The following is a 46,552-nucleotide window of genomic DNA, read 5'->3' as shown; positions in this document are numbered from 1 at the left end:
GGGCGGCGCGCCGCAGGGCCGCGCGCCGGTGGGCGCGCGCGGGGGTGGTGGATCTCACGCGGTGACTCCTTCGGGGGCTCGCCCCGGCGCGCGCGGTGGCGCCCGCCGGGGCTCCGGAGTGGTGGGCGGGTTCGCCTCGGGAACGTTCGCATGCATTTCCGGGCAAGTCACCGGATAGTTCGCGACGCTAGGGAAGCCGTAGGGACGCCGTCCGCAACGCAAGGGGAATCCCTACCGGGGCGGGGATGGACTACCGGGTGAGGGTGGCCTCCGGCCCGTCGAGCCCGTCGAGCCCGGCGACCAGCGCGCCGAGTTGCGCGCGCGAGCGGATGCCGAGTTTGCGGTAGATGCGGGTGAGCGACGCCTCGACGGTCTTCACGCTGAGGAACAGCCGGGTCGCCACCTGCTGGTTGGTGGCGCCCTGCCCGACGAGCACCGCGATCCGCCGCTCGCCGTCGCTGAGCGCCGCGTGGCCGGGCGGCGGCGCGGGCCCGTCCCGGAGCCCGGTGTCCAGCCGCGCGAGCCGGTGCCGGGCGCGCTCCACCCAGGGCCGCGCCTCGCAGCGGACGAAGGTCTCCAGCGCCGCCGAGGCGGCCTCCCGGGCGGTGCTCACGCGCCGCCGGCCGCGTTCGACCCGGGCCAGTTCGAGGAGGCAGTGCCCGGCCTCCAGGGGCTGGCCGAGCCGCTCGAACAGCGCCGCCGTGCGGCGCAGCAGCGCGACGGCCGCGTCCGGTTCGCCGCGCGCGGCGAGCAGGCACGCCTCGGCGCGGTCCAGCCGCCCGGTGACGCCGATGCCGCGCGCCCGGTCGGCGACGGCGGCGCGGGTCGCGCGGATCACCTCCGCCGCCCGCTCGGTGTCGCCGAGGGCGACGAGCCCCTGCGCCAGGTCGCCGTGCCTGCGCAGGACGAGCGGCGACAGCGGCCCGCGCCCGTCGCCGAGCACGTCGATGCGCTCCAGCGCCTCGACGCCCTCGCGCACCTCCCCCAGCCGCATCCGCGCCACGCCCAGCACGTGCAGCAGGCGGCTCTGGAAGATGACGTCGTTCTCCTGCTCGGACGCCCGCAGCCCCCGTTCGGCGAGCGCCACCGCGCGCCGGACGCTGCCGCCGGCCAGTTCGGCCAGCGCGCCGTGGTACCAGGCGGGGCCCGGGCTGAGCGCGGCCTCCTCCGTGATGCGCATGGCCCGGTCGGCGAAGTCGAGCGCCTCCCTGCACCGGCCCGTGAGGACGGCGACCTCCGACAGGTTCCGCAGGACGTGCACGACCTCCTCCCCGGACCCGCGTTCGACGAGCGCGAGCATCCGCAGGAGGTCTTCACGGGCCTCGGCCAGCCGGTCCTCGAACACGGCGCAGTACGCGGCCAGGTAGCGCGGCGTCATGTGCAGTTGGCCGTCCAGGGGCGGCTCTGGGAGGCGCCGGGCGCGGCGCAGGTCGGTGGCGTAGTCGTCCCGTCCCTCGATGAGTGCGATGTTGGCCCGGATGGCGAGCACCTTGGCTTCGAGGGCCGTGTCGCCGGTCGCGCGTGCATGCGCCAGTGCCCCGTTCGCCTCATGCTCAGCGCGCGCGGGCGCACCGTTCACGAGCGCGCCGAGCGCCATGCGCAGCCGTAGCGGCCCGAGCAGCGCCGGGTCGCCGTCCGCGTCCACCAGGGCGGCGGCGAACACCTCGCCCATCTCGGCGAGGCCCTGCCCGGACAGGTCCAGCAGCGCGAGCCTGACCCGCACCCGCTGCGCGCGGGACGCGTCGGCGGCGAGCACCGCCTCGGCGGCCCGGTGCACCAGGTCGGGCAGGCCGCCGTTGGCGCCCGTCTCGGCCGCCGCGACCAGCCATTCCAGCCGCTCGGCGGCGGGCTCGGCCGGGGACCGGTCGGCGGCCAGCCGGTACAGCTCGGCGGCCATCCGGTGCGACCCCTGCCGGACGGCCCGCTCGGCGGCGGTGACCAGCGAATGGGCCAGCTCGGCGTCCGGGCCGGGGTCGGCGAGGGCGCGGTGCCGGGTCCGGCCCGCCGCGTCCGGCACGGCGGCGGCCAGGGCCCGGTGCACCCGCGCGAGGTGCGGCGCGCCGGCGGACTCGGCGAGGACGGTCCCGACGGCGGGCGGCGTGAACCGGATGCCGCCGCCCTCGGTGATGAGCAGCCCGAGCCCGGCCGCGAGCCGGACGTCCCGGACCGCCCCGGCGCGCCCGGCCCGGCACAGCAGGTCGGTCGTCGGCCGGATCGCGAGCGCCGCCGTCAGCAGCGTCTCGCGGGCCTCGGCGGGCAGCCGCGCCAGCCGCTCCTCGATCACCGACCGGACCCGCTGCGGCAGCGGCGCGGGCCGCCAGTGCCGCGGGATGCGGTCGGTGAACGCGCCGCCGAGCGCGAGCGCGAGGTAGGGGTTGCCGCCGGAGTCGGAGTGCAGCGTGTTCACCACCCGCACCGGCAGCCCGTAGCTGTCGAACATCTCGGCCAGCTCGTCCGGGCCGAGCGGCGGGACGGGCAGGTGGAGGGCGTCGGGCGCTGGAGCCCAGGGCGCGCCGCTCCCCTCGCCCGCGGCGAACCCGTCCGGCCAGCGCCCGGCGGCGACGGCGCGCACGCCCCGCGCCGCGAGCCGTCCCACCGCGTAGCGGACGGCGTCGGCCGACTCGGCGTCCAGCCACTGCGCGTCGTCGACGAGCAGGAGCACGGGGCGCTCCTCCGCGCACCGGGCGAGCAGCCCGCGGAACGACAGCCGGCAGGCCACATGGTCCGCGTCCGGATCGGGACGCGGGTGCGGGGCGGGCTCGGGCAGGCCGGTCAGCCGCTCGCGGGGCAGCGGGTCGGTGAGCGGGCCGGGCAGCTGGTCGAGCAGTTCCGCGAGCCCCGAGCAGGGCACCCACCGCTCCGTCTCGGTCCCGGCGGTCCGCAGCACCAGCTCGCCGCGCGCGGCCGCCGCGGCCCCGGCGGCCTCCAGCAGCGCCGTCTTGCCGATGCCGCTGGGGCCGGTCAGCACGACGCTGCCGTTCGCCGCGAGGCGGGACTCCAGGGCCGTGAGCAGTGCGGACCGCCCGGCCGGCGCGGGCGGCATCCCCTGGCGGACCACCGGCGGCGCGGCGCGGACGTCCATTGATCGCTCCCTTCAGGAGAAATCGGACGCCGCCTTGACGATAACCAGCGCGGGACCCCGTCACAACGCCGCCGTTCCACCCAGTGGCCCGTCCCGCCGGGGCGGCGGGACGGGCGGGCGGGGCCGGCTCAGCCGAACTGCTCGATGAACGGCGCCTTCTTGGTGGGCTCGGTGGCGGTGCCGGTGCTCACGACGGCGGCCGTGCCGGGGCGGGCGTCGGCGTCGGACGCCTGGACGGTGCCGGTGCGCGCCGGGCCCTCCAGGGTCGTCCAGGACGAGCCGTCGTAGTGCAGGTACCGGGTCTTGGCGCCGGTCGTGACGGGCAGCACGACCACGCCGCCCTGCCCGTCGGACGACATTCCCAGGCCGGTCGCGTTCAGCGGGATGTCGACGGTCGTCCAGGACGTGCCGTCGTAGTGCTGGACCGCGTTGGTGATCTGGGCGTTCTGCCGGACGCGCAGCACGTAGACGTTCGTCGGCGAGTCGGCGACGATGCGGTACAGGGTGCCCTGGAAGCCGAGGGCGCCGAGCGAGCCGGGGACGTCGATCCGCTCCCAGGACGTCCCGTCGAAGTGCATGACCAGCCCGGTCGCGGACGTCCCGGACTCGGCGGTCGTCCCGGCGAGCCAGACGTCGTCGGCGGCGCGCACGTCCACGGCCGTGACGGACGAGGAGGGCGGCAGCGGGACCTGCGGGTCGACCCACGCGCTGCCGGTCCAGCGGAGGACGGCGCTCGGGCCGCCGTTGAACTGGTTGAGCCCGGCGATGGAGTAGGCGGTGCCGTCGGGGGCGGCGGACACGGCGTTCGGGAAGCCCACGAGCGGATAGGAGACCTGGCTCCACGCGGTGCCGTTCCAGTACAGGCCGACCGTGCCGCCCAGGTTGTAGCCGATGACCCACGCCTTGGACGGCCCGGACACGGCCACGTCGACCGGCGTGAAGCCGACCGGGCTCTGCTGGGCGGTCCAGCCGGAGCCCGTCCAGCGGACGATCTTGGCCTCCGGGCCGAAGAGGTTGCCGGCGGCGCCGACGGCCCAGCCGGCGCCCCCGGCGCCGAAGTCGACCCGGTCGAGCGAGCCGTTGTAGGCCGTCGCTCCGGTGGCCGCGTCCGTCCAGCCGGCGGCGTGCGCGGGGGCGGCCGCCGCGACCGTCCCGGCGGCGCAGGCCAGGGCGGTGGCGACCGCCAGTGCCGCGTTGCGTCTCATGGGCTTCCTTTCAAGATCACAGCAAGCCCGGGTCAGCGTACGCGATCACTTACTCGACGCCGAGACAAACCCCGGCACCCGGCCGGAACAGGCCGTCCCCGGACACACGAGGCGCCCGGAACCACGGTGGGTTCCGGGCGCCTCGGCACGGGAGGGGCGGCTACTCGCCCTTCCAGTTCGGCTTGCGCTTCTCGGCGAACGCCGCCGGGCCCTCCTGGGCGTCCTTGGAGGTGAAGACCGGCAGGGTGATCTCCTGCTGCTTCTTCCACGCCTCCTCGGTCGTCCAGTCCGCGGACTCGACGATGACCTTCTTGGTCGCCGCGAGCGCCAGCGGCGCGTTCTCGGCGACCTTGAGGGCCAGCTCCTTGGCCGCGGCGAGCGCGCCGCCGGACTCGGCGAGCCGGTTGACGAACCCGAGCTCGGCCATCCGCTCCGCCGGGTACTTGTCGCCGGTGAGGGCGATCTCCATGGCGATGTGGTACGGGATGCGCTGCGGCAGCCGCAGCAGCCCGCCGCCCGCCGCCACCAGGCCGCGCTTCGGCTCGGGCAGCCCGAACTGGGCGTCCCGGGCCGCGACGATCATGTCGCAGGACAGCGCGACCTCGCAGCCGCCGGCCAGCGCGTAGCCCTCGATCGCGGCGATCATCGGCTTGGCCGGCGGGCGCTCGGTGAGGCCCGCGAACCCGCGTCCCTCGACGACGGGGTTGTCGCCGGTCAGGAAGCCCTTCAGGTCCATCCCGGCGCAGAACGTCCCGCCCGCGCCGGTGAGGATGCCGATGGACAGGTCCTTGCGGGACTCCAGCTCCTCGACGGCCGCCGCGATGCCCCGCGCCACCTCGCCGTTGACCGCGTTGCGGGCCTCCGGGCGGTTGATGGTGATGACGAGGACGGCGCCGTCTTCCTCCGTCAGAACAGCGTCGGTCATTCAGTGCCTCACTTGGGCTGGAAGCGGATGCCGCCGTCGAAGCGGATCGTCTCGCCGTTCATGTAGTCGTTCTCGATCAGGGACTTGACGAGGTGCGCGAACTCCGACGCCTTGCCCATCCGCTTCGGGAACGGGACGGGCGCGGCGAGCTTGGCCTTGAACGCCTCGGCCTGCTCGCCGGAGCCGTAGATCGGGGTGTCGATGATGCCCGGGCAGATGGTGTTGACCCGGACGCCGATCGCGGCGAGGTCGCGGGCCGCCGGCAGCGTCATGCCGATGATGCCGCCCTTGGACGCGGAGTAGGCGATCTGCCCGGTCTGGCCCTCGATGCCGGCGATGGACGCGGTGTTGATCACTACGCCGCGCAGGCCGTCGGCGTCGGCGGGCTCGGTCTTGGAGATGGCGGCGGCGCCGATCCGCATCAGGTTGAAGGTGCCGATCAGGTTGACCCGGATGACGGTCTCGTAGGAGGCCAGGTCGTGCGGGGAGCCGTCGCGGTTCACGGTCCGCGACGCCCAGCCGATCCCGGCGCTGTTGACGATGACGCGCAGCGGGGCGCCGGTGTCGACGGCGGCCTGGACGGCGGCCTGCACCTGCTCCTCGCTGGACACGTCGGTCTTGACGAAGACGCCGCCGACCTCGTCGGCGAGGGCCTTGCCCCTGTCCTCGTTCAGGTCGGCGACGACCACCTTGGCGCCTTCGGCGGCCAGCGCGCGGACGGTGGCCTCACCGAGGCCGCTCGCGCCACCGGATACGACGGCGGAAACTCCGTTCAGGTCCATAAGCGACACCTTACGTGAGGGACCGAATGTGGTTCGGGGTGATGCTATCCAGACGTCGGCGCGCGCTCCGCTCACACCCCGGCGGATCGCCGAGCGCGTTATTACTCACGGGTTACAATAGGGCCCGCGTTTGCTCCGCGCAGCTCCGGGCACCCGCGTCATGTGGACGGCGGGGTCGATCCCGGGAGGAACCGAGCATGAGCGAACGTCCGGCACAGAGCCAGTCCTACCCCGGCCGGACCGGGGAGATGGCACCCGAACCGCGCGACGAGATGCGCGACTACCTCGGCAGCGACCTGCTGCACGGGCGGCGCGCGCTGATCACCGGCGGCGACTCGGGGATCGGGCGCGCCACCGCGATCGCGTTCGCCAAGGAGGGCGCCGACGTCGCCATCACCTACCTGGAGGAGGACGACGACGCCCGGCACACCGCGAGCCTGGTCGAGGACGCGGGGCGGCGCTGCGTCATGCTCGGCGGCGACATGGCCGAGGAGCGGCACTGCCGCGAGGTCGTCGAGCACACCGTCCGGCAGCTCGGCGGGCTGGACGTGCTCGTCCTGCACCACGGCACCCAGACGCCGGTGAAGGACGTCCGTGAGATCGACGGCGAGCAGCTGCGCCGCACGTTCGAGGTGAACGTGTTCGCGGTGTTCTGGACGATCCAGGAGGCCCTCGACCACATGGGGCCAGGCTCGTCCATCATCATCACCGGCTCCATCAACGGGCTGCGCGGCAACAAGACGCTCATCGACTACTCCGCCAGCAAGGGCGCGGTCATGTCGCTCACCGCGAGCCTCGCCCAGAACCTGATGGACCGCGAGATCCGCGTCAACTGCGTCGCGCCGGGCCCGGTGTGGACGCCGCTGATCCCGGCGACGTTCGACGCTGAGCGCGTGGAGTCCTTCGGTAAGAACGCGCCCATGGGACGTGCCGCAGATCCCGATGAGATCGCGCCGTCCTACGTGTTCTTCGCTGCCAACCGCCAGTCGTCCTATTACACGGGGCAGACGCTCGTACCCGCCGGTGGGGAGATTCACCCGGGCTGATGGAGCTGCAACGTAGCGACCCTGGGGAACCCGGCTACGGACGGCGCAGAGCCGGCAAGGGCTTCGTGTACCTGGGACCGGACGGTCGTCCTCTGCAAGACCCCACTGAGAAGGCACGCATCCGATCGCTCGTCATACCGCCCGCCTGGAAGGACGTCTGGATCTGCCCAGAGCCGGACGGCCACATCCAAGCGATGGGCACCGACGCGGCAGGACGCCGCCAGTACCTCTACCACGAGGCATGGCGGGAGCAGCGCGACCAGGAGAAGCACGAGCACGTCCTGGAGCTGGCCGAGCGGCTGCCCAAGGTGCGGCACACGCTCGACGAGCACCTGACCGGGCGCGGCTACACCCGCGAGCGGGTGCTCGCCGCCGCCGTGCGGCTCATCGACCTCGGCTTCTTCCGCATCGGCGGCGAGTCGTACGCGGCGGAGAACGGCACGTTCGGGCTCGCGACCGTCCTGCGCGAGCACGTCACCTGCCGCCGCGACGAGGTGACGTTCGAGTACCCGGCCAAGGGCTCGAAGGACCTGTACCGCGCGGTCGCCGAGGAGAACGTGTGCAAGGTCGTCAGCGGCCTCAAGCGGCGCCCCGGCGACGACCCCGAGCTGCTCGCCTACCGGACGCGGGACGGCTGGCACGACGTCACCGCGTCCGACATCAACGACTTCGTCCGCGAGGTCACCGGCGGCGACTTCACCGCCAAGGACTTCCGCACCTGGCACGCCACCGTCCTCGCCGCGGTCGGCCTCGCGGTGTCGGTCCGCGCCGACGGCGGCGACGCCGCCCGCCGGCGCGCCATCGTCCGGGTCGTGAAGGAGGTCGCCGCCTACCTCGGCAACACCCCCGCCGTCGCGCGCGCCTCCTACATCGACCCGCGCGTCATCGAGCGCTACGAGGCCGGCGAGACGATCGCGCCCGCGCTCGGCCGGCTGGGCGTCGAGGCGTCGGTGGGCGAGCTGGCGACGCAGGGCCCGGTCGAGCAGGCCGTCCTCGACCTGCTGCGCCCGACCGCGTGACGGGGAGCGGTCGGACAGTGGGGCGGCGTCGGGCGGTGGGGCGGCCGGGAGATCACTCCCCTCCACGCGATCTCGCGGCCGTCCCACCGGCCCGTCTCCCAGGGGCGGACGTCACTCTCCTAGAGGCGAACGTCACCAGGCCGACACCCGTTCCCGGACGCGATGCGCATCCGCGGACTCCGGCGCCTCCAGGGAGTACACGGCGTAGGCGTGCTGCAGCACCGGCAGCGCCACGTTCCGCACCCGCATCCCGCCGGACGTGAGGCCCCGCTCCGTCCCCTTGTGCGCGTGGCCGTGCACGGCGAGGTCGACGCCCGCCGCGTCGATCGCCTCCCCCAGCAGGTAGCTGCCGAGGAACGGGTAGATCTCCAGCGGCTCCCCTTCGAGGGTGTCGGCGGACGGCGAGTAGTGCGTGAGCGCGACCGTGACGTCGGCGTCCAGCTCCGTGAGCGACAGGTGCAGCCGGTCGGCGAAGTCCTTGGTGTGCCGGATGAACGCCTTCATCTCCGGCTCGCCGAAGTCGCTGGCGCAGCGGCCCTCGAACCCGCCGCCGAACCCCTTGCCGCCCGCGATGCCGAGGGTCGTCCCGGTGCAGTCCAGCACCGTGCCGTCCCCTTCGAGGACGGTCACGCCCGCCTCCCGCAGCACGCCGGTGATCTCGTCCTCGGCGTCGGAGTGGTAGTCGTGGTTGCCGAGCACGGCGACCACCGGCAGCCCGAGGTCGCGCAGCACGCCCGCGGCGATCCGGCCCTCCTCGGCCGTGCCGTGCCGGGTCAGGTCGCCCGCGACCAGGAACACGTCCGCCTGGTCGGCGAGCGCGGCGAGGTGCGCCCGGTACTCCCCGGCCACCTCCGGCCCGACGTGCAGGTCCCCCGCGGCGGCGACACGGATCATGAGATCTGCTCCTCTCCGTCCGGCTCCGGCACCGCGACGACGTGCAGCTCGTTGCAGATCTCGCGGCCCTCGGCGGCCTCCCGCGCCGCCTCCTCGACGGCCCGGCGCCGCTCCTCGCTCACCACCTCGCCGCGCAGGTGCACGACGTCCCCGCGGACGTCCACCCGGATGCCGAGCTCGTACGCCTCCGCGGCGAGCCGCTCCTGGATGTGCGCGGCCAGGTATCCCGACATGTCGGCCATGGCCTGCCCCCTTCCGGTCACAGCGCCTCCCTCACAGCACGTCCTCCTCGATCACGCCCAGCCGGGCCAGCAGCGTCAGGAACGCGTACGCGTACGGCGACTCCGCGGTCTCCGCGGCGACCCGCCGCCAGTCCACCTGCTCCCGCAGCGCCCGGCCGACGTGCAGGAACCCGCTGAAGTCGCAGGCGGTCTCGGTGAACGCCAGCAGCCGCATGACCATCAGGTCGGTGGCCGGCAGGACCGGCATGAACACCGCGCCCACCGTCATCTCCGCGGCCCGGCCCAGCAGCTCGCCGTCCACCGGACGGCCGGACGGCGTGTGGATCAGGTCGATGACGTGCTCGCCGTCGTGGGCCTTCTCCAGCCAGTTCTCCGGGCTCTCCAGATGCGTCATGCCCGCGGCGGCGAGCGCGTCCAGCGCCGCCTGGACGTCCCGCTCCCGCAGCACGAAGTCGACGTCGTGCGTCGACACCGCCGCGCCGTGCGCGTACGCGGCGAAGCCGCCCGCGAGCGCGTACCCGACGCCGGCGTCGCGGAGGGCGGCCGCCGCGCGCTTCAGGGCGGTCAGCAGATCGTCCGCCACGCCGCCCAGGCCGGGCCCCGGTCCCGCGGTGCCGGACCCGCGCGTCGCGGCCTTCGGGTGCGTCTGCACGTCCCCCACGCGCTCCCCTGGTCGATTGCGCTCGCGGTGGCGGTACCCGGGGAGGCGCTGGTCATGCCTCTCCCGTCACCCGGCGGGGCGGTACCCGGCGGGCGGGGTGGGGGTCGTGCCCAGGCAGGTCGCGACGGGATCCTCGATCGAGCACCAGCCGGGCGCGCGCACCGGCACATACCCGGACGGGACGCCCCGGTGCGCGATGATCGAGCGGTAGGCGGGAACGGCGTCGGTCGGACGGCGCGCCAGGGTCGGGTCAGTCAGCGCGTCCACCGTATAGAGGCCGAACCGTGGCCGGTAACTGCCCCACTCGTAGTTGTCGGTGAGGCTCCAGTAGTTGTAGCCCATCATCTTCACGCCGTCGGCCATCGCACGCTGGATCCAGTAGATGTGGTCGCGGAGATGGTCCGTGCGCGTGTAGCCGTCCGGGCGCGGCTTGCCGTCGTCGGTCGGCATGCCGCTCTCGACCACGTAGACCGGTAGGTGCGGTAGGCGGCGCTGGTAGTTCTTCAGGACGTAGTACAGCCCCTCTGGTTCTGGGTCGATCTTCCAGAACTCGCCGGTGAGCGAGTGCACCGCGGTGAGGTTCTGCAGGTTCGCGCCGTAGTAGTAGTCGATGCCGATGAAGTCGAGCTTGTCGGTGACGTCGTTGAACATGGCCGCGTCGAAGATGCCGTTGAGGGCCGTCCCGTAGGCGACGTTGCTCGACACCAGGGCGCCCGGGTCGACCTTGTGGATCATGTCGTACGCGGCCCGGTGCGTCTTGATAAGGGCGTCGCGCATCTTCAGCATCTGCCCGAGGTCCATCGGGCGGGTGGTGAGCTCCTTGTAGATGTAGGCACTGGCCTCGTTGAAGGTGATCCAGATGACGCCCTGGCCCTTGTAGCGGTCGACGACGTAGCGGGCGTTGCGGAGCCAGTCGTCCCGCGTGCGGGGGTTGTCCCAAGCGCCCTGGTCGGCGACCCAGCCGGGATACACCCAGTGGTCGAGGGTGAGCATGGGCCGCATGCCGTTCGCCTTGATGCGGCGGACGAGGTCGTCGTAGTAGGCGAGCGCCTTCGGGTCGCGGTGGCCGCGGCGCGGTTCTACGCGGGCCCACTCGACGGACGTCCGGAAGACGTTCACACCGAGGCCCTTGGCGAGCTTCAGGTCGGACGGGTAGCGGTGCAGGAAGTCGACGGAGTCGCCGTAGGGGTCGGTGACGCCCGGCGCCTTGCGATCGGCATAGCGCGTCCAGTTGCTGTCGGGGAAGTGCCCCTCGCTTTGGAAGCCGGACGTGGACACGCCCCAGAGGAAGCCGGGCGGGAACTTCGCGGTCGGTGGACCGCTGTCGGCGAGGGCCGGCGGCGCCACCACGAGCCCGACGACCAGGACGAGACCTGACACCACACGGCCGAACACAGGGCTCCCTTCGCCGGGCGGAACCTGCCCTCTCCTTCGGACTACAGGCGGCCGGATCCGGTCCGTCAAGCCCTCGGCCGGGCCGGATCCGGTGCTCCCGTCCGTCCGCAACCGGCCACCCCGCCCCGCCGCGTCCGGCGGCCAAAAGGAGACATGAACCACATTTACCGATACGTGATACACGCCACAGACCATTACGGAGCGTCAGGGAGTTTTCCACAGAACGACATTCCACTTACCGGGCGACGCGCGGCGGGTCACCATGAAATGGATCTTCTTTCCGGGAAAGGTGACCTAGTTCACACTTACCCCACAGTGCTCGAAATCAGCGCAGGCCACGACAGGGGCGACCGCCCCTTTCCCAGCGCCCGCCCCCATCGGAATGACCGGAGTGATTTGCCATGCCGACCCGACTCTGCATACGTTCCTGCCGGTTCATGCGGCACTGCAGCCGCCCGGATAACAGAACACGCACCCGACGCGCGGCTCGCGGCCTGCACGGCCGCCTCCACGGGCCGGGCCCGGCCCCCCAGGCCGTCCGCCCGCGGACCCCCCGCTCGAAAGCCGCCGTCGGAAGCCGAATCCGTGCAGACGAGAGGCACGGAACCGGAAGCGGCCACCGTTTCCCGCATCCCGTCGAATGACGCGGCGGAATGGCCGCGGCATCCCGACCCGCAAGGAAAACCCTCGCGGTGACGGCTGCCCGGTAGGCATCACCCGCGAGATCTGGAGTCATTCTGCATACCCCCCGAAACCCCCTGAAGACCGGAATCACCACCGGCGGGCTCGCGCTCACCGCGACCGCGGCGCTCGGCGCGTCCGTCCTCACGGCCGGTCCCGCCGAGGCGGCGGCACCGCCGCGGCAGGCCGCGGTCGTGACCACGGCCGCGAAGGTCTCCGCACAGCAGTCCCGCGCCGCCAAACAGCGGCAGCGCGCGGCCTACGCCGTGAACTACGCGGCGAAGCAGATCGGCGACCCCTACCGCTACGGCGGCACGGGCCCCGGCTCCTGGGACTGCTCCGGCCTCGCCGGCGGCGCCTGGCGCAAGGCGGGCGTGAAACTGCCCCGCACCAGCCAGCAGATCTACCGCGCCGTCAAGAAGAAGGTCTCCTGGAAGGGCGCCGTGAAGGGCGACCTGCTGTTCTTCTACAGCGGCCGCACCCACATGGGCGTCTACGCGGGCCACGGCTACATGATCCATGCGCCCAGCTCCGGCAAGCGCGTCAAGAAGATCAAGCTGACCAAGTACTACAAGCGCAACTTCTCCGGCGCCGTCCGCCCGGGCCTCTAGCCCAGGCCGGCCCCGGCACCGCCAGGCCCCGCACGAGTCGCGACGTCCCCCGCGCGCACCGTGCGGGGCCTCCGGCGGTAAGGCCCCCGCCGGAGGGCTCAGCCGAGGGCTGGGTAGTCGGTGTAGCCGCGCCGGTCGCCGCCGTAGAAGGTCGAGCGGTCGGCCTCGTTGTAGGGGCCGCCGGCCGCGATGCGGGCGGGCAGGTCGGGGTTGGCGAGCCATAGCTCGCCGAACGCGATCGCGTCCGCCAAGCCCTCCCGCAGCGCCTCGGCGCCCTCCTCCGGCCGCGCGGGGAACGACGCCGGCGTCGGATGCGGGTTCAGGATCAGCGTCCCCGGCCACTCGGCCCGGATGCGGCGGGTCATGTCGCGGTTCAGCTCCTCCATGACGTGCAGGTACGCGAGGCCCAGCGGCGCGAGCCCTGCGACGAGGGCCGAGTACAGCTCTGGCGTGTCGCTCTCGCTGACACCGCTCGACGTGCCGCCGGGCGACACCCGGAGCCCGACCCGCTCCGGGCCGATCGCGTCCGCCGCCGCCCGCACGGCCTCGACCGCGAACCGGATCCGGTTCTCGACCGTCCCGCCGTAGGCGTCGGTCCGGACGTTGCTCCCGTCGGCGAGGAACTGCTGGATCAAATAGCCGTTCGCACCGTGCAACTCGACCCCGTCGAACCCGGCCGCGACCGCGTTGCGCGCGGCGGCGGCGAACTCCTCGACGGCCCGGCCGATGTCGTCCAGCGTCATCTCCCGAGGGACGGGGTGGTCGAGCATTCCGTCCGGCGTGTAGAGCTGATCGCCGCTCGCGATCGGCGACGGGCCCAGCGGGAGCCCGCCGTCCGGATACAGGACGGGGTGGCCGACACGCCCGGAGTGCATCAGCTGGGCGAAAATCGTCCCGCCCTCCTCGTGCACGGCGCCGGTCACCGCCCGCCACGCCGCCACCTGCTCGTCGGAGTGCAGGCCCGGCGTCAGGATGTACCCCTGGCCCCGGACGCTCGGCTGCGTCCCCTCGGTGATGATCAGCCCGGCGCCCGCGCGCTGCCGGTAGTACTCGGCGGTCAGCCCGGTGACGGTGCCGTCCGCGCCGGCGCGGCTGCGGGTCATCGGCGCCATCACGAGGCGGTTGCGCAGCTCCAGCTTCCCGGCCGACAGCGGCTCGAACAGTTCCCGCACGATGTCCTCCTCGGTTCGTTATCGCTGATCACGAACGTACGAACCGCCGGATACGGGGTGCATCCGTAGGCTTTCGGTATTCGGGCCCGTAGTTTGGACGCGTGCTCTACGGGCGGAACGACGAACAGGCGCGGCTCTCCGCGCTCCTCGACGGGGCGCGCGACCACCGGCGCAGCGCCGCGCTCGTCCTGCGCGGCGAGGCGGGCATCGGCAAGTCGGCGCTGCTCGCGGAGGCCGCCGCCGGGATGCCGCGGGTGCTGCGGGCGACCGGGGTCGAGGCGGAGTCCGGCATCGCGTTCGCCGGCCTGCACCAGCTGCTGTGGCCCGTCCGCGACCGGCTGGACGGCCTCCCGCCGGCCCCGGCCGCCGCGCTGCGGTCCGCGCTCCGCGAGACGTCCGCCGAACCGAGCCGCTTCGCCACCGGCCTCGCCGTGCTCACCCTGCTCGCCGACCTCGCCGAGGACGGCCCCGTGCTGTGCGTCGCCGACGACGCGCACTGGCTCGACACCGCGACCGTCGAGGCGCTGCTGTTCGCCGCGCGGCGGCTCGCCGCCGAGGGCGTCGTCATGCTGTTCGCCGCCCGCGACGACGCCTTCACCGGTACCGGCCTGCCCGAGCTGCGGCTCGGCCGGCTCGCCCGGGACGACGCCGAACGGCTGATCGCGCCGCGCGGGCTGGCCCCGGTCGTCCGGGAGCGGGTGCTGCGGGAGGCGGCCGGCAACCCGCTCGCGCTGCACGAGTTCGCCGCCGCCGACGAGCGTCCCCCCGAGACCACGCCGCTGCGCGTCGCCGACCGCGTCCTCGCCTCGTTCCAGGACCAGATCGCCCGGCTGCCGGAGAAGACCCGGCAGATGCTGCTGATCGCGGCGGCGGAGGGCCGCGGCCACATGCCGAGCCTGCTCGCGGCGGCCGGCACGTTCGGCACCGGCCTCGCCGACCTGGAGGCGGCCGAGCGCGCCCGCCTCGTCGCGGTCACCGGGCGCAGCATCGCGTTCCGGCACCCGCTGATCCGGGCGGCCGCGTACCAGGGCGCGACGGCGGCGCGGCGCGTCGCCGCGCACCGGGCGCTCGCCGAGTCCGCCACCGACCTCGACTGCCGGGCGCGGCACCGCGCGTCCGCCGCGCTGGCCCCGGACGAGGACGTCGCCGCCGACCTCCAGGAGGCCGCCGAGCGCGCCCGCGTCCGCGCCGGGCACGCGACGGCGGCGGCGCTCTACCGGCAGGCCGCCGACCTCACCCCCGGCCGGTCGGCCCGCGCGGCGCGGTTCGGCGCCGCCGCCGCGCTCACCCTCCAGGCGGGCCGGCTGGACGAGGCCGGCGACCTCGCCGTCCACGCCGAGAAGCTCGGCGCCGCCGACCTGGCCGCGCTCGCCCGCGTGCACGCCGCCGTCGAGTACGAGCGCGGCGACCCGCGCGCCGCGGCCCGCATGATGGTCGACCGCGCCGCCGGCGACGAGCGCGCCGAGATGCTGCGCACCGGCGCGGTGTACGGGTGGACGTCCGGCGAGCTGCACGCCGTCCGGCGCGCGTCCGAGCTGCTGCCCGGCGACCGGATGCTGCGCGGCCTCGCCCTGCTCGGGGACGGCGACTACGCGGGCGGCCTGCCGCCGCTCGCCGACGAGGTCACCGCGATACGCGACGGCGCCGGCGACCGGCTGCGCGGCGCCCAGCTCGCGCTGATCGCCGGCGCGGACGCGGCGGCGCTGGAACTGGCCGCCGCCGAGGCCGCGCACTGCCGCCGGCACGGCCTGGTCGGCGAACTGCCGGGCGTCCTGCAGATCCGTGCGCAGACGCAGATCGCGGCGGGCCGCCACGCGGACGCGGAGGCCACCGTCGCCGAGGCGGTCGCGCTGGCCCGCGACACCGGCCGCCCGCACCGCGAGGGCCGCCTCGGCGCCGTCCTCGCCCGGATCGCGGCGATCGAGGGCGACGAGGCCCGCCTCCACGAGCTGACCGCGTCCGCCCCGCCGGGCCTGGCCGACGCCGCGCTCGCCCTCCTCGACCTCGGGCTGGGCCGCTACGACGACGCGCTGCGGCGCCTCGACGAGATCGCGAACGGCCCGCACCGCCACGCCGACGTCTTGTCCGCCGCCGACCAGGTGGAGGCCGCCGTACGCGCGGGCGAGAACACCGTCGCGCAGGCAGCCCTCACCCGCTTCCGCACGTGGGCCGAGGCGAGCAAGCAGCCGTGGGCCCTCGCCGTGGCGCTGCACTGCGAGGCCCTGGTGACCGACAGCGAAGAACCGTACGTCGAGGCGATCCGGCTACATGAGCAGTCGTCGCGGCCGTTCGAGCGGGCCCGCACAGAACTCCTCTACGGCGAGCACCTCCGCCGCGCCCGCCGCCGCTCCGACGCACGCGTCCCGCTCCGCTCGGCGGCGTCCATCTTCGAACGCCTACACGCCACCCCCTGGCTGGACCGCGCGCGCGCCGAACTACGTGCCACCGGCGAATCCGGCACCGCCACCCCGACCGCCCCGGACCTCCTCGACCGCCTCACCCCGCAGGAACTCCAAGTAGTCCGCCTGGCGGCCGCGGGCACCAGCAGCCGGGAGATCGCCACCCAACTCTTCCTGAGCCCGCGCACGGTCGAGTACCACCTCTACAAGGCGTACCCGAAGCTCGGCATCTCGTCCCGCAAGGAACTCTCCCACCTGACCCTGGAGCCCGCCTGAACCCCGCCGCCTCCCTACAGAGCCTCCAAGCCCTCGCCCTAGGCGACGCCTTGGGCTCCCAGTTCTTCGTCCCCGCAAACCGCCCGGCCTTCGAGACGCAGACCCTTCCCCCTGCCCCATGGCAATGGACGGACGACACCGAGATGGCCGCCTCCATCCACCTCGTCCTCACCCGCCATGGCTCCATCGACCAGGACGCTCTAGCGCAGAGCTTCGCCGAGCAACACGACTTCGACCGCGGCTATGGCCCGTCCACAGGGCGCCTACTGCGGCTCATCCGGGAAGGCGGCGACTGGCGCATCCTCGCAAGAGAACCGTTCGGCGGCACCGGCTCCTGGGGAAACGGCGCCGCCATGCGCGTCGCGCCCCTGGGCGCTTGGTTCCTTGGCGACCCCGCTGAGGCGGCCCGCCAAGCCGTGCTCTCGGCCGAGGTCACGCACCCCCACCCCGAGGCAGTAGCGGGCGCCATCGCCGTGGCCGTCGCCGCGTCCATCGCGCCGACCGACCCACCGCCGGGCAGGTTCATCGACGAGATCCTCCGGCACGTCCCGCCCGGGACGGTTCGCAAGGGCATCGAAGAGGCTCGCCGTCTCCTCCCCCTCGGCGACCCGTCGACCGCAGCCGCGGTCCTCGGCAACGGCCAGCGGGTCGCCGCACACGACACGGTGCCGTTCACCCTCTGGGCCGCCGCGAAGCACCTGGGCGACTTCAAGGGCGCGTTCTGGACGACGGCCGCCGCCGGTGGGGACATTGACACGACCTGCGCGATCGTCGGCGGCATCATCGGAACGGCACCCCCCGACTGGCTCGCCCACTGCGAGCCACTACCGCCAGGGGCGCTATGACAACAGGGTCCGCTTGAGGAAGGCTTCTGTAAGCCGCCACGCCCTTTCAGCCGGCTCCGGCTGGTAGAACATCGGCGCCTTGCGGTTGTGGAACGCGTGCCCACCGTCCTCCTGGACGTGGATCTCGACGTTCTCCCGCCCCTCTGCGGCCCGCTCCACCTTCGCGACGTCCTCCCTGGGGATGTAGGCGTCGTCCCCACCGAAGTGGAACTGCACAGGGGCCTGTATGGCGTCGAGCTGGTCCAGAGCCCCAGGCACACCCGACCCGTAGAACGACACCAGGGCATCGACTTCCGCCTGAGCACCCAGCAGATAGGCGAGCGTCCCGCCGAAGCAGAACCCCAGCACGCCGACCTTGCCGACACCTGGCAGGCCCTTGAGGACGTCCAGCGCGGCCTTAGCGTCCGCTACGCCCTTCTCCCAGTCGAACTGGGAGACCATCGACATCCCCTTGGGGAGGGCCTCCTCGTTGTGGACCGTCGTCCAATTCGGCTCGATGCGCCAGAACATGTCGGGGGCCGCCACCACGAACCCGAGCGCCACCAGGTCCTCGGCGACGGCCTCCATGTACTCGCCCACGCCGAAGATCTCCTGGACGAGCAGAATCCCCGGACCGCGCTCTCCCCACACCCGCAGGTCGAACTCACCGTCCGCAACAACGACCTTCTCCGTCATGTCACCCGATGATGGCGTAAACCGCACTCGCATGGGCGACGGTCACCGAATCGACCGCCATGTCGATCTCCGCGAACGCCATCGTCCGCCCGAGCTTCGACAGCTCCGCCCGCACCAGCACGTCCTTCCCCTTCACGGCCCGCTGGAACGTCGTGCTGAGCTGCACGGTCGTCATCGGCACGAACCCGCCCTTAGCACCCGAGACCGCCAGCACCACCGCCGTGTCGGCCGCCGCCATCAGCGCCTGCCCGGACAGCGCGCCGCCCTCCCGCGCCAGCCGCTCCGACCACGGCAGCCGCAGCACCGCCGTCCCGTCCCCCACCTCCTCCGGTACGAGGCCGAGGTCCAGCACCCACGGCGCGAAATTGTCACGCAGGATCTCTTCGGGCTTCACCGTCATCCCGACATGATGCACGCTGAGGACATGCACGAGGAGATCTTCCTGCCCGCGACGTACGCCGCCGGGGTCCCTTACGCCGCCTTCGCCCGCCTGCGCCGCGAATCGCCGGTCGTCCGGATCCCCGAACCCGCCGTCGGCCCCTGGCCCGCCGGCCCCGGCTACTGGGCGGTCTTCCGGCACGCCGACGTCAAGCACGTCCTGCGCTCCCCGGACCTCTTCTCGTCCAACCTCGGCGCCACCCAGATCCGCGACCCCGACACGCCCGAGGACCTCGCGTTCGTCCGCGCGATGATGCTCAACCAGGACCCGCCCGACCACTCCCGCCTGCGCCGCATCGTCGCCGCCGCCTTCACCCCCCGCGCCGTCCGCGCCCTGGAGGAGACGATCGAGGCCCGCGCCCGCGCCCTCGTCGCCTCCGCCCTCGGCGAGGACACCGACTTCGTCGAACTCGCCGCCGACCTCCCCGTCTGGACGCTCGCCCACATCATGGGCGTCCCCGACTCCGACCGGCGGCTCCTCTACGACTGGGCGTCCCGCGTCATCGGCTACCAGGACGACGAGTACGCCGGCCTCTCCACCGCCGACGCGGCCACGATGACGCCGATGGCCCACAAGGCGATGCACTACCGCCCGACCACCACCACCCACCCGGACGGCCGTCCCATCAACCCGCGCTCCTACACGGCCCTCGCCGACATGTTCGCCTACGCCCACGCCCTCGCCGCCGAGAAGCGCTCGAACCCGTCCGGCGACATCATGTCCCGCATGCTGGAGGGCGGCCTCACCACCCACGAGTTCGAGAACATGTTCTTCCTCTTCGCCGTCGCCGGGAACGAGACCCTCCGCAACGGCATCCCCGGCGGCCTCCTCACCCTCCTGGAACACCCCGCCGAACTGGCCCGCCTCCGCGCCGACCCCGCCCTCCTCCCGTCCGCCGTCGAGGAGATGCTCCGCTACTGGCCTCCGGTGATGGACTTCCGCCGCACCGCCACGACATCTACCACCCTCTCCGGCCAGAAGATCGACGCGGGCGACAAGGTGGTCGTCTACCACGCCTCCGCCAACCGGGACGAAACCGTCTTCCCGTCCCCCGACCGCTTCGACATCGCCCGCACCCCCAACGACCACGTCAGCTTCGGCTTCGGCCCCCACTTCTGCCTGGGCGCCCACCTGGCCCGCACCCAGATGCGCGCCCTCTTCCGCGAGCTCCTCCCCCACGGCGTCACCCTCACCGGCACCCCCGTCCGCCTGGCCTCCAACTTCCAGAACGGCCTGAAGCACCTCCCCGTCCACCTGTCCCCCACCCTGTAACCCCGTCGCGAACCCCCCGCCGATCTCGGTACGCTTGCGGGACGGGTCGCTAGCTCAATTGGCAGAGCTCCGGACTTTTAATCCGTAGGTTGTGGGTTCGAGTCCCACGCGACCCACCACCCTGACCAGGGCAAACGCGAGATCGTCCCGGTTTGCCCGCCGCCCGATTCGCCCCGTTCCGTCCCTCTGTCTGCTCGATGTTTGCTCGCGGGCACGGATCGGGCCTGATCGCCCCCGTTTTCCAGCGATGTTCCCCGGCGCCGCCCGCCATCGTGTATGGGTGGCGGCACCCTGAGCTTCGAGGATCATTCCGCGGGCGGTATCACCGCTAGTCGCACGTCACGCCGATCCGAATGAGCTCGACGCCTCACCAGATTCCCCACTCACCCCCGGCGCCGCCACTAGACAGGCGCAGCGACCGTCCCATCTGTAGGAACACCCTCTTCGCAGCGCATCAACACGGCTCTCCAGCAAGGCAACGTTCGCCCGTATGCGAACAAGCACCTGGGTGGGTCTCGTCTGGCGTCGGGGATGCGTATATACAGTGATGACAGTCACGCTGACATCGAAGGGGCCCGGTGGAAGAGCACGATCAGGAAGTTCGGTTCAATCAGGCGATGGGAGCCAGGATCCGCGCTGCCCGCAAGGACGCCAATCTCGTCCAAGCCCAGCTTGCCCAGATGGTCGGGCTTTCTCGGGCGTCGATCACCAACATCGAAGCCGGCTCCCAGGCGCCACCCCCCTACAAGCTGGCCTTGATCGCCGATGTGTTGAGGGTCAGCGCCGCTGACCTGCTGCCTGTACTGGCTGAGCTTGGCGGAGTCGAGCCGGGGATGCCAGAGCACCTTGCGGAAGCCCTGGCCAGCGTGACATCTGCAGCCAGCGAGTTGGCGGGAGGCAGTCATGGCCAGAGCTGATGTCGCCGCACGCGAACTGCTCGACAAGGAGGGCATCGTGGAGCCCCCCGTGGACCCCTTCCGGATCGCCCAGGAACTACTCGGAGTCCTCCTAGTCCGGACAGAGATGAAGGACGACGTGTCCGGGATGCTCGTCCGCGAACCTACGCGTACCGTGATCGGGATCAACCAAGGTCATGCCGCTACCCGGCAGCGGTTCACCGTGGCGCACGAGATCGGGCATCTGCAGCTCCACAAGGGCCGTCCGTTGATCATGGACACGGACGTGCGGGTGAACCTCCGCGACAAGGTCTCCAGCATGGCGACCGACCGTGAGGAGATCGAGGCGAACCGGTTCGCCGCCGCTCTCCTGATTCCCGACTTCATGGTGCGGAGCGAGATCTCCGACCTGGGGTTCGAGAGCGCAGAAGAGCTGGTCACGAAACTTCGGCGTCGGTTCAAGGTAAGCCCCTCCGCCATGAACTTTCGCCTCGTGAACCTGGGCATCCTTCCGTACCCCGCGGATATCAGCTAGGCACGCTCTCGAAGCACTGGCCGGGGCACCGTCCCCGGCCAGCAACACGATCTAGACCCCAGGACAGTCAAACTAACCTCCAAAAAAGCCTTGACAGATTGTCCTCACGTTGATCACCCTTGGTCACAGGAGGCTTCGCAGCACCTACGGCCGCAGACACTTGCGTCCGTCCCTCGAAGCCCATGGCGCATCCGAGACCGGTACTCCCGGGGATTGGAGGGCACAGTGCCCAAGGACGACGACCGCACCAGGCCGACCAACGTCACGATCGATGGGCGGCACTTCAAGGTGACCGACAGCACCCAAACCGCGGCGGCTCTCCTGCGCCTGGCCGGCCTCGACCCCAGCAGCTACGACCTGGCCGAGGTGCGGCACGGCCACGGCGAGCTCAAGCGCTACGACGATGTCGACAGTGTCCACATCAAGAACGGCGACAAGTTCGTCACGGTGCGTCAGTGCGCTGAGGTCGCCTGAGATGACCACCCTATCCAGCACCGGTGTCGACGCCTTCGTCCTCGGGCTGGAGCGCTGCGACCGGGAAGTCCGGCTCCTCCACGGAGTCGTGACCTTCCCGGTCGAGGTGCTCTCGGGCGCCCACGCCGGAACATCGGTCCAGACCGGCGTGAACACCGCGGAACTACACGGTTGGCCCCTCACCCCGCCGCACTGGATCCACCTTCCGGACGAGATCACGTTCGCCAGAACCACCACCAATCCTTCTCCGATCCCCGGATGGCTCGCCCACTCACGAGACGTCCGGTGGTGGGCCGCGACAGATGAGCCGGCTCAGGCGTGGATCGCCCATGTCCGTGGCGTTCTGGGAGCGAGTCGATGACACGGCCGCGGCGCTTCTCGGCAGCCATGCCGGGCACCGTCGACGACGCGCTTCGCTTGCATCTGCTCCGTGACGACGGCCAGGAGGACATCTGCCTGGTCACCTACGCGCCCTCCACCGGCGCCAGCCGTACATCAGCGCTGCTGAAGGAGGTCGTCCTACCAAAACCAGGCGAGCGATCCGTCCACGGCAACGCCTCCTTCACCGGGGACTACGTGGTTCGGGTAGCGAGCATCGCCGCAGCCCAGGGCCTGGGCATCGCGCTCGCCCATTCCCATCCTCATGGGTCTGGCTGGCAGCAGATGAGCGGGCCCGACGAGGATGCCGAACGCTCCTTCGCTCATCTGGCCCACGCGATCACAGGCCATGAACTGTTCGGTCTGACCGTTGCAGGCGATCACGCATGGTCCGCTCGCCGATGGAACGCGGACGCCCGCTGCACTGAGGCCGAAAGTGTCCGGGTGGTCGACTCGCACCTTCGCGTGACATGGAACGAGGCGCTGCGCCCCGTGCCGATGCCCCAAGACTCCCAGATCCGAACGATCTCCGGGTGGGGCGAGCAGATACAGGGACTACTCACCCGCCTCCGCGTCCTGGTCGTCGGAGCCGGGAGCATCGGTCACGACATCGCCATCCGCCTGGCCGCCACAGGGCTGCTTCACGTGGCCGTCATGGACTTCGACGACCTTGAGCGCGTCAACCTCGATCGAATGCCCACCGCGACATGGATCGATGTCGCGCTACGACGGGGCAAGGTCGAGCACGCCCTGCGGCAACTCCGGCTCGCGGCCACCGCCGGCCGGCCGGACCTGCACGGTTTCGAGGACAGCATCTGCGAAGACCTCGGCCAGCGCATCGCCCTCGACTACGACGTGATTTTCAGCTGCGTCGACCGGCCGTGGCCCCGAGCGGTCCTCAATCAGCTCGCCTACAGCGACCTCATCCCCGTGATCGATGGCGGAATCGCGATCGACCCCTTCGCCGACGGCAATGGCATGCGCAACGCCACCTGGCGCAGCCACGTCCTCAGGCCCGGCCGTCCCTGCATGGTGTGCACCCGCCAACTCAACCCCGCCGATGTGACGCTGGACCAGCAAGGGCTTCTTGAGGACCCCGAGTACATTCGACAGTCCGGACGGCAGAAACCGGCACGGCAGAATGTGGCCGCTCTCGCAATCAGCCCCGCCGCAAGTCAGCTGGCACAGTTCGTCAGCCTCGTTGTCGCTCCGGGTGGGCTCGGAGAACCGGGACCGCTCCAGTACGTGCTCTCAACCCACCAGCTCATCGCGCTGCCAACGTCCCTCAATCCTGAATGCTTCTTTGAGCGGACTACCGGGCTCGGGGACGCACGAGTCGAGTTGACCGGCGTTCATGAATCCGCCGAACGCACCCGCGCCGCGCGTCGACGTGCCCAGCGCTCGACCAGGATCCGCCTTGCCCGTGCCGGAGACCGACTCCTGACCTCGGCCCAACGCAAATGGACCGAGCTGACCTGCCCGGAATCGCGGCTCTAGCCAGCGCCTCGGCCAGGCTCTGCCTCGCCCGCGCAAGTAGCGGCACCGGGGACGCAGACGGCCCACGTGCGGTGATCGCCGCATATAAGAACTGGTCTCCGGCTGGCGTGATGTGCTCATCTGCGGTCACCCAGCCGGCCAAGCACATCACCTGCACCAGCGGCACTGCTTGTGCTGCGTGTCTTCATGGTGCGACGCCGACCCGCAGTGCGGTCCCGCCGTGGGGCCCGCCTTGCGGCGCGCACGATGCAGGTTCTGCAACGTCGACCACTCCCCCACGGGCTACCGGCGGCGCCCGCCGCAGCCCGGCCTAAGCCCGGCTCAGCCGATGCTGAGGGACGCGGCAAGATTGCTGGATGAGCGAGTTCCAGATCGTCCAGCCCAACACCTGGACCCCGCTGGTCGGTACGGATGTCGAGGTTCTGGTCGACGGTGTGGACCAGGGCGTGTCCGTGGATGCCGAGTTGTACCGCAACGACCGTGGCGAGCAACTGGTCGAGTTCTCCATCGCGGCACATGCCGACGCCAAGATTGTCGTCCGCGCCCCGAGGACAGACCTGGCGTGGCCTCAGGGATAGGCCGCGTCAGCAAATTGACCGCGTCTAGGCTCGCTGCGCTGGAGCGTCACGAGGTCATAGCACGATGGGGCTGTGGCGTTCGAGGAGGACGACGTCGCGCCATTGGCCGTGGAGGCGGCCGAGGCGTCGGCAGGTGCCGACGGTGCGGAAGCCGGCCTTGGCGTGGAGCCGGAGGCTGGGGATGTTCTCGGGGAGGATGCCGGTCTGGATGGTCAGTATGTCGTTGGCTTCGGTGGTGGCGATGAATACGGTCAGCAGCGCTCGCGGAGAGGGTGGATCACCACGCGTGTCGGCTGGCAGGGTCAACCGCCGAGGATGTGACTCCTAACGCCGCCATTTCGTGATTGAACCTGACGCGGAGGCGCCCCAAGGCCCTGGCAGAAGAACTAAGAGGAGTCACCTGTGTATGCCGGGTGCGGAGGGAATTCCTCGCCGCAAGCAAAGCATCGGACCACGGCCATGGGGCGTTCCAACGGCTGACCAGAGACCGCAGTCGAGCCTTCCACCTGGAATGAACCACAGCTTGGACAGGAGTGGGGAGTGAAGGTTTTCTCACACCGAAAGCAGTACCAGACTTCCACTCCATCACCCTTAGGGAGTGGTTCAGGGGCGGCCTCTCCAAGGTCTATATCTTGACCTCGCTCGCTATCGGGCACGGTGTCTGCGCTTCCGCACCGCAGGCAGTGGACACTATCGCTGATCATCGTTGAGTCGCCTCACATGCGTGGGAGTGTGGCCAGTGCTCAGCGCACCCTAAACCAGGGACGGCCACTGTTCCCCTCTGGGTGGCCATAGGCTGGGTAGAGGTAGTTATTTCGGAGCGAGAACCATGGTCGGCTGCCGCTTCCCTCTGGGTGGCCGTAGGCGGGGTAGAGCTTGTTGTTTCGGAGCGAGAACCATGGTCGGCCGCCGCTTCCGTCCGGGTGGCCGTAGGCCGGGTAGAGCTTGTTGTTTCGGAGCGAGAACCAGGGCCGTGAGCCGTTGCCTTGGGGATGACCATGGGTTGGGTACACGTACATGCAGTCGAGTGTGCCAGGAGGTACCGACAGCACTGCGGCCTTTTTCGCCGCTATGGCCATCGGGTGTGTTTATGAGCGCCAACCGACGATTCGCGCGCCATGTGGGCGTACGACCGCGTGGTGACGGGCAGTCCGATCCATTCGTCCGGTCTGTTCGCCCTGTCGTCCCTGACCCGGGCTTGTCCTGACCCGCCACCCTGAGCGGGAGGCGGTCATCACGACGACGTCAGCGCGCCATCGGCGGTACGTGTCTGCTTGCGCAGCAGGGTGAGGACGTGTCGGGCGTCGGCGGCGACTCCGCGCAGGGGGCCGAGGCGAACGAGCGCTGCCATTCCAGGCTGATGAATCCCAGCACCAACGATGTGAGAGTGGTCCGCGTGGAGCCGACAACAGCGCGCCTGATTGTGCGAGCGCCATCACTGTTGGTAGCCAAGCGTGGTGATCACTAACTCACCGTCCCGGCCGGAAGCGCGGGTGCCGCCTGAACTCGATGAGCCGTGGCGTGTCCGTCCGCGCCGCCGGCACCGGCGCCCTCGCGACCGCCGCCGCTGGGCGGCACCTATGGTCAGCGCTGGGCTGGCCGTCCTTGGCGCCGTTGCCGTCTTCCATTTCGCGGGGGCGTCCGGGGCAGCCCCATCGTCTCCGCTGCCCAGGACAGATGCGACGACCCTGAACTACCGGGGGAGCCCGTCCCTCACCAAACGGGCCGCCACACCCGAAGGCGGACGTTCTCCGAGCCGTACCTGGCGTGATCACAATCGTCCGAGTCGCGAGGACGAGGCCAATGCGGCATCGGCGGAGGCCGTACCCGGCAACCGCCGGGTACAGCCTCCGCGTCCACGCAGCAGTACGGTCACACCCCAGGACAGAGCCCGGCGCCCGCGGACGGTGGAGCCGCCGCGGGCGCGTCGGGTGCCGGGTTGGGTTCGGGCCGAGTGCCGACGCCGCTTCCCGCATGACAGGACCCGCCAAGCTGCGTGTGTCGCAGTGCTGCGCGGCTATTTCGGCCGGTGAACCGTCCGGGACGTTAGGACACCTGGGCTTCGGTGTCGGAGTCCGGGCCGTCGGCATTGTGGGTTTCGCTCTGCCCGGCGTCAGGGCTTGGGTTTGCGTCGCCGTTGGGCTGGGCGTGTCCGGGCAGCGGGGTGATGGTGGCGCTGGATGGTTCGGGCGGGTGGCTGGCCGGGTGGTGGGCGTTGTGGATGAGGGCGGCGGCGTCTTCGGCGGCTTGGCGGCCCAGTTGCGGTAGGACGCTGGTGTAGATGTCGGAGGCGATCGCGATTGAGGAGAGCCGCAGGGTCTCCTGGACGACCTTCATGTCGTATCCGGCGGCCAGCAGGAAGGTGGCGGCGCCGTGCCGCAGGTCGTGCAGCCGGATCGGTGGTAGCCCGGCCTCCATGGACAGCCGTTCGAACTGGTCGGTGACGTCGTTGGGGTCGACCGGCTGGCCGGTGGGCGTGGTGAAGACGAATCCGGTCTCGGTCCAGGCGTCGCCGGCGGCGAGGCGTTCGGTGTTCTGCCGCGTCTTGTGGGCGCGTAGTTCCTTGATGGTGGTGGAGTCCAGGCTGATGGTGGCCTCCCCGGCGTCGGACTTGGGTTTGCCTTCGAAGGTGTCGGGGCCGATCTGGGTGATCTGCCACCGGATCGCCGCCGTCCCGCCTCGCAGGTCCAGGTCGGACCAGCGCAGGCCGCATGACTCGCCGCGGCGCAGGCCCCGGCAGGCGATCAGATGGAACTGTGCGTACAGGCGGTGGCCGCGTGCCCGCTGCAGGAACTGCTTGGTCAGGGCGGGGGTCCACACCATGACCTTGGACGGGCGCGGGGCGCCGATGTAGGCGTCCAGCCGGTTGATCCGGTCCCCGATCCGTTTGTGCGGTTCCAGCCGCGCCTGACGTCTACGGCGCGCGTTCATCGTCTCGGTGTGCAGGGCGAAGGCCTGCTCCCATTCGGCGATGCGCTCGTCGGTCCACACCAGGGCCTTGGGTGCCTTGCCGGAGGGCAGTTCGACCAGGGAGGCGACGTTGATCTCGATGAGGCGTTGCTTGATGGCCTTGTTCAGCGCGGACCGCAGGGTCGCGCGGATGCGCTGCTTGGTGGCCGGGCCGACCACGCGCCGTCCCTTGACCTTGGCGCGCAGTCTGGGGTCTGCGGATTCGCGGGCAGTGGTGATCTGCTCGTTGAGTTCGTCGATGGCGTCGAAGATCCGGTCGACGTCGGTGACGCGGAGCCGTTCCAGCAGGATGTGCCCGAGGTGGGGTTTGAGGTACAGCTCGATGTGGCTGGCGTAGGAGCGGCGGGTGCCTTCGCGCAGGTTCCGGCGTCCGGCCAGCCAGGTCTCCAGGTACTCCCCTACGGTGATCGCTCGGCTCAGGTCCTGCCCGGTGCGGACTTTGCGGCGCACCTCGTTGGGGTCGGGCAGCGCCTTGGTGGCGCGGACGGTGGTGACGATCAGGTCGGCGATCTGCACGCGGGCCGTGTCATCGGTGGCGATGGCCAGCAGTTCCTTGGCGCGGTTCAGCTCGGCGTCGGCGGTGTCCTGGGTGGTGAACCCGCCCCGGCGCAGCGGGCTGCGCCGGGCCCCGGCGGCGGTGGGCGGGAGTTCGAGCTGGTAGTTCCAGGAGCCGTGGGTGCTGCTCCAGCGGCCCTTGCCGCGCCGCAGTTTCGGACATTTCTTGCCGAGCAGTCTGCCGTCCTGGTCGCGGCATCCGCAGGTTTTGAACGTGCTTCCCTTGGCGGCCATTCAGCCTTCCTTCTCGTCGCTGGGAGGCTGCCCGCCGGTCGTGCCCGGGTCGCCGATCGCGGGCGTCTGCGGGCTGAGGCCCAGGGCGGTCTGCAGGTCGGCGGTGGACACCCGGTAGTTGCAGCCGACCTGCAGCACCCGGCAGGGGAAGTCCCCAGTGCGGGCGAGCTGGTAGGCCTTGGTGCGTCCGATGCCGAACGCGCGTCCGGCGGTGACCAGGTCGATGGTGACGGGCAGCGAACGGAGTTCCGCTGGAGTCAGCCCGGGCTTCACCGCGCACCCCCGGCAACCGGCGCCGCCCCACGCAGGCCGTGAGGCTTGCATGGGCGAGTGCGGGCGGTGCGGGTGTCACGGGCCTCCTCCAGCGGGTCAGAACCGCTCCGGCCACCGGACGGGCGGCGCCTGCCGCGCGGGCGGGCGGGTCCGGCCGGTGCGGAGCGCCCGTATCGACGCTCGCCTTCTCCCCGCCGGTCAAGCCCGCGGCTGACCGGGCCGGTCTCCTGCACGGTCGTGACGGGTGGCGCGATGAGCTGGGGGCGGCCTGCCGGGACGGCCAGGTGCCAGGCGTCGCCGCATCGGTAGGCGCGCAGCCGGGTGCCGGGAGCGGCGATGCGGGCGGCGTGCCGGGCGGTGCGGCGGGTGAGGTAGCGGGCGCGTCCGCACCGCCCGCACAGGCCGAGCTGGAGGCTGGCCAGCATCTCCAGGACCCGGTTCCGCCCTGCTGGCTTGTGGTGCCGGTGGTCGGTCATCGGGCCGCCTCCGGCAGGTCGCTGGCGCGTTGGAACAGGAGCAGGTCTTCGTGGGCGGTGGCGCAGGCGGGGATGCCGCGGTCGCGGGCGCGGCGGGTCTCCAGCATCTGGAAGAACGAGGCCCGGTTGACCAGCCCCCCGTCGCGCAGACCGGCGAGCAGGGCGGCGTACCGGCCGACCAAGGTGAGGCCGTGGCCTTGGGCGGTGTCGATGACCTGGCCGGGCAGGTCGATCAGCTCCCCTTTGACCCGGATCGGCCGGACGGTTATGGCGATCAAACCGCCGGGGCGCAGCAGGGTAGCGCTGCCGGCGAGGATGCGGCCGAAGGCGTCCAGGAGGCCGGGCAGGGGCTGGTGGGCGAGGTTGCCGCGGTCGGTGGAGTAGCGGTGGTGGCGCTTGTCGATCTTTCCGCCGCCGTTGTCGCGGCCGGAGCGGATGTGCCCGTGGGTGTGTGAACCATAGGGCGGTGAGGTGAGCACCAGCGCCGCTCTCCCCTCCAGGGCGCGGTAGAGGGTGGCGATGTTGCGGGCGTCCCCGCACACCAGCTGCGGCGTGCCAGCGGCTCCCTGAGCGTGGGCGTGCCGCAGGTTGCCCACAGTGAGGTGCACGAAGTCGGGCTCGTACTCCACACCGGCGGCGTCACGGCCCAGGTGGATGGCCTCGACCAGCGTGGTGCCGATCCCGCACATCGGGTCGACCACCAGGTCTCCGGGACGGGTGAAGGCTTCGATGACGGTGGCGGCGATCGCGGGCAGCATCTTGCCGGGGTGGCGTATCGACTCGGGCGTGTAGCGGCCGTGGCGCTGCAGCCGGGAGGGCCGCTGCCCCGTCACCAGTACTGATGCGAGTCTCGCCGTGGCGGTGGAGGCGTTATGGTTCATCGGGCGCTCCCCTTCTCCCAGGCCTGGGGTTTGGTGAACAGGCACAGGTCGGCGTGGACGCTGACCAGGGGCGGCAGCGCCCGGGAGCGGGCGTCGCGGAGGTGGGCCAGGTCGGCCGGCCCGGCCTGGACGACCAGGGCATCTCCATCGACCGGGACGCGAAGCGCGATGACGTGTTGGACGTACTGGAAGCCCAGTCCCTGGGCGTGGCGGATGATGCGCGGCGCAGGGTCGATGAGGCGCCCGCCCTGGCGGCGGGCGGTGGTGGTGATGGCCAGGACCCCGCCCGGCCGCAGTAGCTTCCACGCCGAGGCCAGGAACAGGCCCAGTTGCTCGCTGGTGAGCATCCACAGGTCCGCCCGGCACGCCGGGCAGCCGCGCTCGCCCACCCTGCGCGGCGGCTGGCCGCCGGTCTCATACGGGGGCGGTGCGGCGACGACCAAGGCGACGTCGCCGAGGTGGTCGGCCAGACCGCGGGCCATCTGGTCCGGGCGGGCCGGCCGCATCTGAACCTGCGCCAACTGGTCTTGGGTCAGGCCAGCGCGCAGCCGGGTTCCGATGTGCTGGGCGAGCGGGAAGTGCGGGACTAGCGCGATACCGCGGCGACCGAGGTCGGCGGCGGCGACCAGGGTGGCCTCACTGGTGGTGAAGCCCTCGGCGACCAGGTCGCCTTCGCCGGTGCAGGTGCCGATCAGGTGTCGGGCCAGTTCCCGGCCGACCGCCTGCCGGTGCGGCAGGCAGATCTGCGTGGCGGACCGGGTGGCCTGCGCGCGGGCGTGCTCAGCGCCTGAATCGGCTCGGCTGCCCGCGTTGGAGGACGCCGAGTCGGTGGTGTCGGAGCACAGCCAGACGGTCAGCGGCACCATCCGGCGCTGGACGCCGCCGGCGGGTCCGGTGGGTGAGTTGTTCGGATTGGGCGGTGTGCGGTTCATCTGCTGGGTGACCCGAGACGGCCACCCGATCCCCGTTGCAGCAATGAAGAACCGCCGGACGATCCGGTTTTCACCCACGCCGGTGGTCACCTTTTAACCAAGGCGGGCCGAGCCGTTCCTTACCAGCTGTATGTCCGCCGCCACCCGGCTGAGAGAACCACCGGGCGCCTTCCGACCGGGGTTCGGCGTGTTCCCGAGGTCGGCGCTGGCGGCGCGAGGCGCTTCAAAGGTTGGTCAAGACCGTCGATGGCCGGGTGAATTCGGGCCGGTGTCGCGGTGCTTCACGGGTGCCTGTCGAGATCACCGGCGCTTGGCGCAGTTGGAAGGGCGGACGGCTTCGAGCCCGGTCCCCGCCGCATCATCCCGTCATCTCGTGTTCCTTCAAGGAGGACACCCGCAGCCTCTTTTGGCCGCGCCGGTGCCGGTGGTCTCGATGGCAGCCCGTACCCGTTTCCCACCTCGTGTTCGGAGACACTGCCATGCGCGATCACGCACGCCAGCACACCCGCCGCCCCTGCTGCACTCGGGAAGGCCACGGGCCGACCACGGACACCTCCCAGCGATCCGCTGCTGCGGACCGCACCACCCGCCGACGGCCCAGCCGACGCCGGGTCTTGACCGCTTCGCTGCTGTGGACGGGCGGGTGCGTGGCCGCCTCCCTGCTGGTGCCCGGTGTCGCCGAGGCCGGCACGGGCCTGGCCGCGGCCGCCTCGCTGGACGAGGTGATCACCAACCTGCGGAACGTGATCGTCGGTCTGCTAGTGGGGTTGGCGACGCTCTTCGCCACGATCGGCGGAGTCCGCTACATCCTGGCCGGGGGTGACCCGGGTGAGGTGGAGGCGGCCAAGAAGACACTGCGGTACGCGGCGATCGGGTACTCGGTGGCGGTGCTGGCTCCGGTGCTGGTCAAGCTGCTGCAGAGCATCGTGGGCACACCCTCGTGACTCCCGATACAGCCCTGAGTCGGCGAACCCTGCGAATGGCTGGCCTCGCGCCACCGGCCGGCGCCGCCGCCAAGGTCGCCGTGCTCGTGGTGCTGGCGGCCGGGGCCTGGCTCTGCGTGTCAGCGCTCCCAGTGAGGGCTGTGGCCGATCCTGCGCCGAGTCCGTCTCCTGGTGCGCCTGCGCAGACCCCGCCGGTTGCGCCTCCGGCGGCGCCAGCATCGCCCTCACCGACATCACCCTCGCCAATGCCAGCCCCGTCTTCACCGTCTCCGTCGCCGGGGTCCTCGCCCACGCCGGCAGCACCGGGCGGGCAGGGCACCAGCGGTGAGGACGGGTGCGGATTCGCTGATGTGAGTTGTATGGCCAAGCGTGCGGTGAACGGCTGGTTCACCGACCTGGTGTCCTCGGCTGCCAAGCCGGTCTTCGGGTTGCTGCGCGACACGGTGCTGGGCACGCCGGAAGTGGACTCAGCGGAGATGGCGCGGGCGCGGGACCTGTGGGGCGTGTCGCAGACGATCGCCAACACCTGCTACGTGCTGCTCATCACCGCCGGCGGGGTGTGGTTGATGGCCGGACACAGCCTGCCCGGCGCCGAACTCACCCCCGGGCAACTCGCGGTACGGATCGTGGGGGCGTTCCTGGCCTCCAACCTCAGCCTGGTCCTGATCGGATACGGGGTCGGGTTCGCCAACGGGCTGGCGGGGGCGTTCCTGGACGCGGGCGCCGAATCGGTTGATCCGAGTGTGGTCGCCGATGTGGTGGCCGGTTTCGTGGCGGCGAATCTGGTGCCGGGGCAGCCGTTCACCGCGTTCCTGGGGCTGGGCGTGGTGGTGATGGCGCTGTGCGTGGCGTTCATCTACATCATCCGGCTGGCGATCACGATGGTGCTGATCGCCGCGGCCCCTTTGGCGTTGATGTTCCACGCCCTGCCGGTGACGGACGGGCTGGCTCGGCTGTGGTGGCGCGGGATCAGCGGGATCTTGGCGATCCAGGTGTGCCAGTCGCTGGTGCTGGCGACCGCGTTCCGGCTGATGTTCTCCGAAACCGACGACAGCGGCGACCATCTCCTCGGTATCCCGTCGCATAACGACGTGACCGATCTGCTGCTGGCGGCGTGCCTGCTGTGGGTGATGTTGCGGATCCCGTCCTGGGTGGCGCGCACCATCTGGCGTCCGGCGCAGCCGCGCATGCTCGGCGGTCTGCTGCGCAGCCTGATCCTCTACCGGGGGCTTGGCGCTCTGTTCGGCAACCGGCGCCGCGTCGTCGCCCCGATACGGCGCCAGCACCCGCCTCCCGTACCACCGCCCCCGCCTGTGCCGCCGAGGCGGCTGGAGCTGCCGGCGACGCGTCATCGGCTGGCGCTGCCCGCCGGGCCACCGCCGCCGACTGAACCGCCCTCGCCCGGTTCTCCCGTCGACCCTGCTGGCCCGGAATCGGGTCCTGTTCCCAGAGGTGGACGTTCGATGCAACTCGCGCTCCCGATCCCGGCGCGGCCTCGGAGACGGCGGCCGGTGCAGCTTGCGCTGCCCATCCCGGCAACGCGCACGCCTCCGCCAACACGCTTCAGGCCGACTGGAGAACCGGCGCGGCCTCGTCCGCGGTCGGGGCAGTTGATGTTGCCGGGGATGCCGCGGCGGCCGGTGCCGCACCGGCAGCTGACCTTGTGGACCGAGCCGCCCAAACGCAGGAGGCGCAGATGAACAGCCACTCGCATGAGCAGCCGATGAGTGTGAAGATCCCCGCTGACGTCGACCAGCCCGACAAGATCCTCTACGGGCTGACCGCTCGGCAGCTGGCCATCCTTGGTTGCACCGCCGCCGGCGTGTTGTGGTTGCTGCTCACCTTCCAGGCGCTGGTGCCGTTCCCAGTCCTGGTGGCGGTGATGATCCCCGTCGCGGCAGGCGGGGTCGTGCTGGCCGCCGCCCGCCGGGACGGTATGACCCTGGACCGCTACCTGGTCACCGCTCTCGCCCACCTGCGCGCGCCGAAGGCACGAGTCACCACCGAAAGTGCGGTGCAGGCGCCGCCGTCGTGGTGCCGGATGCGGGGACGGCTGCCCGCCCCACTGCGGCTCCCGGTCCGGGCCGTCCGCCAGGACGGCGCCATGGAACTGACCGGCGGCGGGGTGGCGGCGATGGTGCGGGCCGGAACGGTGGCGTTCGGGCTCCGCACGCCGGGTGAGCAGGCGGGCCTGGTCGCCGGATTCGGGCGGTGGCTCAACTCGCTGGACACCCCCGTGCAAATCCTGGTCCAGGCCCGCCCGGTCGACCTGACAGGCCTGGCCGACCACATCACCGAGCACGCGCCCGGCCTGCCTGATCCGGCGCTGGAGCAGGCGGCCGGCGAGCATGCCGCATTCCTGTCCGAGGTCGGCGCCGCCCACGGCCTACTGGTCCGGCACGTCCTGATCGTGTTCACCACCACCCCGGCCGCGTCCGCCTCCGCACCGTGGGGCAAGGGCCGGCAGCGGATCGGGCGAGACGCCGGCGCCGCGGTAGTGGTGCGGCGAGCCGCCGAGGCGGTGCAGTCGCTCGCCGCGCTCGGTGTCGCGGCCGATGTGCTCGACAGCCGGTCCTGCGTCGCGGCACTGGCCGAGTCGCTGTCCCCAGGCGAGCCCCGGCCTGTGGATATCGCTGCACCGGACGAACTCATCACCGTGGGGCAGGAGGCATGATGCGCAAGATCGTTGCCCGTGTTCAGGGGCTCAATGGCGCCGGTCGAGACCAAAGGACCGATGGTGATTTGTCGGGCATGTTCGGGCCGTCGGGACTGCGGGTGCGGGCGCGGTCGGTGGAGTTGCCGGGCGGGGTGTGCGCCTCGTTCGCAGTGACCGGGTATCCGCGGGAGGTCGGCGCGGGCTGGCTGGAGCCGCTGCTGACCTACCCCGGCCGCCTCGACGTGTCCTTGCACGTTGAGCCGGTACCGCCGCTGGTGGCCGCGCAGCGGCTGCGCCGCCAACTCGCCCGGCTCGAATCGTCGTCCCGCGCCAACGCCCAGCACGGCGGGCTGGCCGACTTCGCGGCAGAGGCCGCCGCCGACGACGCCGCCGAACTCGCCTCCTCCCTCGCCCGAGGCCACGGCCGACTCTTCCGGGTCGGGCTGTACCTGACCGTCCACGCCGAAGACGACGCAGAGCTCGACGCGGAGGTACAGCGGGTGCGGGCACTGGCGGCATCGCTGCTGCTGGACGCCCAGCCCACCACCTTCCGCGCCCTGCAGGGCTGGACCACCACCCTCCCCCTCGCCCATGACAGTGTGCGGGCGCGGCGGGTGTTCGACACCGCCGCGCTTGCCGCCGCGTTCCCCTTCACCTCACCCGACCTGCAGCCGGTGCTGGGTGACACTCCGGTGCTGTACGGGCTGAACGCCTACTCGGCAGGGGTGGTGGTGTGGGACCGGTTCGCCCAGGACAACTACAACTCCGTCACCCTCGCCCGCTCCGGGGCCGGCAAGTCCTACTTCACCAAACTCGAGACCCTCCGCCTGCTCTACCAAGGCGTCCACGTCGCCGTCATCGACCCCGAAGACGAATACCAGCGCCTTGCCTGCGCGGTCGGCGGCACCCACATCCCGCTGGGCGCGCCCGGCGTGTGCTTCAACCCCTTCGACCTGCCCGAAGGGCAAGGCGAGGACACTCTGATCCGGCGGGCCCTGTTCGTCCACACGCTGATCGGGGCGATGCTCGGCGAACCGCTGGCCCCGGCGGCGCGGGCGGTGCTGGACCGGGCCGTGCTCGCCGCCTACAAGGCGGCCGGGATCACCTCCGACCCGCGCACCTGGAAGCGCCGCGCCCCGCTGCTGGCCGACCTGACCGACGAACTCGACCGCGCCGGCACCGATGGCTCGGCCGAGGCGGCCGATCTGTCGGCACGGCTCGCGCCGTACGTCACCGGGTCCTACCGGGGCCTGTTCGCCGGGCCGACCACCACCCGCCCCGGCGGGCACCTGGTGGTGTTCTCGCTGCGGGACCTGCCCGAGGAGACCCGCCCCGTCGGGATGCTCCTGGCCCTGGACGCGATCTGGCGGCAAGTCGCCGACCCGGCCGACCGGCGCCGCCGCCTGGTCGTGGTGGACGAGGCGTGGATGCTCATGCGTGAGGACGAGGGCGCCCGGTTCCTATACCGGCTGGCCAAGTCCGCCCGCAAGCACTGGGCGGGCCTGGCGGTGGTCACCCAGGACGCCGGAGACCTGCTCGGCTCGGATCTGGGGCGGGCGGTGATCACCAACTCCGCCACCCAGATCCTGCTCCGCCAAGCACCCCAGGCCATCGACCAGATCGCCGACGCTTTCGACCTCACCGACGGCGAGAAGACCTTCCTACTCGCGGCCGATCGCGGTCACGGCCTGCTGTGCGGAACCGGCGCCGGATCCGACAGGGCCGCCTTCACCGCCATCGCCAGCGGCCACGAGCACCAACTCGTCACCACCGACCCGGCTGAACTCGCAGAACTCGGCGGCGGCCGTGCCCAGCACGACACGGTCACCGCAGCCACGGACACGGAGGCCGGCCACCGATGACCTGCACACCCCTGCTCCAGGACCCCGTTCTGCTCCACGACTCGAGCGGCGGCACGGGCCTGTACGGGCTGCTGTCCGACCTCGGTCACGCCCCGCACCGGCTCATCGACGCCGCCACGGAGTACGGGCCCGTTGCCGTGCTGAGTGTTCTCGGTGCGGCCGCCGCGTGGGCGAGTGTCCGGTGGGTGCTGTGGGACTGGCGCAACAGCCGGCTCGCCCCGGGCGCCCGGTTGATCGAGGTGGCGGTGCCGCCGAAGGTGGAGCCGGCCAGCGCCGCCGCCTGGTGGGCCCGCCTCATCGGCCTCACCCACCCTGCCTGGAAGCGGCTGGTCTTTGGGCAGCCGCACCTGGCCTTCGAATACCGCGCCGATCACAACGGCGTCCGCTTCCACATCTGGGTGCCCGGCACCATCCCGCCGGGGATAGTCGAGAAGACCGTCCGAGCGTCCTGGCCCGGCGCCACCCTCACTACTCACCCCGCCACACCACCCCTCCCCCTCAATGAGGAGTACCAGGCGGCAGGCGGACGACTGGTCCTGGCCCGACCCGAGCACTTCCCGCTCACCAGCGGCCACGACACCGACCCGCTACGGGGCCTGCTGGGGACGGCGTCCGGGCTGGCCGAAGGCGAACATCTGGCTGTGCAGATCCTGGCCCGCCCCGCCACCGGCCGCCGCCTCGGCAAAGCCCACCGGGCCGCATCAGCGCTACGCGGGGGCCGCTCCACCGCACCCCAGAGCCTGATGTTCGACCTGGTTACCCCCGGCATGTCCGGCCACCACAACCCGGCCGAACTCACCCGCCTGCACCCCGAACGCGCCGAACAAGTCCGCGCCGTTCTCGGTAAAGCCGCCCAGCCGCGTTTCGAGATCCAGATCCGCTACGGCGTGGCCACCCGCCACCCCGACCAGGTCGAGGCTGGGTGGCTGCGGGCGCACGCCCACGAAGTCGCGTCGACGTTCGCGTTGTTCACCTCCGGCCACCAGCGCCTGCGCCGCAGGCGCCTTCGCCAGCCCGTCGCGCGGCTGAAGTCTCGGCACCTGCACCGCGGCTACCTGCTGTCGGTTCCGGAGTTGGCGGCGCTGGCGCACCTGCCCTACGACCTGGCCGCGCCCGGCGTGACCCGCGCCGGCGCCCGCCCCATCGCGCCCTCGCCCGCCGTCCCGGTGGCCGGGCCCGGTGTCCGCGTGCTCGGCGACTCCGAGGCGGGGGCGCCGCGCCCGGTCGGGCTGACGGTCGCCGGTGCCCGCCAGCATCTGCACGTGCTCGGGCAGACCGGCGTCGGCAAGTCCACCTTCCTGGCCAACCTCATCCTGTCCGATGCAGCCGCGGGGCGCGGCGCGCTGGTCATCGACCCCAAAGGCGACCTGGTCGCCGACATCCTGGACCGGCTCCCCGAGCGGGCAGTCGGGCAGTCGGTGGTGTTCGACCCGGCCGACCGGGGCCGCCCGCCCTGCCTGAACGTGCTGGCGGGCGGTGATCCGGCGTTCGCGGCCGAGTCGATCGTCACCACTTTCCGCCGCTGCTTCTCCTCCTCGTGGGGGCCGCGCTTGGACGACCTGCTGCGCTCGGCGTGCCTGACCCTCACCCGGGTCAACGGCGCCCGCGCCACCCTGGCCGACATTCCCCGCCTGCTGACCGACACCCCCTACCGGACTCGGGTCACCGCCCGCCTGGACGACGAACTGCTGCGCGGGTTCTGGGCCTCCTACGACGAACTGACTCCGGCGGCACGGGCATCGGTGATCGGGCCGGTGATGAACAAACTCCGCGCAGTGCTGCTGCGGCCGTTCATCCGCCACACCCTCTCGGGCGGTGCCTCCACCCTCGATCTGGGCGGCATGCTCGGGACCGGCGGGCTGGTCTTGGCGCGGCTGCCCAAGGGGGTGCTCGGTGAGGACGCCGTCCGCCTGTTCGGGTCGCTACTTTTGGCGCACACCTGGCAGGCCATCACCCCGCGCGCCACCCAGCACGAGGGCGAGCGGCGCGACGCCTCCGCCTACATCGACGAGGCGCACAACTTCCTCAACCTGCCCGGCTCCATCTCCGACATCCTCGCCGAGGCCCGCGCCTACCGGTTCAGCCTCACCCTGGCCCACCAGCACCTGTCCCAGCTCCCCAAAGACCTACGCGACGCGGTATCGGCCGACGCCCGCAACAAGATCTACTTCGCCGCCTCACCCGAAGACGCCACCGACCTGGCCCGCCACACCGCACCCCTACTCGCCCCGCACGACCTCTCCCACCTGGGCGCCTACCAGGCGGCGGCCCGGCTGATGGACGGGAACGCCCCGACCCCGGCCTTCACCTTCCGCACCCGCCCGCTCCCCGACCCGGTCCCCGGACGCGCCACCGCCATTCGCCGCGCCTCCCGCGAGCAATACGCCGCCGGACGCGGCAAACGCCTCATCCCCGCCGTCGGGCTCCGCGACCTCGCCGGCGCCTCAACTTCAGCCACCGAGAGCGACGGCCCAGCGGACCGGACGGCGGACGGCTCAGCAGACGGCGCGGATGCCGAGTTGGAGGATTCGTGACCCGCCAGCCGAAGGCGTCCATCAGGCAGCGCGGCGCGCAAGTCCGGCCTCCCCGGATGACGGCCGAACTGGTGGCCGAGGTGGCCTACCGGCTCACCGCACGCGACCGGGAACTGCTCGCCCTGGTGTGGGAGCACCGCGTCCTGACCACCGGTCAGCTCACCGCGCTTTTCTTCCCCAGCCCCGAACGTGCTCGCCAGCGCCTCAACCGACTCCACCGCCTGCATGCGCTGCTGCGGTTCCGGACCTGGGTGCCGGTCGGGTCCGGGCCCTGGCACTGGGTCCTCGGGCCCGCCGGAGCACACGTGCTGGCCGTCCAGCACGGCCAGACCATGACCGAGTTCGGATACAGGCAAGATGCCGCGACCGGCATCGCCGTCTCACCCCGCCTGGCCCACCAGACCGGCGTCAACGACTTCTTCGTCCGGCTGCACTCCCACGCCCAACAATGCGGCGACGGCACCGCCTTGGACCATTGGTGGTCCGAGCACCGCTGCGCCGCCCACTGGGGTGACCTGGCCCGCCCGGACGCGTTCGGCCGCTGGACCGAGCCCCGCCCCGGCAGCACCGCAACAACGGTGGACTTCTTCCTCGAGCACGACACCGGCACCGAAACACTCGCCCGCGTCGCCCGCAAACTCGGCGGCTACGCCGACCTCGCCGAAGCCACCGGCACCACCACCCCCGTCCTGATCTGGCTCTCCAGCCCCAAACGAGAAACCAACCTTCGGGTCCTACTCGGCAACCCCGAGGTTCCGGTCGCCACCGCCGTCCACACCCCCGCCACGTCACCTGACGGCCCCGCCGGGCCCGTGTGGCTGCCCGCCGGGACCACCGGACGCAGGCTCCGCCTCGCCGACCTGGCCACCTTCTGGGGAACAGTGCCCCGGCACGAGTCGGAGACCATCTGATGCCGCCGGTGATCGGAGCAGCCGCCGCGCTCCTCGGACTCGTTGCGGTGCTCATCGCCGTCCTCGGCGCGGTCCTCCCCGGATCCGGGGCCGAAAGCGGGGCCTGCCAGCCCGCCCCCGGCGACTCCGTCAGCGACATCCCGCCCGCCTATCTGAGGCTCTACCGCGCAGCCGGAGAAAAGTACGGGATCGGCTGGCATGTTCTGGCAGCCGTCGGAAAGGTCGAGTCCGATCACGGGCGCGGCACCGGGCCCGGTATCGCCTCGGGCCGCAACCACGCCGGAGCCGCCGGACCCATGCAGTTCATGCCCGGCACCTGGACCTCATTCGGTGTCGACGGCAACCACGACGGCCGCAAGAACGTCTACGATCCGACCGACGCGGTACCCGCCGCCGCCCGCTACCTGCGGCACGGCGGGGCCCCTGAACGAGTTCGGGCCGCGCTGTTCCAGTACAACCACTCACGCGCCTACGTGGACAAGGTCCTCCGCCAAGCCCGCGCCTACACCCAAGGCGGGGCTCAGGCCGAGACGAGTCCAGCCGAGTGCGCCGGCGCCTTCTCTGCAGCGCTGCCTCCCGGCAAGGCCGCCGCGAAAGCGATCGCCTACGCCCACGCGCAACTCGGCAAACCCTATGTGTGGGGTGCCACCGGGCCGGGCGCCTTCGACTGCTCGGGACTGACCTATGCCGCCTACCGTGCCGCCGGAGTCGACATCCCGCGCGTGTCCGGAGCGCAGTGGCGGCATGGACCCCGGATCCCCGCCGGACGTGAGCAGCCAGGTGATCTGGTCTTCTTCAACTCCGGTCCCGGCACCGCCGCCAACAATCCAGGGCACGTCGGCCTGGTGGTCGGCGGCGGAAAGATGATCGCCGCGCCGCACACCGGGACCGTGGTGCAGGTCCAGTCCTACCGCCGCTCCACCCTGCTCGGCTTCACCCGACCTGCCGCGCACCGGAGAGCAGAGACGAGGGCGAGAGGAGCCGGCCGGTGACCGACCGCCTCATCCGGGCGACCACGGCGCTGGCGGTGGTGACGGTCGCCGCTGTGGCCGCGCTCATCTCCTACGCGCACATGCTCGACCTGGTCCGCTCCTATGGCGAGGCCGGGGTTACGGCGCGGCTGGTTCCGTTCACGGTGGACGGGCTGATCTGGGCGGCTTCGATGGTGATCCTGGATGCCAGCCGCCGCGACCGGCCTGTCCCGGCGCTGGCGGGATGGAGCCTGGCGGCGGGCATCTGCGCCACCGTCGGCGCCAACGTGGCGCACGGCGCCGCACACGGCCCCATCGGCGCGCTGGTCAGTGCGTGGCCCGCGCTGGCGCTGGTCGGCTCGTTCGAGTTGTTGATGACTCTCACTCGCCACGCGCGTCCGTCCTTGGCGGGTGAGACGGGCGGGCGCACCAGAACGGAGCCGACCGAGGCCGCGTGCGCCGAAGTGGAGCAGACGCCGGAGCAGGCCGTGCTGGCGGAATATCTGGCGAGCCTGAACGGGCCGGGGCGTCCGCTGTCGCAGCGGTACCTGGCTGACAAGCACGGCATCGATCGGCGCAAGGTCAAGCAGATCATCGCCCGCGCCCAGGGACCGGCTTCATCTTCACCCAGTACGCCTTGATCTCGCACGCCGAAGTGATGGGGGCGCGGTCATCACGCCTCTTCGTCAGTTGGTCATCGTGAGGGCCGGTCGGCGGCGGCTGTCGGCGCCAGGCCGTCAGGGCGGGAAGGGCCGCAGGAGGGGCCGTAGGCGGGGCCGCTGAGGGCGTGGCCGAGTTCGTGGTAGGTCTCGGCAACATCGGTGCTTCCGGCGTGGTGTCCGCACCGGCCACCGTCCATCTTCTGGCAGCCAGGGCAGGACTCGGGGATCGGCGGGCGGGCCGTCGCGGCCTCGCACAGGGCGGTGAGCAGCGCGGCCTCGTTGTCCAGGATCGGCTCGGCCGCCTCAGCGACGCGGTAGGCGACCGCGACCACCTCCTGCACGGCCTGCAGCCGGTCACGGGGCTTCCCGTCGAGTTTGGCGGTGGCGTCGATGAGGGCGCACAACTCAAAGACCAGGCAGGCGCCGGTCGCCTCAGGCTGGGTGACGGCTGCTGAAAGGTTGCTCACGCGTGGGTCCTTTCGGTGCGGGTGGTGAGGGCGTCCAGGTGCGCGGTGTCGCGGTAGAAGGTGCGGGCGGCCTCGATGAAGGCGACGGCGAAGCCTTGGGCGAACGGGTCGGCGTGGCGCGGGATGCTGTGGTCGGTCAGCGCACGGCGGGCAGACTCGCGGGCGCGCCACAGCGCCTCGACGGGGTCCAGGCCCTCGTGGTCGATGTCGGTGACCGGCTCGTCCCACCAGGACGCGGTGGCGCGGGCGGCGGCGACAACAGCAACGGCGGCGGCGATGTCCTCTCCTTCGTCGAGGCCGGCGAGCATCTTCGCCTCTGCCTCGCAACGCCGCTGGTGGGCGTCGTCATGGCGGTCACGAATGTAGGACTCCATGCGGTTCACAGTGCGGCTCTCCTGCCGGTGTTGGAGCTCTCTTGGCTATGCCAGCGCCGCCGTCTTCCATCCAGGCCAGGCGGTCACGGGGCGCGTGGCAGCGGGTTGGCGGGTACGGCTGCGGGCCCGGTGCGCCCCTGCCGGGGGCGCACCGGGCGCGGGTGGTTACGCGTTGCGGAGGGCGCGGGCGGCGGCGGTGGCGATGGTGTCGGCGGCTGTGGTGGGGTCGGTCAGGGTGACCAGGTGCGCGCCGTTCATGGCGCGGGTTTTGGCCGTCATCGACAGCCACAGCACGGCGCATCCGGCGGTGGTGAGTCGGTCGATGCGTTTCTGGCCGTCGGTGGGCTGGTCGTCTTTGAAAATGCCGTCGGAGACGATGACCAGCAGGCGGGCGGCGCCGGGGCGGGTGAGGTCGAGGGCGGAGTCAAGGGCGTCGACGGCCTTGACGAAGTCTTCGCGCGGATCGCGGGCGGCGAACTCGGTCACGGTGCTGGGGGTGTGTCCGGGGTGGACGATCGGGCGGACGTTGGCGCCGAAGATGACGGTGGCCGAGGCGGCGTCGGGAATGTGTCCGGCGGCGCGGGCCATGATCCACGCGGCCGATGCCACCGGCGCGGCCAGGGTGTTCATGGAACCGGACACGTCGCAGGCGATGCCGACCCGCAGCGGCGGCGCGGGCACATGGCGGCGGGTGGTGCGGGTGAACGGTTCGGCGGTCGGGACGGTTCCGGCGGCGCGCTGGGCGTCGACGGCCAGCGCGCCCCGCATCGACAGGCGTCCGGGCGGGGTGGGTGAGGTGTGGGTGGTGGTGACGCGGTCGCGGTGCGCGGCGGCGCGCAACCGGCGGGCCAGGCGCCGGGCGGCGGCCTGCTCACCAGAGGTGGGCGGGCGGGTGCCGGTGATCGCGGTCCGTCCGCGCGCCGTGGTCGGCGCGGTGCTGGCGCCGAACACGCGCCGCGCGGCCCGCTCGGCCGCCTCGCGGGCGTCCTTCTCCTGCCGCCGCTTCTCCGCCGGGTCGTCGGGGCCGGGCGCGCCGGTGGCCGAGGTGGCGGCGGCCGCGTGCACGGCCACCATGGTCGCGCCCAGCGCCTCGGCCAGCGGCGACGGGTCGCCGGAGGCGCCCGGTGTTCCGGGTGGCGGGGGCGGTGCGGGGCGGTCGGGGTTGACGTCCAGAATCCGGCACCAGCGCCGCCCCAGGTCCATCATCGCCTCGGCGTCGTCGTCGGCGGTGGCATGCGCGCGGTGCCACAGCGCGGCCAGCGCACTCAACCGGGTCGGCCCCAGGACGTCGAGGACGGCCTCGGCCAGAGGCCTGGTTTCATCTGGTTCGAGGATTCCGGCGTCGGTGCGGGCCAGGATCAGCGCGGCGGCGCGTCCGGCGTTCCACGGCGTCATCGCCGCGTGCGGTGTCGTCACCGGCGGCGCGGTCGCCGGTGCACCCGCCGAGGCGCCAGACGAGGTGCCGGACGGGGCGCCAGTCGGGGCGCCACCGGACGGCGCGGGCGCGCCGGGGGCGGGCGGGGTGGTGGGTGCGGCGGTGGGCGGGGTAGTGAAGTCGTCCAGGATGAGGCTGGTGGCCGAGGCGCGCAGCCAGCGGCGGTCGGCGGGGCGGCGGCGTACCTGCGCCGCCTCGATCCGCGACTCTTCCAGCGCCATCGCGGCATCGGCTGCGGCTGCGGGCGCACCGTCCGGCACCGACCAGCGGGTGTGAGTGGCGTGCGCCGCCTCATGCGTCAGCACGCCCCACAGGGCCGGGTAGCGGTCCCGGTCGGCGGGCCAGGACGGGTCGCACATGGCCGGGTCCAGACGCAGGTGAGTCCCGTCGAGTTCGATGGTGGCCAGGGCCGGGACGAAACAACCGGGCGCGCCCCGCCCGAGGCCGGGCGCGCACTGCACGGTGAGGTCTTCCCGGTCGGTGAGGTCGGTGACGGCGTCGGTGAACGCCGCCGACAGTCGCAGCCATTCCCCGCCCAACCCGGTCACCGGCGCCGGTGCGGGCGCCGGAACCGGGGCGGGTGAGGAGGGGGCGGTGGTGGCCGTTCCGGCGCCGGACGGCGCGGCGGGGGCGGGGGTGGGGATGACGTGCGTTGCCATGGTTCCTCCGTGCGGGTGCGTGCGGACGCGGTGCGGTGATGTGCGGGCGGGTGCGGGTCAGATCTGCTGGCCGAGGGCCAGCGGGGCGACGGCGCGCCCGTAGACGGCGGACACGACCTCGGCGACCACGTCGCGGTCCTCTTCGGGGGCGATGCCGAGAAGGTTGGCCACCGCCGCGTCAGGGCCCAGGACCCCGGACACCTTTTGGAAGGCGATCAGTTCGCGAAGTTGCGGCGCCCATCCGATCTCGCCGGATTCCTGACGGCGGGCCAGGTTGCGCGCGACGCGCACGGCACGCGGTTCGATGTCCAACGTCCGCGCGAGGTCGTAGTCGGTCGACACCCGGATTTGCGCGGCGAACCGGGACGCCAGCGCCTCGGTGAGCACGGCGCCGTGAACGCCGGGGTTGTGACCGGCGACCACGTAGAAACCCTCGGCGGCGGTGATCGTCTCGCCCTTGTGCGCCTTGACGGTGATCTGCCGCCGCCCGTCCATCGCCGGGTACACCACCGCGAGCACCTTCGGCGAGATGAGGGTGGCGTCGTCGATGAGCAGGGCGCGGCCCTCGGTCATCGCGGTGATCAGCGGCCCGTAGACGAACTCATAACCGCCGCCGGGCGCCTGGGTGTACTCGCCCACGAAATCGGCGACGGCGGTGTCCCCGTCCCCGGCAATCGTGATCAGGTCCGGGAACGCCGCCTCGACCAGGGACGTCTTCCCCGTCCCGGGCGGCCCGTACAGCAGGGCCGGGATGGACGCCTCACGCAGCCGCTGCAGCGCCGCCACGTCCGGCAGGTCCGCCAACCGGCGCGGGTGGTAGGTCTGACCGTTCGGCCGCACCACCGGCCCCACCGGCGCCTTCTCGCCCTTCCTGGACGCCCCCGAGGCGCCCGACGTGCCGGACGTCGGCGCGGGTGCGACCTTCGGCGCGGGGGTGGCGGGGCGACGCGCGATCGGGGCGGCGGGCGCGCCGCCGTTGAGGGCGTCGCCGGTGGTGGCGGTGGCCCGGTAGCGGCGCGGCCCGGTGGCCACCAGGTCGGCCTGCCCACGGTCGGCCAGCACGGTCAGCGCGTTACCGACCGCACCGGCCGACCGGCCCAGGTTCCGGGCGATCTCACCCGGCGTGAACGCCGCCCTCGGGCTGTCAATCAGGATCGCGGCAACCCTGCGGCGCAACTCACCCGACCCGAGGCGACCGGTGCCGCCGGGCGCCGGGACGGCGGGGCTCGTGGCCGGGTTGCTGCCGGTCGGGCTGGTGGCGGGGGTCGAGGTGGTGGTGGGAACGGTGGTCATGGCATGGCTCCTAGCGATGTGCGGGTGGTCGGGACGCCGGGGGCGGGCGGTGGCAGTGGCCCGCCCCCACGTGTGGCGGTCAGCGCGGTATCAGCGGGCGGTGGCGGCGGTGAACCGGCGGGGCCGGTCGCACACCAGCTCGGCCTCACCGGCCTCGGTGAGGCGGTCCAGGGCGTTGGACACCGCACCGGCCGAGTGCCCGATCACCTTGGCGATCTCGTGCGGGGTGAACGCCACACCCCGGTGGCCGGTCAGGTGCGCGGCGACCTTTGCCCGCATCTCACCCGGCGCCGAACGCGGCGCACCCGACGCGGTACGCGGGCGCCCGTTGGCGGCGGCGCGCACCAGCCGCCGCACCAACCCCGACCCGCTGTAGGCGCCCTCGGCCGCCGACAGCGCCGCCAAACCGTCCCCGGCGTCCAGTGCGGTCAACGCCGCCCCGATGGCGTCCTGCAGGGCGGTCAGCGCGTCCTGCGCCTCGGCCACCGCCGCCGCGTCCATCCCCGCCCCGGCGTCCCCGGCGGTGGCGGGCGCGTCCCCGGCGGTGGCCGTGTCCGTCTCGGTCGGTGCGTCCTCACCTGTGGCGGTGTCGTCGGCGGTCGGCGCGTCCGGCGCGGTGGCGTCCTCGGCGGCGGGGGCGGGGGTCGGCGCGTCGGTGGTGGCGTCCGCGTCACCGGTCGGCGCGTCCGGGGCGGGCGCGTCCGGCGTGTGGTCGGTGGCCGGGGTGTCATCGGTGATGGTGGCCGTGACAGCGTGCCAGGTGTCGGGCAGGCGCTTGCCGCCGTCCCGACCGCCGCGCGTCCGGGCGGCGCGCCCGTCACCCTCCAGGGTGGTCAGCGTCCGCGTGACGGTGGCGCGGCTGACACCCGACGCCTCGGCCAGCGCGGTCACGGTCGCACCCGGGTTGCCCGTCAGCGCGTCCCACACGTCCCCAGCCGCACCGGACGGGCGCGCCCCGCCCGTGATAGCGGCGGCACCGTTCCCGGCGTTCTCGTTGCCCGTGACGCCGTTCCCGGCGGCGCCATTTTCGGTGATGCTCTTCGCGGCCATTTCGACTCCCATTCGATGTGACCGGCGACCGGAATTCCGGCGCCGTTCCCGTTCATCGGGAGCTCGACCATTTCTCGATGCCGCGCCACTAGGCAAGCACCTTCGGCCACATTTTTAGTCACCTCAACGGCTGAACAACCTAACCATTCACGCCCACGCCCGCTAAACCCACCCGACGGTAAAGCAGATTTGCACCAATTCACACCCGGGCACCTCATCACGCGCGCGCCTTTTCGGGGTCCCGCGCGCCAAAAGGCGCGGCGGCGCGGCCCGACGGCACCCCATGCGAGGCGTTTCGCACCTCTCTCGCCTTTTCGACTCGTCGGGCGACGGCGACCTCGCGCCTCGGGCGCGAAGGGCCCAGCGCCGAGCCGCCGCCGGCGGGCCGGCATACAGCCGGTGCATCGATGGGAGAGAGGGACGGCAAACCGACC

Annotated in this window: 41 protein-coding genes and 1 tRNA gene; 20 read left to right on the top strand and 22 right to left on the bottom strand. The window is 72.0% G+C overall.

Translation table 11 applies throughout. The annotated features are described in order from the left end of the window. Positions 1–250: 250 nt before the first annotated feature. The 4 genes from AB0K34_RS04715 to AB0K34_RS04700 form a co-directional block, all read right to left on the bottom strand. Positions 251–3,082: an AAA family ATPase gene (locus AB0K34_RS04715; protein ID WP_364545519.1), complete on the bottom strand. Its 2,832-nt coding sequence runs from the start codon at positions 3,080–3,082 to the stop codon at positions 251–253. Positions 3,083–3,210: 128 nt separating this feature from the next. Then, on the bottom strand, positions 3,211–4,287 hold the full coding sequence (locus tag AB0K34_RS04710) for a hypothetical protein (protein WP_364545516.1): 1,077 nt from the start codon (positions 4,285–4,287) through the stop codon (positions 3,211–3,213). 160 nt (positions 4,288–4,447) lie between these two features. After that, on the bottom strand, positions 4,448–5,212 hold the full coding sequence (locus AB0K34_RS04705) for a crotonase/enoyl-CoA hydratase family protein (RefSeq protein WP_138641444.1): 765 nt from the start codon (positions 5,210–5,212) through the stop codon (positions 4,448–4,450). An 8-nt stretch (positions 5,213–5,220) separates the two neighbouring features. Then, positions 5,221–5,994, bottom strand: coding sequence for an SDR family NAD(P)-dependent oxidoreductase (locus AB0K34_RS04700; protein ID WP_138641443.1), 774 nt, complete (start codon positions 5,992–5,994; stop codon positions 5,221–5,223). Between the two features lie 197 nt (positions 5,995–6,191). Between AB0K34_RS04700 and AB0K34_RS04695 the strand changes: the two genes are divergently transcribed. Both AB0K34_RS04695 and AB0K34_RS04690 read left to right on the top strand, forming a co-directional pair. After that, a complete protein-coding gene (locus AB0K34_RS04695) occupies positions 6,192–7,040 on the top strand; it encodes an SDR family oxidoreductase (protein ID WP_138641442.1) in 849 nt (282 codons plus the stop codon). Further along, positions 7,040–8,059: a DNA topoisomerase IB gene (locus AB0K34_RS04690; protein ID WP_138641441.1), complete on the top strand. Its 1,020-nt coding sequence runs from the start codon at positions 7,040–7,042 to the stop codon at positions 8,057–8,059. The genes AB0K34_RS04695 and AB0K34_RS04690 overlap by 1 nt, the downstream gene beginning before the upstream one ends. Before the next feature lie 132 nt (positions 8,060–8,191). Here AB0K34_RS04690 and AB0K34_RS04685 read toward each other — a convergent pair whose 3' ends face one another. From AB0K34_RS04685 to AB0K34_RS04670, 4 genes are all read right to left on the bottom strand, one after another. Then, positions 8,192–8,953 (bottom strand): metallophosphoesterase, encoded by a 762-nt coding sequence (locus AB0K34_RS04685; RefSeq protein ID WP_138641440.1) that lies wholly within the window; start codon positions 8,951–8,953, stop codon positions 8,192–8,194. Continuing rightward, positions 8,950–9,216 (bottom strand): BON domain-containing protein, encoded by a 267-nt coding sequence (locus AB0K34_RS04680; protein ID WP_240808535.1) that lies wholly within the window; start codon positions 9,214–9,216, stop codon positions 8,950–8,952. The genes AB0K34_RS04685 and AB0K34_RS04680 overlap by 4 nt, the downstream gene beginning before the upstream one ends. A gap of 10 nt (positions 9,217–9,226) precedes the next feature. Then, complete coding sequence (locus tag AB0K34_RS04675; RefSeq protein WP_240808534.1) at positions 9,227–9,856, bottom strand: nucleotidyltransferase; 630 nt, start codon at positions 9,854–9,856, stop codon at positions 9,227–9,229. Between the two features lie 66 nt (positions 9,857–9,922). After that, positions 9,923–11,251 carry a family 1 glycosylhydrolase gene (locus AB0K34_RS04670; RefSeq protein WP_301176802.1) on the bottom strand — a complete coding sequence of 443 codons (1,329 nt, stop codon included), beginning with the start codon at positions 11,249–11,251 and terminating at the stop codon, positions 9,923–9,925. An 875-nt stretch (positions 11,252–12,126) separates the two neighbouring features. On the opposite strand from AB0K34_RS04670, the gene AB0K34_RS04665 reads away from it, so the two are divergent. Beyond that, positions 12,127–12,543 (top strand): C40 family peptidase, encoded by a 417-nt coding sequence (locus AB0K34_RS04665; RefSeq protein WP_301176803.1) that lies wholly within the window; start codon positions 12,127–12,129, stop codon positions 12,541–12,543. Positions 12,544–12,641: 98 nt separating this feature from the next. On the opposite strand, the gene AB0K34_RS04660 is transcribed toward AB0K34_RS04665, so the two are convergent. Next, positions 12,642–13,715 carry an alkene reductase gene (locus AB0K34_RS04660; protein ID WP_301176804.1) on the bottom strand — a complete coding sequence of 358 codons (1,074 nt, stop codon included), beginning with the start codon at positions 13,713–13,715 and terminating at the stop codon, positions 12,642–12,644. 101 nt (positions 13,716–13,816) lie between these two features. On the opposite strand from AB0K34_RS04660, the gene AB0K34_RS04655 reads away from it, so the two are divergent. Together AB0K34_RS04655 and AB0K34_RS04650 are read left to right on the top strand one after the other, a co-directional pair. Continuing rightward, entirely contained in the window at positions 13,817–16,390 is a 2,574-nt protein-coding gene (locus AB0K34_RS04655; RefSeq protein WP_364545509.1) for an AAA family ATPase, read from the top strand. Then, positions 16,387–17,235, top strand: coding sequence for an ADP-ribosylglycohydrolase family protein (locus AB0K34_RS04650; protein ID WP_364545538.1), 849 nt, complete (start codon positions 16,387–16,389; stop codon positions 17,233–17,235). The genes AB0K34_RS04655 and AB0K34_RS04650 overlap by 4 nt, the downstream gene beginning before the upstream one ends. Here AB0K34_RS04650 and AB0K34_RS04645 read toward each other — a convergent pair. Together AB0K34_RS04645 and AB0K34_RS04640 are read right to left on the bottom strand one after the other, a co-directional pair. Then, positions 17,230–17,910 carry a dienelactone hydrolase family protein gene (locus AB0K34_RS04645; protein ID WP_301176650.1) on the bottom strand — a complete coding sequence of 227 codons (681 nt, stop codon included), beginning with the start codon at positions 17,908–17,910 and terminating at the stop codon, positions 17,230–17,232. The genes AB0K34_RS04650 and AB0K34_RS04645 overlap by 6 nt on opposite strands. Position 17,911: 1 nt before the next feature. Next, the gene (locus AB0K34_RS04640) at positions 17,912–18,310 is read right to left on the bottom strand and encodes a PaaI family thioesterase (protein WP_176194714.1); all 399 of its coding nucleotides are present in this window, start codon (positions 18,308–18,310) and stop codon (positions 17,912–17,914) included. A gap of 6 nt (positions 18,311–18,316) precedes the next feature. On the opposite strand from AB0K34_RS04640, the gene AB0K34_RS04635 reads away from it, so the two are divergent. The 7 genes from AB0K34_RS04635 (at position 18,317) to AB0K34_RS04605 (ending at position 23,979) form a co-directional block, all read left to right on the top strand. Continuing rightward, positions 18,317–19,621, top strand: a complete 1,305-nt coding sequence (locus AB0K34_RS04635; protein ID WP_364545505.1) for a cytochrome P450 — start codon at positions 18,317–18,319, stop codon at positions 19,619–19,621. 43 nt (positions 19,622–19,664) lie between these two features. Continuing rightward, a tRNA-Lys gene (locus AB0K34_RS04630) sits at positions 19,665–19,740 on the top strand. Positions 19,741–20,199: 459 nt separating this feature from the next. Then, entirely contained in the window at positions 20,200–20,538 is a 339-nt protein-coding gene (locus AB0K34_RS04625; protein WP_364545503.1) for a helix-turn-helix transcriptional regulator, read from the top strand. Next, on the top strand, positions 20,525–21,052 hold the full coding sequence (locus AB0K34_RS04620) for an ImmA/IrrE family metallo-endopeptidase (RefSeq protein WP_364545501.1): 528 nt from the start codon (positions 20,525–20,527) through the stop codon (positions 21,050–21,052). The genes AB0K34_RS04625 and AB0K34_RS04620 overlap by 14 nt, the downstream gene beginning before the upstream one ends. 225 nt (positions 21,053–21,277) lie before the next feature. Next, on the top strand, positions 21,278–21,526 hold the full coding sequence (locus AB0K34_RS04615; protein ID WP_364545498.1) for a multiubiquitin domain-containing protein: 249 nt from the start codon (positions 21,278–21,280) through the stop codon (positions 21,524–21,526). Between the two features lie 357 nt (positions 21,527–21,883). Beyond that, entirely contained in the window at positions 21,884–23,401 is a 1,518-nt protein-coding gene (locus AB0K34_RS04610) for a ThiF family adenylyltransferase (RefSeq protein ID WP_364545496.1), read from the top strand. Between the two features lie 356 nt (positions 23,402–23,757). Continuing rightward, a complete protein-coding gene (locus AB0K34_RS04605) occupies positions 23,758–23,979 on the top strand; it encodes a hypothetical protein (protein ID WP_364545493.1) in 222 nt (73 codons plus the stop codon). A 54-nt stretch (positions 23,980–24,033) separates the two neighbouring features. Here AB0K34_RS04605 and AB0K34_RS04600 read toward each other — a convergent pair whose 3' ends face one another. From AB0K34_RS04600 to AB0K34_RS04575, 6 genes are all read right to left on the bottom strand, one after another. Beyond that, the gene (locus AB0K34_RS04600) at positions 24,034–24,285 is read right to left on the bottom strand and encodes a hypothetical protein (RefSeq protein WP_364545490.1); all 252 of its coding nucleotides are present in this window, start codon (positions 24,283–24,285) and stop codon (positions 24,034–24,036) included. A 1,740-nt stretch (positions 24,286–26,025) separates the two neighbouring features. Continuing rightward, the gene (locus AB0K34_RS04595; protein WP_364545487.1) at positions 26,026–27,738 is read right to left on the bottom strand and encodes a tyrosine-type recombinase/integrase; all 1,713 of its coding nucleotides are present in this window, start codon (positions 27,736–27,738) and stop codon (positions 26,026–26,028) included. Beyond that, a complete protein-coding gene (locus AB0K34_RS04590; RefSeq protein ID WP_364545484.1) occupies positions 27,739–28,011 on the bottom strand; it encodes a DNA-binding protein in 273 nt (90 codons plus the stop codon). Further along, positions 28,008–28,487 carry a hypothetical protein gene (locus AB0K34_RS04585; protein ID WP_364545481.1) on the bottom strand — a complete coding sequence of 160 codons (480 nt, stop codon included), beginning with the start codon at positions 28,485–28,487 and terminating at the stop codon, positions 28,008–28,010. Before AB0K34_RS04585 ends, AB0K34_RS04590 begins: the two co-directional genes overlap by 4 nt. Next, the gene (locus AB0K34_RS04580; RefSeq protein WP_364545478.1) at positions 28,484–29,368 is read right to left on the bottom strand and encodes a DNA methyltransferase; all 885 of its coding nucleotides are present in this window, start codon (positions 29,366–29,368) and stop codon (positions 28,484–28,486) included. Before AB0K34_RS04580 ends, AB0K34_RS04585 begins: the two co-directional genes overlap by 4 nt. Further along, the gene (locus AB0K34_RS04575; RefSeq protein ID WP_364545475.1) at positions 29,365–30,300 is read right to left on the bottom strand and encodes a hypothetical protein; all 936 of its coding nucleotides are present in this window, start codon (positions 30,298–30,300) and stop codon (positions 29,365–29,367) included. The genes AB0K34_RS04580 and AB0K34_RS04575 overlap by 4 nt, the downstream gene beginning before the upstream one ends. A 614-nt stretch (positions 30,301–30,914) precedes the next feature. Between AB0K34_RS04575 and AB0K34_RS04570 the strand changes: the two genes are divergently transcribed. The 8 genes from AB0K34_RS04570 to AB0K34_RS04535 all read left to right on the top strand — a co-directional run bounded on the left by AB0K34_RS04570 (position 30,915) and on the right by AB0K34_RS04535 (position 40,819). Then, on the top strand, positions 30,915–31,244 hold the full coding sequence (locus tag AB0K34_RS04570; protein ID WP_301177925.1) for a pilin: 330 nt from the start codon (positions 30,915–30,917) through the stop codon (positions 31,242–31,244). Positions 31,245–31,603: 359 nt separating this feature from the next. Beyond that, a complete protein-coding gene (locus tag AB0K34_RS04565) occupies positions 31,604–32,944 on the top strand; it encodes a hypothetical protein (protein ID WP_364545472.1) in 1,341 nt (446 codons plus the stop codon). 23 nt (positions 32,945–32,967) lie between these two features. Next, a complete protein-coding gene (locus tag AB0K34_RS04560) occupies positions 32,968–33,918 on the top strand; it encodes a PrgI family protein (protein WP_364545469.1) in 951 nt (316 codons plus the stop codon). Positions 33,919–33,995: 77 nt separating this feature from the next. Further along, a complete protein-coding gene (locus AB0K34_RS04555) occupies positions 33,996–35,762 on the top strand; it encodes a conjugal transfer protein TraC (RefSeq protein WP_364545467.1) in 1,767 nt (588 codons plus the stop codon). After that, on the top strand, positions 35,759–38,296 hold the full coding sequence (locus AB0K34_RS04550; protein WP_364545465.1) for a DUF87 domain-containing protein: 2,538 nt from the start codon (positions 35,759–35,761) through the stop codon (positions 38,294–38,296). Before AB0K34_RS04555 ends, AB0K34_RS04550 begins: the two co-directional genes overlap by 4 nt. Further along, positions 38,293–39,207: a replication-relaxation family protein gene (locus tag AB0K34_RS04545; RefSeq protein WP_364545463.1), complete on the top strand. Its 915-nt coding sequence runs from the start codon at positions 38,293–38,295 to the stop codon at positions 39,205–39,207. The genes AB0K34_RS04550 and AB0K34_RS04545 overlap by 4 nt, the downstream gene beginning before the upstream one ends. Further along, positions 39,207–40,199 carry an NlpC/P60 family protein gene (locus AB0K34_RS04540; RefSeq protein WP_364545460.1) on the top strand — a complete coding sequence of 331 codons (993 nt, stop codon included), beginning with the start codon at positions 39,207–39,209 and terminating at the stop codon, positions 40,197–40,199. The genes AB0K34_RS04545 and AB0K34_RS04540 overlap by 1 nt, the downstream gene beginning before the upstream one ends. Continuing rightward, positions 40,196–40,819 (top strand): DUF2637 domain-containing protein, encoded by a 624-nt coding sequence (locus AB0K34_RS04535; protein WP_364545457.1) that lies wholly within the window; start codon positions 40,196–40,198, stop codon positions 40,817–40,819. Before AB0K34_RS04540 ends, AB0K34_RS04535 begins: the two co-directional genes overlap by 4 nt. Before the next feature lie 53 nt (positions 40,820–40,872). On the opposite strand, the gene AB0K34_RS04530 is transcribed toward AB0K34_RS04535, so the two are convergent. The 5 genes from AB0K34_RS04530 to AB0K34_RS04510 form a co-directional block, all read right to left on the bottom strand. Beyond that, on the bottom strand, positions 40,873–41,307 hold the full coding sequence (locus AB0K34_RS04530; RefSeq protein WP_364545455.1) for a hypothetical protein: 435 nt from the start codon (positions 41,305–41,307) through the stop codon (positions 40,873–40,875). After that, complete coding sequence (locus AB0K34_RS04525; protein WP_364545452.1) at positions 41,304–41,681, bottom strand: hypothetical protein; 378 nt, start codon at positions 41,679–41,681, stop codon at positions 41,304–41,306. The genes AB0K34_RS04530 and AB0K34_RS04525 overlap by 4 nt, the downstream gene beginning before the upstream one ends. A 165-nt stretch (positions 41,682–41,846) precedes the next feature. Further along, complete coding sequence (locus AB0K34_RS04520) at positions 41,847–43,775, bottom strand: hypothetical protein (protein ID WP_364545449.1); 1,929 nt, start codon at positions 43,773–43,775, stop codon at positions 41,847–41,849. A gap of 57 nt (positions 43,776–43,832) precedes the next feature. After that, complete coding sequence (locus AB0K34_RS04515) at positions 43,833–45,068, bottom strand: AAA family ATPase (RefSeq protein WP_364545446.1); 1,236 nt, start codon at positions 45,066–45,068, stop codon at positions 43,833–43,835. Between the two features lie 90 nt (positions 45,069–45,158). After that, a complete protein-coding gene (locus AB0K34_RS04510; RefSeq protein ID WP_364545443.1) occupies positions 45,159–46,118 on the bottom strand; it encodes a MarR family transcriptional regulator in 960 nt (319 codons plus the stop codon). Positions 46,119–46,552: the final 434 nt, after the last annotated feature.

The organism is Actinomadura sp. NPDC049382, from assembly GCF_040677125.1.
Classification (GTDB): domain Bacteria; phylum Actinomycetota; class Actinomycetes; order Streptosporangiales; family Streptosporangiaceae; genus Spirillospora; species Spirillospora geliboluensis.
This window is presented reverse-complemented; position numbering and strand designations above follow the sequence as displayed.

Bases quoted from the DNA above. Each gene is read 5' to 3' on its own strand.
- AB0K34_RS04700 (WP_138641443.1), bottom strand. From the start codon at position 5,994: ATGGACCTGAACGGAGTTTCCGCCGTCGTATCCGGTGGCGCGAGCGGC.
- AB0K34_RS04695 (WP_138641442.1), top strand. From the start codon at position 6,192: ATGAGCGAACGTCCGGCACAGAGCCAGTCCTACCCCGGCCGGACCGGG.
- AB0K34_RS04605 (WP_364545493.1), top strand. From the start codon at position 23,758: ATGAGCGAGTTCCAGATCGTCCAGCCCAACACCTGGACCCCGCTGGTC.
- AB0K34_RS04705 (WP_138641444.1), bottom strand. From the start codon at position 5,212: ATGACCGACGCTGTTCTGACGGAGGAAGACGGCGCCGTCCTCGTCATC.
- AB0K34_RS04635 (WP_364545505.1), top strand. From the start codon at position 18,317: ATGATGCACGCTGAGGACATGCACGAGGAGATCTTCCTGCCCGCGACG.
- AB0K34_RS04510 (WP_364545443.1), bottom strand. From the start codon at position 46,118: ATGGCCGCGAAGAGCATCACCGAAAATGGCGCCGCCGGGAACGGCGTC.
- AB0K34_RS04560 (WP_364545469.1), top strand. From the start codon at position 32,968: ATGAGTGTGAAGATCCCCGCTGACGTCGACCAGCCCGACAAGATCCTC.
- AB0K34_RS04555 (WP_364545467.1), top strand. From the start codon at position 33,996: ATGTTCGGGCCGTCGGGACTGCGGGTGCGGGCGCGGTCGGTGGAGTTG.
- AB0K34_RS04580 (WP_364545478.1), bottom strand. From the start codon at position 29,368: ATGAACCATAACGCCTCCACCGCCACGGCGAGACTCGCATCAGTACTG.
- AB0K34_RS04525 (WP_364545452.1), bottom strand. From the start codon at position 41,681: ATGGAGTCCTACATTCGTGACCGCCATGACGACGCCCACCAGCGGCGT.
- AB0K34_RS04575 (WP_364545475.1), bottom strand. From the start codon at position 30,300: ATGAACCGCACACCGCCCAATCCGAACAACTCACCCACCGGACCCGCC.
- AB0K34_RS04640 (WP_176194714.1), bottom strand. From the start codon at position 18,310: ATGACGGTGAAGCCCGAAGAGATCCTGCGTGACAATTTCGCGCCGTGG.
- AB0K34_RS04645 (WP_301176650.1), bottom strand. From the start codon at position 17,910: ATGACGGAGAAGGTCGTTGTTGCGGACGGTGAGTTCGACCTGCGGGTG.
- AB0K34_RS04565 (WP_364545472.1), top strand. From the start codon at position 31,604: ATGGCCAAGCGTGCGGTGAACGGCTGGTTCACCGACCTGGTGTCCTCG.
- AB0K34_RS04620 (WP_364545501.1), top strand. From the start codon at position 20,525: ATGGCCAGAGCTGATGTCGCCGCACGCGAACTGCTCGACAAGGAGGGC.
- AB0K34_RS04710 (WP_364545516.1), bottom strand. From the start codon at position 4,287: ATGAGACGCAACGCGGCACTGGCGGTCGCCACCGCCCTGGCCTGCGCC.
- AB0K34_RS04610 (WP_364545496.1), top strand. From the start codon at position 21,884: ATGACACGGCCGCGGCGCTTCTCGGCAGCCATGCCGGGCACCGTCGAC.
- AB0K34_RS04540 (WP_364545460.1), top strand. From the start codon at position 39,207: ATGCCGCCGGTGATCGGAGCAGCCGCCGCGCTCCTCGGACTCGTTGCG.
- AB0K34_RS04715 (WP_364545519.1), bottom strand. From the start codon at position 3,082: ATGGACGTCCGCGCCGCGCCGCCGGTGGTCCGCCAGGGGATGCCGCCC.
- AB0K34_RS04690 (WP_138641441.1), top strand. From the start codon at position 7,040: ATGGAGCTGCAACGTAGCGACCCTGGGGAACCCGGCTACGGACGGCGC.
- AB0K34_RS04550 (WP_364545465.1), top strand. From the start codon at position 35,759: ATGACCTGCACACCCCTGCTCCAGGACCCCGTTCTGCTCCACGACTCG.
- AB0K34_RS04515 (WP_364545446.1), bottom strand. From the start codon at position 45,068: ATGACCACCGTTCCCACCACCACCTCGACCCCCGCCACCAGCCCGACC.
- AB0K34_RS04595 (WP_364545487.1), bottom strand. From the start codon at position 27,738: ATGGCCGCCAAGGGAAGCACGTTCAAAACCTGCGGATGCCGCGACCAG.
- AB0K34_RS04585 (WP_364545481.1), bottom strand. From the start codon at position 28,487: ATGACCGACCACCGGCACCACAAGCCAGCAGGGCGGAACCGGGTCCTG.
- AB0K34_RS04685 (WP_138641440.1), bottom strand. From the start codon at position 8,953: ATGATCCGTGTCGCCGCCGCGGGGGACCTGCACGTCGGGCCGGAGGTG.
- AB0K34_RS04520 (WP_364545449.1), bottom strand. From the start codon at position 43,775: ATGGCAACGCACGTCATCCCCACCCCCGCCCCCGCCGCGCCGTCCGGC.